Below are 57,233 nucleotides of genomic sequence, written 5' to 3'. Positions count from 1 at the left end.
CCTTTCTCCACTTCATCGCCACACACCACTACATCAAAGAATTTATATACATTGGCATTAATCAGATATTCTTCTGCAATGGCACGGCGACTAGACGTAGCGACCGCCATACGTAAACCAGACTTTCTTAAACGCTCAAGAACTTGAACCAGCCCTTTTTTAATGGGCACACCATAGCTGCGTACGGACTCTAACTCCAATTCATCGGCACGTTTACGGATTTCGGCATAAGGAATATCAACGCCATAAGTTTCCTTTGCCAAGGCATGTGCAGTTTTGGCACTCAGTCCAAGACACGCCATTAAATAGTCATTGGAAAATGATTGTCCTATCAGTTCTTGAGATGCCTGTTTCAATGTTTGAAACCGAAGTCGCTCAGTATCAAACATTGTTCCATCCATATCAAAAATTGCACCCAAAATCACATCATCATGAAATTTCAGCATTTATGCTCCTCAAATTATTGTTATGTACAGCTTTTAGCCTAATCAAAAACACCATAGCTGAGTAAAAATGACACGATATGAAATAATTTTGATTAAAATTCACTCAAAAAAATCAACATTTGCTTATTTTTTGTTTTATTTATTAAAGGTTAAGTAACTTTATGTAAGTTTAGTATTGATCTCTGGATTTCTAAAGCACTGAAAATAAAAAACCTACTGCAAATTGAGTAGGTCAAAAAATTGGCTCAAAACACCATATTAATTTTTCATTAAAAAGGTCAATTCATAATCGTCATGGGTAATTTTAACTTTTACGCCTCGATAACAACGCTTGTCTGGATCTAATGCCGAATTAATCACTTCATCTGCAAACTTTTGATCTGCCATAAATTTTGCATAGAGCTTATAGCCAACTCGGATTTTCTTAATTTTTTTATTTTTTGCTTCGTACTTATCTATGGTCTGGTCTAAAAATTCTAAGTTCAGGTCACTCACGTATTTATCCTCTATTGTTCTAATACTATACCTTGCTTACTTGTACCTGAATTAAGCACAAATAACTAGTAGGATAAAATTAGTAGAAAATAACGGTCGATTGAGTTAACACCTACAGATATAAGAGTTTGGAATTATTGTGATTGAACCAATCTAATTCAGCAGGCATAAAAAAACCCAATCTAGGAAGACTGGGCTATAAACTTTGAATCTTTTCTCGTTGGTAGCGGGAGCTGGATTTGAACCAACGACCTTCGGGTTATGAGCCCGACGAGCTACCAGACTGCTCCATCCCGCATCAACGAGTTGACTTTATACGCCCTAATAACTACAAAAGCAAACTTTATTTAAAATTAATTATTTATTGTGCAAAAATCAATCCAATTTAGAGTAATACAATAAAACGTTCTTGCTAGCACCTATTAATTACTCATTAAAAAAGCCCGCATAATGCGAGCTTTTTGGCTTAAGCAGTTCAGACAAATTAGATTGCCGTGATACCACTTGCTTGAGCACCTTTTTTCCCTGCAGTAACAGTGAATTGTACTCGTTGACCTTCTTGTAAAGTTTTGAAGCCATTAGTTTGGATTTCGCTAAAATGAGCGAATACATCTTCACCATTATCAGCAGCAATAAAGCCAAAACCTTTAGTTTCGTTAAACCACTTTACAGTACCAGTCGTTAAATTAGACATAATATATTTCCTATATGATTGAGCTAAGAATAGAAAATAATTTATTAAACATAAACCTTAGATAAAATGAAGGATGAAAATCAACAACACAATACAATCAGTAAACACAATAAAATTATTCTTCTAATACCCAATACTATATCTCTTTTATTTGTTAAAAGATAGTGATTTTAACTTATAGAGCTTATTTAAACCAAAATAAAATGATTTACCGTCAAGATTGAGGGCACATTTTTCGCCAGACTCAAATTCAATCTGTTTACCAACTTCTACCCAACTAGCACCAAATGAATTATTTTGCTTTCTCTTCAGAGGGATAATTTTCACACGTATTTCATCGCCATTTATGGCTCTTGCTGTTGTCCAGCCATCAACAAAAATCAACTTAATTACTCATATATTAAGCCTTTGCAAACAAAAAGTATTTCATAAATAAGACCTTTAGGGAGTATAGGATTTATTCAATAAAGAGGCATTTTGCCTATGAACTTAGAATATTTACATCAGCAAAGCTTGTAGATCATCGGCATTACAATAGATGTTGAATGCCAACACGGATATCAAAACGTATCCAATTTTGAGTAGCCATACTACGCCATCTTTGCTCAGTAAGCAAACTACGTAAATGGGACTAAGCTTTTGAATTGCGCTCTATAAAATTCCATAAATCAACAAAATCAGTTATCCGCGACGTCAGCAAATACAGCGCCCAGCACAATACTCAAATCTTGTGGTGCTAAACCAATATCCAGACCACGCTTACCACCACTGACATAGATTTTTTCCAAGGCTTGAGCACTTTCATCAATTACGGTTTTCAATCTTTTCTTCTGCCCCACAGGACTAATACCACCGACCAAGTACCCCGTTAAGCGTTCTGCATCTTTAGGATCAGCCATGTGCAGTTTTTTTGCCCCTACTGCCGTAGCCACTTTCTTTAAGTTTAATAAATGATGAACGGGTAGAACTGCAACGTAATAGTTCTTATCATCGGTCACGAGCAGAGTTTTGAATACTTCTTCAACTTTTAAATTCAATTTTTCAGCAGCTTCTAAACCAAAGCTTTTGGCATTTGCATCATGTTCATATTCATGAATGGAGAAATCAATTTTTTTGCTTTTTAATAATTTACAGGCTGGTGTCATTTTTCGTCTACGTTAGAGATAAACCCAATAATTATAGGCTTTTAAGAGAGGAAATGTGAACTCTGCTTAGGCTATTGCCTTTTAAATGGCACTCCGCTTGTATTAAGGCAACTGAAATGAGTACAATTTAGCCAGAACACGATACTTAATAATTCCAATGCCCTCTATTTATCAGCTCAAACCTGCATTTCAAAATTTATTGCGACCTTTGGTTCGTCGCTTGAATCAACATGGCATAAATGCAAATCAGGTGACACTATTTGCTATGTTCATCTCACTGCTTGTCGCAGGGGTTTTAGTCTATATATTTCAGAAAGAAGCTACTGCAAATGCTGCATATTTCCTGCTAATTCCAGTATGGATGTTGGTTCGGATGGCATTTAATGCGATTGATGGCATGTTAGCCCGCGAATTTAAGCAGCAATCCAAACTCGGTGCTTATCTAAATGAACTGTGTGATGTGATCTCTGATACGGCGCTTTATCTTTGCTTTATAGTGATGAGCTGTATTTATGCACCTTTACTTTTTATGGTCGTATTTTTAGCCATCTTAACTGAATATGCTGGAGTGATGGCTCCGATTGTGGGTCAAGAGCGTCGTTATGATGGACCGATGGGGAAAAGTGACCGTGCCTTCTGGTTTAGTCTCTTGGCAATTTTTTATGTACTGAGCCAATCTTTTTCAGAACATCTCACCTTTAAATTACAACAACTCATTAGCAATGGGCTATTGGCTGTCATTCTGGTTTTGCTTTTCATTACCCTCTATAACCGCATTCGTAACGCAATCTAAATCACTTAACTATTCATTTCAATTCATCTTCAGGACTATAAAACATGCATTACAACAATAGTCAGCAATATTTTGCCAGCCATGATGGTACATCCCTGTTCTATCAACACTGGGCTTCACCAAATAACCCTGAGAAAAAAGCCATTGTAATGTTTCACCGTGGGCATGAGCATTCTGGACGGATGGAACACTTGGTTGAAGAGTTGAATCTTCCTAACTTTGATTTTTTTGCATGGGATGCTCGCGGTCACGGTGAATCTCCTGGTGAACGTGGTGATGCACCGAGTTTTTCTGCTTGCGTCAAAGATATTCAATCTTTCATCCAGCATATCGAAGCCACCTATGCCATAACCCCTGAGCATATTGCGATTATTGGGCAAAGTGTCGGCGCGGTAATGGCTGCAACATGGGTACATGACTATGCACCTAAAATTCGTGCCTTGTGTTTAGCATCTCCTGCCTTTGATATTAAGTTATATGTACCCTTTGCCCGACAAGGACTGACTGTACTGAATAAATTACGTGGTAATTTTTTCATTCAAAGTTATGTCAAAGCCAAAATGCTGACGCATGATGCTCAACGTGCACAGCAATATGATCATGATCCGAAAATTGCCCGAGCAATTTCAGTGCGCATGTTGCTTGGACTTTATGATGCTGCCGAGCGTTTGGTTGCAGATGCGCAAAATATCTATGTCCCGACCCAAGTACTCTGTTCAGGTGCAGATTTTGTAGTACAACAAAAACCGCAAAGAGAATTCTATGAACGTTTGGCACATCCCAATAAAGAGTTTCATGTACTCGAAGGTTTCTTTCACGATACCTTAGGTGAACAAAACCGAGATGTTGCCGTACAAAAAGTCAGACGTTTTATCCTGCAATGTTTTGCTGAACCTTATCAGCTTCCTGCTGTTTTAAATGCTGATAAAATTGGTGCCAGTTGTTCTACGGCGGAACAGTTTAGCCAAGCACTACCAAAAACATCCCTGAAGCAATTGTTTTGGAATCTGACCCAACGTCAACTCAAATTCGGTAGTCAATTTTCAAAAGGGCTCAAAATTGGCGAAGAAACAGGTTATGACTCTGGCAGTACCTTAGACTTTGTTTATCGCAATCAGTCCGAAAGCCAGAACCTACTCGGTAAAATCATTGATCAACAGTATTTAAATGCGATAGGTTGGCGCGGTATTCGCACTCGCAAACAAAATATTGAAACGTTACTAGAAAAGTATGCGGCCTTATTGATTAAAAAACGCAAGCCTGTCCGTATTTTGGATATTGCCGCTGGGCATGGGCGTTATATTCTCGATGCCGTTGCACAGCTGCCTAAACTACCTGAATCCATTCTACTCCGTGACTATAGCGCACTCAATGTTGAAGCTGGACAAGCCTTAATTCAGGAAAGAGGCTTAAGCCAAATTGCCAATTTTGTCCAAGCGGATGCCTTTGATACTGAATCGCTGGCAAGCATTAAGCCTAAAGCCTCTTTGGCCGTTGTTTCAGGTTTATATGAGCTGTTCAGTGATAACGATCTATTACGTCAATCTCTGACGGGACTGAATAAAGCCATGTTAAAAGATGGCTATCTGATTTATACCGGACAGATCTGGCATCCACAGCAGGAATTTATTGCCCGCGCGCTCACGTCGCATCGTCAAGGCGAAGCGTGGGTCATGCGCCTACGCTCACAAGCGGAAATGGATGCACTGGTCGAACAAGCAGGCTTTAAGAAAATTGACCAATGTATCGATGAGTTCGGTATTTTCACGGTTTCAGTTGCGCAAAAGATCGAGTCCTAAGCTTCCATGCAAACATTTACTCATCAGGCAGGCACATGGAAATGGGGTGTTCTCGGCCTGCTCTTTCTTGCCCCATTCTTCTTTCTGACTTATGGCTTTGCCAATCAGTATGCTGCTGGACTCAGTGATGTCCCGAGCATAGTGTTCTCGTGGGAAAAACATATTCCCCTATGGGCTTGGACGATTGTTCCTTATTGGTCAATAGACTTGTTTTATGGTCTGTCTTTGCTGCTGTGCTGGAATAAATTTGAACTTAAGCAGCATGTCCTGCGTTTATTCAGCGCGCAACTCATTTCGATTAGCTGTTTTTTGTTGTTTCCACTGAAATTCACTTTCGAGCGCCCTGAGTTACACGGCTTCTTTGGTCTTTGGTTTGATATTTTGATGGGTTTTGACAAACCCTTCAATCAAGCACCATCCTTACATATTGTACTGTTGATGATCTTGTGGGATTTCTACCGTCGTCATGTAGCTTCAGCTTATCGTTGGATCGTACATCTGTGGAGTTTTCTGATTGGTTTATCGGTACTGACCACTTGGCAACACCATTTTATCGACATTCCGACAGGAATATGGGTCGGTGCGTTCTGTTTATGGCTCTTTCCTCTAAATGCGATATCGCCAATTCAAGCACAAAAAGTACAACGAAGAACCCACCGACATTTAAAATTCGCCAGTTATTATCTGATTGCAGCCGCAGCTCTGGCATTTTTGGCACTTTATTTACAAGGATGGGCACTTTGGTTAGCTTATCCAGCCGGTAGTTTTCTCTTGGTGGCTGGTGCATACGCGCTGAATCGACCACATTTTTTCCAAAAACAAGCTGATGGCAGTATGAGCATTGCAGCATGGATTTTGTTTGCCCCATATTTTTACTTAGCCAAGCTGAATAGTCGTCTCTGGACCAGATCACATAGCAATGACTCATTAATTTTGAGCAGTAACAACATCCAAATTTTTCTAGGGCGAATTCCATCCCATCAACATGCAAAATCGTATTCAGGCTTATTTGATTGTTGTGCTGAACTTCCACTAAAACAACAGCAATGCTATCAACAATATTTAAGTCTGGATTTAATTCCATTACAACCCGAGCAATTACATTTGACTGTTCAGGCATTCGATCAATTCATGTCTCAACAGCAAGCTGGTAGTAAAGTTCTAATTTTTTGTGCTTTAGGCTATTCACGTAGCAGCAGTATCCTAGCAGCTTGGCTCATTCAAACTGCTCAGGTGGACAATGTTGATGCAGCCATTCGCATCATCCGCCAAGCTCGACCATGGATTGTACTGAACACTCATCAACTTGCTTATATCGACACTTACCAGAAACAATATCTACAGCAGGTCAAGACATGAAATTACTGATTGTCGCCAAACTTCTAGAAAATTCGGATGGTATCCGGACTTCAGGCTATATTGCTTTTAGCTTGTCTATTTTGGCGTATTTTTTTTATGCTTGGCAATCTATAGTGATTTATCTTTCACTGATTGCTATTTTTGGTTTATGCCTGCTACAACACTATCTCAGTATTCGGATTCAATTTGATGCAGAACTGCTGAAGTTAATCGCTATAACACCTGAAACTACCGATACAGAAATGAATTTAGCTCAGCAAACCGCCGTACTGGATCGTAGCTTACTCGAGTTAGGACTGATTCCTGTAGACAAGACTCAGCGTAGTTGGGAGATTCGTATTCAAGGCTGTATGCGCTTATTTAAACTGCATGTAGCTGTGGTCTTATGCCAATATATCGTTTTAATATCGCTCATGATATTTTTATTGAAACAATAATAAAATTCGGTGACTTTATGCAAAGTACAAATTCCTCCCCAGTTGAAGCAGGACATAAAGCACATTATCTAACGCAAGTGTTGGGACGATTTATAGCCTTTCTCACCCGTCGCAGTGCACGCCTTTTAACAGGTGCACGTAGCTTATGGGTCGGCTGTAAACCTGCTACCAAGCAGCGAATTTACTATGCCAATCACAATAGTCATATCGACTTTATTTTATTGTGGTCCTCCTTACCAACACCTGTGCGCCGTAAAACGCGACCTGTTGCCGCATCAGATTATTGGCAAAAAGATGGATTCCGCCGTTTTCTGATTTATGACACTTTTACAGGCGTGACCATTCAAAGAAGTCATGATGGTCAGTCCGATCCGCTTGAACCGATCAAAACCGTACTCCAGCAAGGCGATTCCATTATCTTTTTCCCTGAAGGTACGCGCAATTTAAATGACGATGTAGAACTACTACCTTTTAAAAGTGGGCTCTATCATTTAAGCCAGCAATTCCCTGAAGTAGAAGTTATTCCAGTTTGGATTTCCAATCTTAAACGGGTTATGCCTAAAGGTGCTTTAGTCCCACTACCGTTATTATCGACCGTGATTTTTGGCGCCCCCTTAATCATCACTCCAGATACCAATAAAACCGACTTCCTAAAACAAGCACAACAGGCACTTTTAGAGCTAAAAGAGGTTGAATTCCAATGACCGTCTCTAATTTACAGCAGACCTATTTGCTGTTTGCTATTTTTACTGGAATTTTGATTTTTGCCTCAACTATCGGCTGGATATTAAAACAACGGGCTGGTCATCAGGCTGCTCCTGTCATTGATAATCTTAATGCACGGATTAACGCTTGGTGGGTCATGCTAATTGTGCTTGCCACCGCAATCTTGCTGGGCAAAGTCACCTTCATCCTATTATTTGCTCTTATCTCGCTTTTTGCGTTAAGAGAATTTATTAGCTTACTACCGACGCGCCGTGGAGATTATTTTCCTTTACTTATCGCCTTTTATTTTGTTATTCCCTATCAATATTACTTAGTCTATATCGATTGGTACGGCTTGTATTCCATTTTCATTCCCTTGTATGTGTTTCTATTAATCCCGATTGCCAGTTTAAAACAAGAAGATACCAAACACTTTTTGGAACGCAGCGCTAAAATTCAATGGGGTTTGATGGTATGTGTGTTTTGTATTTCGCATGTGCCTGCTTTAATCAATTTAAAACTACCAGGCTTTCAAGGTGAAAAAATTTGGTTAGCCATATGGCTAATTATCGTGGTGCAAGCTTCAGATGTGTTGCAATATGTCTGCGGGAAACTTTTCGGGAAGCATAAAGTTGCACCGATTCTTTCCCCCTCAAAAACTATTGAAGGACTTTTGGGCGGTATCGTACTAGCAACAGGTTTAGGCATTCTAATGAAATGGTTAACACCATTTAGTTATTGGCAAGCTGCGCTCATTGGTTTAATTGTCTGTGTCTTTGGCTTTTTTGGTGGACTGGTCATGTCTGCCATCAAAAGAGATCGTGGGGTAAAAGATTGGGGACAATTGATTCATGGACATGGAGGTATGCTCGATCGTATCGACTCAATCTGTTTTTCCGCACCCATCTTTTTTCATATTCTACGTTACTGGTGGAGCTAAAACTCAGTTACTTTAGTCACACAGCATAAACCCTAGCCATGAAACTAGGGTTTATTTTGCTTGGTCAAACATTGCGCTGTTCACCAGATTGTTAATGCATCATTTGCCCAAAGGCGTAAATTACTATCATCAACATCAATACCGACGATGACGTTATTAATAATTCTAAAGCTTTCATACCACCCCACCTCCATTTCTTGAGAGGTAGTTCTATTTAGACATGTTTAGACTACATTTACAACCCAAAAATGTGACAAATTTTGACATTTACAAACAAAAATAAAACATTATTAACCAATTCAAACATTCGGAAAATTATTCAAATACTCATTCTTGCGTAATCAGTTCAAAAACAGAAGTTGCAACATATTCAGTCAAAATCTGTAACCGCTGTTCGGGGGTACCTGCAATCAAATAACGATACTCGTAATATTTTTCTTGAAATAGGATGGAGATATAAAACGTGCCTTCGGGTTTTTCCGCTGTTGCACTCCCTCCAGATTTTAATAGTCCTGTACAAGCAACAATGACATTCGCAGCAACAAAAAGTTTTGCTCCTGCTTCCGCTAAGGCATGAGTGACTTCCGCAGATTCAGCGGAATAACGTTCAATTAACTCGGGGCAAATATGTAACACCTGAACTTTAATGCTTGGGTCATAGCACACCAGACTACCCAGCAGAATGTCTGCACCACTATGTTTATGAATCGAAAATTGACTACACAAATATCCTGAACTCGCACTTTCAATAAAGGCAATGGTAAGTTGTCTTCGTTCTAATTCATCACAGCATTGCTTCAGCATCAACGTCCCCAAAAAATTTCAAATTGAATATAAAGTGCTATTTGTCCAATTCCTAGTCAAACCATAAGCATAACGGTTTATTCACCCGTTAAAAACTGATACAACTAAAAATAAAGCATGGACATAAAGGCAGAGATTACAATGAAAACGACCGTCAAATATGTGGTTTTAAAAAGTAAGGATTATCAACTTGGCACACCACTGTTTGAAGAAGAACTTGATGCAGATGGTCAATATTTTGACCAGATTCCCCTCGTAGTTCACTTCCAAAACCGTGATTTCAAAGTCAAAAGTAAAGAGATGCAACGTAAGCAAATTCAAGATGACTTTGAAGAAAGCCAAACTATTTTGGTTAAAGTCATTGCACTGGATGCTTAATCATCGACCAGTCGATATAAGCTTGTAGGTAGAACATGGGGAATAACTTCTCCATGTTACTGCAATGGGATAAACCCAACACTCATTTTATAATAACAACAATTTCAGCAGTTTAATCTTCAAAACATATCATTTGATGCAATGAATAAACCACATAACACGAGAAATACATATAAATACTAGGGTTTAAGAAATCTTGTGCAAACTTTTGCTATAATTTCAAGTAAAATTTAAGGGCTCCCTTTTCAGATTATGCATGATCTAGCTGATTTAGAACCACTCGCACGTGACATTCCTCAGACCAAACGCGGTCATGAGCGATGTCATGCACTCTTAGAAAGTGCAAATGAGTTGTTTTTGCAGCACGGCTATGATGCCGTTTCACTCGATGATATCGTGAATCATGCTGGAGGATCTAAAGCATCCATTTACAAATATTTTGGTAATAAAGAAGGACTTTTTGCTGCCATCTGCGACTTTCGCCGTGAACAGTTCTTTAAAGATATTTGCACCCCTTTTGATTTTACCAAGGATGATTTACGCACTTATTTGATTCAGACCTTATTAAACCTACATATGCATTTGGTATTACCCACGAATGCTGCTTTCTTCCGTTTGATTATGGAACAAACCCAGCGCAGTACTCAGCTAGCGCAACACATCCATGAACAAGGTCCAAAACACATTCAAACCGTTATTTCTAACATTTTAGCTAAAGCAGATGAGCTAGGATTAATTACCTGTACAGAACCTGCTTACTCAGCACAACTATTCTTTGGCATTGTCAGAAATTTGGAATGGCAGGTGCTCATGAACATCTATGTTCAAGAAAATGAGCAAGAAAACTTAAAATATATTCATTATTGTGTTGATCGCTTCTTAGACGGTCATCAAAAAGCCTAGATTTTTTGCATTTCCTAACCTTTATAGTATATAACTGTTAGTCTTTTCTTTTAACCAACCAACAACTAATTGTTGTACTTAAAGACAGCAATTATTGTGGAGTAACCATGGCTCTACGTCACTTTCTCACTTTACGCGATTTATCGACTTTAGAACTCAACCAAATTTTGCAACGTGCAATCGAACTGAAACGAAAGCAACACAACAATGAAGTTTTTCAACCTTTTGTTGGCAAAGTAATGGGCATGATTTTTGAAAAATCGAGCACCCGAACACGCGTTTCGTTTGAAGCTGGTATGAGCCAATTTGGTGGTAGTGCAATCTTTTTGTCTCCACGCGATACTCAGCTTGGTCGTGGTGAGCCAATTGAAGATTCAGCTCGTGTCATTTCAAGCATGTTGGATATCGTCATGATCCGTACTTTTGGACATGAGATTGTTGAACGTTTTGCCTCTTATTCCAAAGTTCCTGTCATCAATGCTTTGACTGATGATCATCATCCATGTCAATTGCTTGCCGACATGCAAACTTTCCTTGAACACCGTGGTCCAATTGAAGGTAAAACCGTAGCTTGGATTGGTGATGGCAACAATATGTGTAATTCATATATTGAAGCAGCACACATGTGGGGCTTTAAATTAAAAATAGCTTCACCTAAAAGCTATGAGCCGCAAGAGAAATTCTTATCTGAATTTGCTCACTGTGTCGATTTAGTTGACTCAGCAGAAGATGCTGCTGTAAATGCAGACCTGATTGTGACTGATGTTTGGGCAAGTATGGGACAAGAAGAAGAACAGAAAATTCGCGAGAAAGCTTTTGCAGATTATCAAGTCAATGAACGCTTAATGAATCTTGCTCATCCTGATTGTTTATTTATGCACTGTCTACCAGCACATCGTGGTGAAGAAATTTCAGAAACCATGTTGGATCACATGAATGCTGTGGTTTGGGATGAAGCTGAAAATCGCTTACATGCGCAAAAAGCATTGATTGAATTCCTCATCAATGAAAATCTGAAAAAAGATTAGAAATTAGTCTTAAAAAAAGCACCTTAAGGTGCTTTTTTTATAATTGCGACGATATAATCAAAACCATAAGCTCTATAAGTGATTTCAACACATGCAATTAAAAAAGATAATTTTAGGTGTATTCACCTGTTCACTCACCACAGTTACACTCGCACAACCTACCGACTTAGATCAATATTTATTAAAGAAAAAAATTGTCGATCAAAATTACAGTATTAAAAATACTACTGCGTTAAATGAAATTCTAGATTACATCAGTGATGAAGATTCACGAACCATGCCTTACCAGCTAGATCAAAACATCGTGATAGAAAAAATGCGTTTATATGCAGATCACGTTGAGATTTCAGGCTTAATTACTTCGCCTGATTTCAAACAGTTTGCTCAGGATATTGGTGATCGCCAAGTGCATGAAATGATGAAAAAAAACTTGGTACATAGTTGTCCTAAATTTTTTGAGCATCAATTTCAGCGAGTCAATCCTTATCAGGTTAAAATCAAACTGACAGCAGAACAGAAAAATTATGACCTCAGCCTAAAAAACTCAGACTGCAATTTTGAATAAAATAGTTTGATCATTTAACGGATAAGCCCTTGGGGTTGCAGAATAATCACTGCAGCTCCAAGCAATACAATCGCACCGCCAATCATATCCCATCTTGAAAGCATAATTTGATCGACATAGCGTAACCACATCAATGCAGAAAAAATATAAACTCCCCCATAAGCTGCGTAAATCCGTCCAGAAGCCGCGGGATGCAAGGTCAGTAACCACACAAAAATAGCTAAACTAAGTGCTGTGGGTACCCACAGCCAATTAGAACGCCCTTGATTTAAAATTAAATATGGGAAGTAACAACCCAAAATCTCTGCGATTGCTGTTAGTGTAAATAAGAAAAAACTAGTAAAGATTTTGAGTAAAGGAATATCCATAGAGAGATCAGTCACCGCGACAAAATTTATATAAAGATAAAAAATAAGCAAAAAATAACCCGTGTAAACACGGGTTATTTAATCAAATTTTACTTAAGCAGGTTCAGCAGTTTGATCTTCAAAAACTTCGAGTTTTAAGCCCACAGCTTCACCATTTTCCATTTTCACAGAAACTGCGACATTGCCGCCATGCTCTGCCAACTCACCAAATAAAATCATTTCAGCAAGTGGTTTTTTCAAATGCTCTTGAATCAGTCTTTGCATTGGACGAGCACCCATGAGGCGATCATAACCATGTTCAGCCATCCATTCACGCGCACTTTGATCAACTTCAAGAATGACTTTCTTATCATCAAGTTGTGCTTGGAGTTCAGTTAAGAACTTATCTACCACGCTTTCAATAACTGTCGTAGGAAGTGCTTTGAACTGAATGACACCATCTAGACGGTTACGGAATTCTGGAGAGAATGCACGTTTCATTGCTTCCTGATTATCACGACTGTTGTCTTGCTCCATGAAACCAATGCTGACACGTGAAATACTTTCAGCCCCAATATTAGTCGTCAACACTAAAATCACATTACGGAAATCGGACTTGCGACCATTATTATCGGTTAAGGAACCATGATCCATAATCTGCAATAACAAATTAAAGACGTCAGGATGCGCTTTTTCAATTTCATCGAGCAATAATACACAATGCGGATTCTTGTGAATGGCATCCGTTAATAAGCCACCTTGATCAAATCCCACATAACCCGGAGGTGCACCAATTAAACGTGATACAGCATGGCGTTCCATATATTCGGACATATCGAAGCGCACTAACTCCACACCTAAAAGCTTCGCAAGCTGTTTGGTCACCTCTGTTTTACCGACCCCTGTAGGACCCGCAAATACAAAACTACCCACAGGCTTATCTGGAGATTTTAAGCCTGCACGAGAGAGTTTAATGGCAGAAGATAATGCCTCAATGGCTTCATCCTGACCAAATACCACGCGTTTTAAATCACGTTCAAGATTCTCGAGTACTGATTTATCATCTTTAGATACTGTTTTTGGTGGAATACGGGCAATTTTAGAAACAATATCTTCAATATTTTCAACCGTAATCAAGCTTTCATCTTGTTCAGCTTTCAAACGACGCTGTGCACCTGCTTCATCAATGACATCAATAGCTTTGTCAGGTAAGAATCTATCATTGATAAATTTCGCAGAAAGTTCAACCGCTGAAACCAACGCTTTATCGTCGTATTTCACATGATGGAAATCTTCAAATTTAGATTTTAAACCACGTAAAATATCAATTGTTTCTGAAATTGAAGGTTCATTCACATCAATTTTTTGGAATCGGCGGGAAAGCGCATGGTCTTTCTCAAACACTTGACGATATTCTTGGAACGTTGTCGAACCAATGCAGCGTAAAGTACCGTTCGCCAAAGCAGGTTTAATTAAGTTTGATGCATCCATGGTACTGCCCATACTTGAGCCAGCACCAATAATCATATGAATTTCATCAATAAATAATACCGCTTCTGGTTTTTTCTTCAGCGCATTTAACAATTGTTTTAAACGCTTTTCAAAATCACCACGGTACTTGGTTCCTGCAACCAATGCACCAATGTCTAGACTGAAAATTTCTGCATTTGCGAGTGGTTTTGGTGCCTTACCATTAACAATTAACCAAGCTAAACCTTCCGCAATTGATGTTTTACCCACGCCTGGGTCACCCACCAATAATGGATTATTTTTACGGCGACGGCATAAAATTTGTGCCGCACGCTCAATTTCTTTTTCACGGCCAATCAGCGGATCTGTTTTACCTTTTTGTGCCTCGTGATTTAAATTCGTTGTATACAGTTCCAAAGGTCCTGCATTCGCAGATGAAGAAGATTCACCATCTAACTCCTCTGCCTCCTCTTCAACCTGTACTTCATCCTTACGCGTACCATGAGATAAGTATTGCGTTAAGGTCAAACGGTTAATTTGATGACGTTTTAATAAATAAACTGCAAATGAATCCCGTTCAGAGTACATTGCAACTAAAATGTCAGCCCCCTCAACAGTACGGTCACCACCACTCGATTGAACGTGGAAAATCGCACGTTGCAGAATGCGATCAAAGCTTTCTGTAGGATGAGGTGCTTGATCGCTGTTTTCACCAAGTTTAGGCGTATGTTGTTCTACGTATTCTTCTAATTCTTTACGTAAGACGATGATATCTGCACCGCATGCTTTTAATGCATTTACGGCAGAATCATTATCCAGTAATGCCAATAATAAATGTTCTACTGTTAGGAACTCATGTCTCTTTTGACGAGCCATGCTAACAGCCAAACGTAATGATACTTCTAATTGACGACTGAGCATGTAACCCCCTTAATCTTTTGGCTCAATCTGACAAAGTAATGGATGACCTTGAGATCGAGCGTAATTATTGACTTGGTTCGCTTTGGTTTCCGCGATGTCTCTTGGATAGACGCCTGCAATACCTTTACCTTCGTAATGTACTGTTAACATTACTTGAGTGGCTTGGTCAAGATTCATTGCAAAGTATTGTTGTAAAATTTCAATAACAAAGTCCATTGGGGTGTAATCATCGTTCATTAAAACGACAGCGTACAGCGGAGGACGCTTTAATTCTGGCGGTGCAGTCTGTACAGCTACATCCCCATGCTCCTCATGCTGAGGCTCATCTACTAAACGAGGATTAAAATGCCAGTCCACCAAACCAGACTGATAAAAACTACTTTTAATGTCGTTTAGACAAATTTGTCGTTTCGAATTTCGCATATGATCATTTACAACTATTGGGCATTCGCTTCAGCTTGAGGAATTTCAGAGATATTGGCAGATGGTGTTTCTACTGCATTCCCTTTCGCCCAACTAAAGCGCTTAATTACAGGTGTATTCGTTCCAGTTAAACGAACTTCTACAAATTGTGGGCTAAACCCTTTAGGCATTGTCCAACGCCCAGTCAGGCGCTCATACTCATCAAAGTTAAAGTTTTTATCTTCCATGGGAACAACCAAAACTTCAGTACCTTGAATCAGTCTTAACTCTACTTGACCAGAAGTATTGCGTTTACTCGGACTGACTTGAACTAAATCTAGTTGATATTCAAACGCATTTTCAGGCAACGGTTTAATACTCAAGTTCTGAACAGTCAAGCTTAAACCACCACGCTGACGCAGCACTTCTCGATACAGGGCACTTAAACTCCGTGCAAGAGTTTCACTGTCTTTCGCCTGATTTAATGCAGTAAATAGATCATTTGAATTACTTACAGCTACATCACGCTCTTGTACTGCTGTATTCATACTCTTATTCAAGTCTTCAAGCGTTTGCTTTTGCTTTTGGACTACTTCAACCAGTTGTTCCGCATCTGCATCATAACCAACTACAGTTAAACCCTGTCGATGTCCAATCGAATAACCAATAAAACCACTTCCGATTACCAATACAGCAGCACCAATCACCAAAGGTAAATTGGTTTCAAGAAAAGGCTTTTTGACTGGATCATTCAATTGTGACGTAGTGTTCGAGTCAGTATTCTGCATCGTCATCTCTTATTTTGAATTATTCAAAACACACATTTAAAGCTAAATTTAAATGTGTGTGAAGGTATTTAACATGTTTTAAGGCAATAAACCAATGCCTTCAAGACCCGCAGTCTCATCAAAACCAAACATCAAGTTCATATTTTGAACAGCCTGACCTGCTGCACCTTTAACTAAGTTATCTTGTGCCACCAAAACTACAAGTTTTTTAGGCTGCGGCTTATGCAATGCAATACGCAATTGATTCGCCCCACGCACTGAACGGGTTTCAGGTGAACTATTTTCAGGCATCACATCAACAAAACTTTCATTGGCATAGAACTGCTCATACCAAGCTTGTAAGTCTAGCTCAGCGCCCTCATCCGTTAAGTCCACATAAATGGTACTTAACATACCGCGAATCATTGGTACCAAATGCGGAACAAACAAAATATGATCAAATACGCCTGTTTGACCTGAAATGTTTTCTAAAGCTTCTACAATTTCAGGATGGTGACGATGTCCTGCTACACCATAAGCTTTAAAGTTGTCGGCATTTTCTGTATAGATCATCCCTAGACTAGCTTTACGACCTGCACCAGACACGCCTGATTTCGCATCAATAATAATGCTCTCAGGTTTAACCAATGTGTCGCTGTGCTTAAACAAAGGTGCCAAACCTAGCTGTACAGTAGTCGGGTAGCACCCTGGGTTACCAATCACATTTGCCTGCTTAATTTTGTCTCGGTTCAATTCGGATAAACCATAAACAGAGTCTTTCAGTAATTCTGGACAAGCATGTTGCATGCCGTACCACTTTTCGAATTGCACTAAATTTTGCAAACGGAAGTCAGCTGCCAAATCAATGACTTTGGTATTTGCAGCAACTAATTCTTCAGCATGTTTCATAGCAACACCGTGTGGTGTAGCGAAAAATACAACATCACACTGTTTTAATTGTTCAATGTTTAAATCTGAATATTTAAGATCAGTATGACCACGTAAGCTCGGGAACATATCATCTACACGGCGGCCATCTTCGGTACGCGATGTCAGTACATTTACTTGTACATTTGGATGTCGAAGTAATAGGCGCAACAATTCAACACCTGTATAACCTGTTCCACCAACAATACCTACTGAGATCACGTGCTTTACCCCTATTCAAAAGCATGAATTTTGTAACTGCGTAGTATGACAGGAAGTTGGTGCTTTCTAAACTGTTTTACTTGGAATTTGTATGTTTTCGTGTTGCTCAATCTTCAATTCAGAGCTGTTTAATTTAAATTTTGATGATTTAAACCAATATGTTTTCGACCTGAGCATGTCTCAGCGAAATACAAAATTTGATCTAAAAAATAAATGTCGCTTAGAAACTTTATCGACAAACTCAAACTTACAGCATTTAATCTGTTTACTTTAAGAAGAGAACCACCAAAATGGTAAGGCCGTAGTTTTTAAGGTGTGTCGATGCTGTTTGAAGTTTGAATCATGTTCAGCCACTTTTGCCCAAAAATGAGGGCTATGATCAAAATATACGGTATGGGCTAATTCATGCACACAGACATAACGTGTAATCTCCTGTGGGAATAATGCCAAGCCACTATTCAACATAATGTCGTGCTTTGCACTACAGCTGCCCCAACGGGTTTTAGGTTGACGAATACTACAACACGCATACTTCAATCCAATCTCACGACTGACCTGTTCAAGATAAGCAGGCAAATGTTGCTTTGCATACGCAATGACAAAGGCTTTAAGATATTGCTCTGGTTGTCGATCACTCACCAAAAGTATTTGCTGAGCTGAATGATAAATATAGGATTGTTTCTGAGTAACATAATGGATCTGAATCGGTTGCAGAAGATTAAATAGTTTTAGCTCAGTCGGTAATACCCGATGAATTTCCCCCATTTTCTCTTGTTGCTTTTGCCATGTTTCCCGCATCCATTGCTCAGATTCATTTAAAAACGCCTGAATTTGTTTTTTGCTACAAAACTTAGGCACAGTTAAACGAATTTGAGTAGGTTCGACACGTAAGCGAAGACGTGTTGCACGTGCATGATGGGTGATTTGAATTTCTGGAAGGCTTGAAGTCATTATTTTTATGCTTGAAATGCCCAAACCTTCCAGTACAGAGGCGAAAGGTTTGGGAAATTTTAGGATTTAAACCGCTGTACGCTCTTCAATGCCGTTGTCTGTTGCTACGATAGCAATATCCGCTTTGTTCAAAGCAAAAATACCATTACACACCACACCTGGGATGTTATTGATGGTTCTCTCTAATTCTAGTGCATTTAAGATATTTAAATTATAAACATCTAAAATCACATTGCCGTTATCGGTGACTACACCTTCACGATAAACAGGGTCACCACCCAAACTCACGATTTTACGTGCTACAGCAGAACGCGCCATTGGAATCACTTCTACAGGTAATGGAAATTCGCGACCCAATTGTTCAACCCATTTCGAATCATCAACGATACACACGAATTTTTTAGCAATAGACGCAACAATCTTCTCACGGGTCAGCGCAGCACCACCACCTTTAATCATGTGCATGTGACGGTCAATTTCATCTGCACCATCGACATAGGCATCTAAACCACCAACGTGGTTCATATCTACGACTTCAATACCCAATTTCTTTAAGCGTTCTGCTGTTGCTTCAGAACTTGCGACTGCCGCTTCTAATTGAAGCTCTGGCAATAAATCAATAAGAAAGTTAACCGTACTCCCTGTACCTACCCCTAAAATGCCGCCTTTAGGTAAGTGTTTTAGAGCGGCTTTCGCTGCTGCTTGTTTTTTCTCATCTTGCGTTGCATATAGACTCATGACATCACTCAACTATTTTTCACGTTTCGCGCAATTTTAAAACGCAAATGTGTAGGGGTTTGTTACAATAAGCCCCTATTTTAAACTGTTAGATGGAAAATTAACATGCTGTCTCGTTTGGTTCGACAAATTTTACAAGCAACGGTCTATGACGTTGCAATCGAAACCCCACTCGAAGCAGCGCCACGAATTAGTGAAAAGCTAAACAACAACATTCGCTTTAAACGCGAAGACTTGCAACCTGTCTTTTCTTTCAAACTACGCGGTGCCTATAACCGTATTAGTCAATTACCGAAATCTCAGTTGGAACGTGGCGTTATTACTGCTTCAGCAGGTAACCATGCTCAGGGCGTGGCATTATCTGGTCAAAAGTTAGGGATTCGCGCCATTATTGTCATGCCAAAAACCACACCTGATATTAAGGTACAGGCAGTAAAACGTTTGGGTGGTGAAGTTGTCTTACACGGTGACTCATTTGATGTTGCCAATAAATACGCGATTCAACGCGCCAAAGAAGAAGATATGGCATTTATTCCACCTTATGACGATGAACTGGTAATGGCGGGACAAGGTACCATTGCCAATGAAATTTTGCGTCAATGGCGCGATGTCGAATATGTATTTGTTGCTGTTGGTGGTGGCGGTCTCATCGCAGGCATCGCAGCTTATTTAGGTGATGTTGCGCCACATGTCAAAATCATTCCTGTGGAATATGATGAATCTGCTTGCTTAAAAGCAGCATTTGAAGCGAATGAGCGTGTAATCCTACCTTCTGTAGGTCTATTCGCTGATGGTACTGCTGTAGCACAAATTGGTGAGAAACCATTTGAAGTCTTACAACTGCAAAAGTCGGACAACTCTGGGCCAATCGTCGAGCGTGATGTCGTTTTGGTCAATACTGATGAAATCTGTGCCGCAATTAAAGATACCTATGATGAATGCCGCAGCATTGTAGAGCCTTCAGGTGCGATGGCTTTAGCAGGTATTAAAAAATACGTTGAAGAGCACAATATTCACGGTAAAAATATGGTGTCAATTGTTTGCGGTGCAAACATGAACTTTGACCGCTTACGTTATATTGCTGAACGTACAGAATTAGGTGAGCATAAAGAAGCCATTTTTGCCGTGACCATTCCAGAAGAAAAAGGGTCTTTCCTCAAATTCTGTCGCGCATTACAAGGCCGTAACATTACTGAGTTTAACTACCGTGCCAGCAATGCATCTGCCGCTCAAGTCTTTGTCGGGATTAGCCTGAAAAATGGGGAAAAAGAACGTCATGACATTCATGAGTTACTCAAGACGCAATACGATGTGGATGACTTGTCTGATGATGAAGTCGCAAAACTTCACATTCGCTATTTAGTGGGTGGTCACGCAGACTTGGAAAACGAACGTTTATTCCGTGTCGAGTTTCCAGAACGTCCAGGTGCATTGCTTACCTTCCTTGAGCGCTTAGGTCCTACGCATAACATTACCCTGTTCCATTACCGTAACCACGGTGCAGCAGAAGGTCGTGTCTTGGTCGGTCTAGAAGCCAGCGATGCCAAACAAAATCCGGACGGTTTAATTGAAACTCTGGAAAGCATTAGCTATCCATATGTGGAAATTACCAACAATCTTGGCTACCAACGCTTCTTGAAATAAGTCAATCGCATCAATTAAACAGAGTCTTTATGGCTCTGTTTTTTATTTCAGTTATTTAAATTGCCCAAGACATTTCTGAAGGCTGATATTTTTCTACTTGCAAACCCGCTTCATCAAATTGCTGATTAAACAGTTCACAAAACGCTTCAATTTTTTTCGGTTGATTCGGTACAGCCAACCAATAATGATCTTTCCCCCAAAGCAATAACAACGCGTAATTTTGGGTTTTTAAAAATTTATAAATTTCGTCTAAAATAATTTCTAAAATTTGATCTTGTACTTTATAAAATCGTCCAATCACGTGCTCAAACTGCTCATAGTGCTTGAGGATAGGATCAGCACGCGACTGGATCTGTGCTTGCACCATCTCAATTTCAGTGATCATGTGTTGAAAAATCGGATGATCGCTTAAACCATTTTCCAAATATTGATGAATATTTAAGGCAACCAAGCATTCAAACTGTTCGTCACTCTCTGCAGTATTTAACCACGTTAAAAAATACTCTGCTCTGGCGCGATGTTTCTTTTTTGGTAACGGATTCTGTTTCAACTGCGGAAACCATTTCTTCAATTGTTTATAGATTTTCTTTTCATTCATCTCAAGACCCTTATTGTTTTAATCGCTTTGCTTTTACTAAATGTACAGTCAATGCAGCAAAACTTCATTTCAAGTATCAATTAACGCTATGATTAGACATTATGAAATTTAAATGTGTAAATAATAATACACCTAACAAATTAAGGACCTTGCATGGCTCAATTTGCAGTGATTGGTTTAGGTAGTTTTGGTGCAACTGTTGCAACCGAACTGATTAAATTAAAACATGATGTGATTGGCATCGATAGCAATAAAAAGTATGTGGAAAATATATCAGACGTACTGACTCATGCAGTCATTGCCGATGCGACAGATGAACATGTACTTAATGAATTAAACATTCAAAACTGTGATGCAGTTGTGGTGGCGATTGGTGAAGATATTGAAGCCAGTATTCTATGTGTCTTGCATCTTAAAAATTTAGGCATTGAAAAAATTTGGGTCAAAGCCAAGTCTGAATCCCACCACATGATCCTTAGTCATTTAGGCATTAACAAAATTATTCATCCTGAAGAAGACATGGGCGTGCGTATTGCACAATCTCTAAGTTACCCAATGGTCAGTCGCTATATGTCTTTGGAAAATGACCGCTACATTGTCAAAGTTGAAATTAAAGACAACTTACACGGACTGCGTTTACAAACCATTAGTGAGTACAACACTGAAATTAAATTAATTTTACATAAACGTGGCAAAGACGTTTTATATCACGCTGACCCAAACCTAATTTTACAACGTGGCGATATCATCGTTGTCGAGGGTCATCTCGAACAATTACGCAGATTATCAAATCGCTTTAAATAATATGAAAACATTAAGAAAAAAGCCCAAAACCACGGTAAATTTAAGCCCACCGAGTTTATTAGCATTAGGTTTTCTAAGCTTTATTGTGATTGGCACTTTACTGCTGAAATTACCCATTTCACATCATGGTGATTTACCATGGACACATGCGTTTTTCACAGCGACATCTGCCGTGACCATTACAGGGCTTTCTGTAGTCAATGTCGGTGAAGCTTATACTGTCTTTGGTAAAATTGTCATCATGCTTTTACTGCAAAGCGGTGGCTTAGGTTTTATGACCTTTGCAATTTTAGCGGTAATGAGCCTTTCCGCTAAAATTGGTTTAAAACATCAAATCATGGCACAAGAAACCATTGGGCAAACCAGTTTGTCTAAAGTTTCACATACCATCAAAGCCGTTTTTTTATATTCATTATTTTTTGAAGCAATTGGTACGTTCATTCTGACGATTGCATGGATGCAAGAATACGATTTCTTAAAAGCCTTCTTTTATGCTGCATTTTATTCTGTTTCCGCATTTAACAATGGTGGATTTTCATTATTCCCAAATAGCCTGATGGATTTTTCTAGCCATTACTTTATTACATTCACCATCAGTCTGCTGTATATCATTGGTGGGATTGGCTTCTTGGTGCTCATGGACATCAAACAGCATCGAAGCTGGAAAAAGCTCAGCCCGAACAGCAAATTGATTCTCTTAACGATTGCGGGACTTAATCTGGTTGCTTTTGTCACGATCTGGTTGTTAGAGGCAAACAATCCTCTCACATTAGCACCAATGAGTATCACCGATCAGGCAGTGAATGCTTGGTTCCATGCGACTGTTCCGCGCTCCTCAGGATTTAACAGTTTGAACGTTGGCAACATGACCGATGCTTCTGCACTGGTCACAATGGTTCTGATGTTTATTGGTGGTGGCTCATTGAGTACCGCTGGTGGTATTAAAGTCGGTACATTTATCGTTGTAATTTTAAGTGTGGTGAGTTTTTTACGCCGAGCGGATGAAATCCGTATTTTAAATTTTTCAATTCCACAAAATACTTCATTCAAAGCCATGGCTGTGGTTTCAATTACTGCCATGTTGGTATTTATTGGGTTTCTAACTCTCTTGTTATTAGAACCTAAGCACCATTTTCTTGATTTACTTTTTGAAGCTGTATCAGCAGCGTGTACCGTTGGACTGTCGCGTGGAATAACCTCAGAGTTACAACCTGCCAGTCAAGTCGCCTTAATGTTGCTGATGTTCGCAGGTCGACTAGGTCCACTTACCCTTGCATATATGATTGCGACTCCAAAGAAAACTCGCTTAAAACATCCACCGACTGACATTCAAATTGGATAAAGCTAAATGAAAAAATCTTCAGGTGAAAAATGCTGCAACTTTTCACTTGAAGTCATTTAGTTCTTTATATATGTTCAAAGCAGTAGAATAAGCACGTTCAATTTTTTGAAATTATTATGTATTAATGACTAAAAACAATCGACAGAGCCTTAAAATTAAGAGCCATGGCATCCATCAACTTACACCATCCTAGTATAGAAATTACAAATGACCTGAATTAACTCAACAACATTTATAACCTTACACACCGATTTAGAAGCCTTAGAATGAAAAAACAAACATTATGCATACTCACAGCTTCAACTCTTTTATTCTCTGCCTGTACGAGTAAAAAAAACGACACTCCATTAGACACGCTTCTTAAACAACAGCCGAATTGGCAATTAGCCGATCACTGGAGAGCTGATCGAGACGGTGCAGACCCTAATCAACCGACCCTGATTGCAACTCAACGTTTTGTTGATGAGCAAAATCTCAAGTCAGTTCAATTTAATTCGCCATTTTTGGTCAGAGAAAAAAGCATTGTTACTACAATAGGTCCTTCTGGCAAGGCTGAGGATACAACCTTTACTCAAGTCTTACTGCTTGATTGTGCCAATATGAAATTCGCACGAGTCTAGATGATACGGGCAAGGCAAGAGAGCATTCTGAAGTTCTGGTTGATTTAAAGAAAGCTGTGGATGCCTCTAAATGGAATATGTTTTTAAAAGGTTCATATGCTGCCGAGCAATACTGTGCCAAAGCACCCGACTTCAAAGCTTTTAGTCCACCTAAAAATGACATACAAAAGGATTGGAAACTCACTACTCCCGATGAAAGAGTAATGCCAAACTACATCAACAAAGAAGATCTAAAGCATGCCCGCCTAGATCAGCCCTTTCCTGTTCGCATGAAGCGCTATGATGAATTTTCTATTAAGGGAAAAGCGGCAACTTCTGTGGTCAATGAAGTCCTGATCAACTGCAAAGAACAAAAAGTGGCGAATATTGCGCAAAGATATTATGCAGATGATTTTGAATTTAAACCGCATGCGAATCCAACCTTAGTAACTGAATTCATTGAAACAAAAGACCCTAACAATATAGAAGAAAATCAATGGTACAGCATCGGAAAGGATTATTTAGACCATACTGGAATTTGTAGTGGCGTAAAATAGGCATTTCATCAGCCTCTTTTACAAAAACACGCTCTGATACCGCATTAATTGCAAAGTGTATATACACCACAAAAGATCCATTTAAAAAAAAGCCTGAAATTTGTATTTCAGGCTTTTTTATCTGTAAAGGATCAATACCAATTCAGTAATGACACCCCTAAACCGACATAGGTTGCACGGTGGTTATAATCAATCAAGCTCTCACCATAACCATCAAACAATTGGAACTGACCGCGCAATTTCCCTCGAATTGGGAAAGACCAATCGAACTGAACTGCGCCATGCGAATCATCCCCACCTTTTAAAGAGTGACGTAGCATTAATGAAAAATCATGATCATTCTTGCGATAGAACGCCGTAATGTCCCCACGCCCCACATAATCTTTAATGTCTGGATTGTTATCATCTTTTGCATCTTCATCAAAACGATACCAAGGGCGAATCATTAAGGCGAAATTATCTCGCTCGAAACCCACATTTAAAATTGCTCGATTCCAACTCCGTGACAACGGATCTGAACGACCGTTGGATTGGTGATTTAAGGTAATCCCCAATAAACGTCCACTTAACCCGAACAACTCATAGTTGGTGCGGAACATCAAACTGGCTTCTGGCTCGTAGTTGGTTTCACGAAATGGACGAGACTCATCTGCGTTATAGACTTGCCAGCGTGATGACTGGGTATAGCCAAACCACACATCACCATTGTCACCGAATAGATTTTCAACCGCTTTGGTTTTAAGGGAAATCTGAAATTTAGCCTCCATGGACTTCAGGTTTTGGTCATCCGTTACCGTGTTCTTCAAATTTGGGCTTTCAGGAAATTCATTTTTCTTACTGGACCAAAACACCGGCAATAAATACACAGGCTTATAAGCCCGTATATTCCATGTTCCCAACTTACTGTCTGTTGAAAGCTCCCAGCGCCTATCTAATAATGAATGGTTTGGATCAATCTTTGGTCCTTCTGACGCAAACAAATTACTGAGACTACTACTTTCTTTATCGGCAGCTTTCGCTTCAACAGGCTTTAACTCAGCATGCCTCGCTAAAACAGACTCTATCACTGCCTGCTTTACTTCATCCACAGGTACCTTAAACAAGGCATCATAGCAAGCCAATCGATCAGCATTAGACTCTAAAGCTACACACGCTTCTGGACTAGCAGGCGATATTTGAGCCTCAGGATCTTGAGCATATGTAGCCGAAAATGCAGAGCTGAGCAAAATCATGCTCAGCGACAGCATATTACGTTCAAATGATTTGAACGTCATAGACACCTCTTTTCTTATTGTATTAATTCACTTGATAAATCTCGAAGCCCAACGCCAACAACTCATCTTTTTTCGCCATTGGTGCTACAACCGCTTTATTGGCAGTTTGATTAAGCAAATACTGTTCCGCAACGCGTTTTAAATCATCCAGCGTTACAGCAAGTAAACGTTCACGCAATTGCTTACGGAATGCTGGCGTACGTGCATGTAACAACGCATAGCAGGCAGTAATTGCTTCACCTGCTGGTGAACCAGGTTTATCCATAGAAGCAATCAGACCTAAAATGGCTTCTTCTAGCTGATGTGGTTGCTGCTCAGCATTCAATAACCATGTCACGCTGGCTTCAAAATCATTAAATGTTTCAGCTAAGCGCGGGTCACGATAACTATAGAAACGGAATGAACATGCATTACCATCGTAGCTTGCACCACCACCGTAAGCACCACCTTTTTCACGAATCGCACTATGTAAGAAACCATTGCGTAAATAAGCTGCCAATACCATCAATGGAGCAGCATCAGCATGGGCAACATCGACCGCAGGATAAGCAGATGCACAGAATTGAACATTGGCTTGAATTAGCCATGCTTGATCTTGAGCATTCACCTCAGGACTAACAACTGTCAATGGTTGTTGAGTCTTATCTACCGCAAGCTTATCCCATACCGTTTGAATTTCCTCTAACAAACGATCTGTTTGGTGCTCTTCACACACCAACAAGAATTGCTTCGGTGCTTGCAATAACTTGCAGTGAATCAGCTTCAGCTCAGTAATCAGGTGGTTGTAAGCCTCTTCATTGGATTCAATTTGCGTGACTAGCTCACCCAACCAATTGAGTGCACCCAAACCTGTATTGTTATAGTCACGCAAAGCTAAAGCACTGTGCTGACGCGATGCAATCTGCATGGCATAACTATGCCCTGAACCAGACAAACGAGACTGCCAACGTGTTTTACGTTGCTGTAACAACTCAATAATGCGATCTTTCTCGTCAAAACGGAGCTGTTCAAATGCAATTTTAAGCAGTCGAATTGACTCTAAATTATGTACCAAAGATTTTGTGGTTAATGTTAACCAAGCACTGATCTTCTGTTTGTCATCCACTTTTGAACGTAGCGATGCACCCATACCCAAACCACCACTGACCGCGGTTTGAATTTGTTGTAATTCCAAATAATCGTATTCACCAGCACCGACTTCACCGAGCAAAATAGACAAGAGATTGAAGTATGGTGACTGTACGATTTCATCAGGAATCTGAATCAATACTTGTTGATAGTAAATGCCATTGGTTCCCGCATGATACAAATTCAATGGGGTATCCAAACCATTGCTGATAATTTCACGCAATTGTCCTTGAACAATTGGTAATTCAGCAGGTACATCTTCCAAGCCTACTTTCGGTAATAGATTCAAATCATCAGGCGTATCTTGACGCACTTTCAACGCTTCAGTTTGCGCAAGAATCTCTGCTTTTTGTGCTTCAGTTAAAGTCGCACCAATTGCCGCTAGACGATCTTTTTCTGATTGCGCTTCTTTGGCAGACTTGTTTGCATCAGGCACCAATGTCATTTGCACACGATGCGGATTGTCAATCAAATATTCTTGAATAAGACCTGAGAGCCACATTGGATCCTGCAACTCTTCTTTGACTTGCTCCATTGCGGTGTCCACATCCCAAACATGGATCGGGTCACTATGATGAATTGCACTACTCAAGCCATTCAGAATTAGACTTAAACCATATGGCATACCATCGCCATTGATTTCGCGTTGATGCAGTTCGATTTGGTGCAAAATCGCATCGATCAAAGCCGAATCGATTGGTTTAGATGCAACGTCTTGTAGTATTTCAAACACACCTTTTTTAAAGGTTTCTGCATGCTCAGGATTTGAACCCTGTACCCCACAGTAGAAGGTCATTTCAAAGTTTGAATCATCAACGCCCATAATCGGACCTGTCGATTGTGCATAATCACAGGTCTCCAAATAGTGGCGTAATGGTGATGCTGAGTTTTCTAATAGAACCCCTTCAACTAAACGCATACCTAGACGTAATTTAATATCACTTGCTTGAGGCAATAACCAAGAAATAATGTGGTAGGTCTTATCTTTTAAATCTTCTGCATCAACCGCATAAGACTCTGTCACAGTGACTGGCTCAGCTAAACGATGTTCAGGCTTAGAATATAAAGTTTGACCTTTATCAAATTTAGCCAGTGCTAGAGTTTCAAACTGTTCTTGTAATTCAAATGCAGATTGACTACCAAAGGTCATAAATACCGCATTACTTGGATGGTAATGTGATTTATAGAAATTCACTAACTCATCGTAAGTTAAATCTGGAATATCTTTAGGATCACCACCTGAATTGTAGTGATAGGTGGTTTTCGGGAACAAATGATGCGCCAGTTGATGATAAAGCTGGTCTGAAGGTGAACTCATTGCACCTTTCATTTCATTGAAGACCACACCTTTATATACAGGCACATCATTTTCAAGCTCAATACGAATACCTTCTTGAGCAAAATCTAATGGGTTCAGATTCGCAGCAAATGCGGCATCTAAATATACTTCTAGCAAGTTTTGGAAATCTTTCTTGTTTTGCGTTGCAAATGGATACGCCGTCCAATCCGCCGCAGTAAACGCATTCATGAAGGTATTTAATGAACGACGGATCATTAAGAAAAACGGATCACGGACTGGGAACTTCTCAGATCCACACAAGGCTGTGTGCTCTAAAATATGCGCTTCGCCTTTTGAGTCCATGGGTTGAGTACGGAAAGCCACCAAAAACACATTTTCATCATGGTTGGTTGCAAGATGATAGTGTACGGCACCAGTCACTTTATGCTGGTACTCAGTCACTAAAATATCTAAGGCTTCAACATGGTGTTGACGAATCAACTGAAACGCTGGATGTACTGTTTGAGAAAGGGTTTCAGTGACATCTACAGTCATGTGTGCTCCTAATAATCTTTTAAATAAAACTGAAATGATTATAGCTTTAGTTTGCGCCATAATTCACGTATAAACCCGAGTATTTTATTCAGGTCAGAAACAATACACAGCAATAAACCGTGTATTGTAAAAAATAGGCTAAATATTTGAAAACTAGATTAAATATTTAAAGTAATTGTAGCGTGGATTGTTTTCAACCCACACATAGTTTTGTTTTTGATAAAAATCTGCTGCCAAACGTGTATCTGTTTGTAAGCAAAGTGCTGAGAAATTAGGCTTGGCTTTACTTTCCAGATAAGCCAACAGGTCTTTACCGACACCATGACGTCTGTATTTGGGATGGACATAAAAACGTCGCACTCGCCCAATTCGACTTTTTTGTCCGTCTTCTTCACGTTGCTGGTTTAAACCACCACAACCAATTAACTTATCACCATCGTATGCAATTAAAAAAAACTCACCTTCATCCTGAAACCGATTTTGACCACTTGCATATTCGTCAATGAGACGCTGAACAACATTTACCCCTTCTTTATTTGCCAGCTTGAGTAAAGTCTCAATTTGAGCGGGTAATTGTTCAGCTTCTTTAATGATGAGTTCCATTTTGTATCTGTTACCTAACACTGGTTTTGCTTATTAAACAATAAAACACAATCAATTAGGCATAATCTTGAATTTTATTCACAAAACTTCTGCAATCCTGAGCATTGGTGTAAACTTAGTGTTTTATTTTTAGATGTGATTGAACGACATGACCTCTGTTGATCTTTTTGCAATTGGTAATGCGCTGATTGACCAAGAATTTAAAGTTTCTGATGAATTTCTTACGCAACACAATCTGCAAAAAGGAACCATGCAACTGACTGATGGTGATCAACAAGCAAGCTTATACACTCAACTGCAACAGTCTGAAGTGTATAAAGGTCAAGCTTCAGGTGGCTCTGCTGCCAATACAACAGTTGCCTTTAGCGCGCTAGGCGGCACCGCATTTTATGGTTGCCGCGTAGGAAATGATGAGCTAGGTAAAATCTACTTAGATGGTTTAAACGATGCAGGTATTCAAACCACACCGAAATCGGTCAGTGAAGGTGTAACAGGCACATGTATGGTCTTGGTTAGCCCTGACTCAGAACGTACCATGCAAACCTACTTAGGCATTACCGCAGAACTTTCTGCCGAACAAATTGACTTCGAACCATTAAAAACTGCACAGTGGCTCTATATCGAAGGCTATTTATCTACCAGTGCGACCGCGCGTCAAGCAGTCAAACAAGCCCGTGAAATTGCACGCACTCATCAAGTCAAAATTGCATTAACACTGTCTGATCCAGCAATGGTGCAATATGCACGTGAAGGCTTAAATGAACTGTTAGATGACGGTGTCGACTTACTCTTCTGTAATCAGCAAGAAGCCATGATGTACACTGAAACCACTACAGTTGAAGATGCATTGGCAAAATTGAAGCTACATAGTCAGTACGTTGTAATTACATTAAGTGCTGAAGGTGCGATTATTTCCTCTGAGCAAGAAACGATTCGTGTACCAGGTCGTGCCGTGACGGCTGTCGATGCCAATGGTGCTGGTGATGCATTTGCGGGTTCATTCCTGTATGCATTAAATGAAGGTCAAAGTTTACAGACTGCGGCTGAATTAGCCATCCTAATTTCAAGCGAGGTGGTTTCTCAGTTTGGTCCTCGTCTTGCTAATCAAGACTACGCGCAATTACTTGCAAACTTTCAAAAGAAGGAATGTGCCTAATGCATAAAATTTGTATGACCGAAGACATTCCAGAGCGTGAAGCACGTGCTTTTGAAACGCCGAATGGTGATACGATTTTTATTACGCAACGTGATGGCGCTTTTTTTGCCTATCAGAATGTCTGTCCACATTTACAAGTTGAACTTGAGTTTCTTGAAAATCAGTTTTTAGATCGCGATCAAGAATTCATAGAATGCTCTACCCATGGTGCACTCTTTGAGGTGGAAACAGGTGAATGTATTTCTGGTCCTTGCCAAGGTCAATCACTTGAAAAAGTCGAGATAACTGTGCATTCTGATGGCGGAATCTACCTGCCTGAATAATCAATGGAATTTGCCATGCTTGAGTTATTACATGACATAAATTTAATGCCGTTTCATTTAAGTTTATTTGCCCTTGTACTACTCAGCATGGTGGAAACCGTGGGCTATTTTCTTAACATCCGCCCAAGTCAGTTTTTTAAACGAATCATTCCGCAAAGAATTGCTGAAGCACCACTCCTCAGCGTTAAGTTTTCTAAAATTCTCATCTTAGTTTTCTTACTCATGAATTTTAGCTTTTCTGGCTACTTCCTCCAGTTCAGCTATTTTGCACAACAAGAAAAATTCTTGCCCGCATATTACGTTATCTTACCTGCGCTAATTATTGCGATTTTTTTCACAGTTTTTATGATTCATTGTTTGGATCAGGTAATTCGACCTAAACAGATCCAACTTCAAGCCAATTTACTTGGTAGGCTAGCTACAATTTCTAGTGGTAACGCAAGACCAGGCTTCTCTGCACAAGCACGTGTACGAGATGAATACGGTCAATTACACTATGTACAAGTTGAGCCTGAATTTGGGGAACTTGTATTCCAGTCTCAGATTATTCTGATTCGAATCAAACACTCGCACTACATTGCTAAAAAAATTTCAAAATCCAATCAATTGTTCTCAAGTGAAATAAACAAATAATCCAGCTGCGTGATTACCTCTACATTGGATTGATTGCCCAAATAAGTGCAACTTAACCAGCCACGTCTTAACTTTTAAATTAAAGCACCTATCATATTAGACTGGATCATAAAGTGACATCTGTAGTGACTGAGCACTTATTCACAAATAGCTGTTTACCCTTCAAATCATGCTTCATATTAAATTAGGCTCTATCTGATCCCCAAATCCCCTCCTTTAAGTACAAGCATTTCTAAATTTTAGTTATGTTTGCACATTGTAACTCCCCCCATCTTGTAAATTTCTAGCAATAATATAAAAAATTACAAATAAGCCTTCCATGCTCCAATCAATCATGTGTATATTTATTGATCAATAATAAAATAATATGAGAATGAATAAAATTATTTAAATTTAAATCCGATCTTTACACTACAGCTTCACAATTAGTCCTTTTTTAAATAGACTAAAACACTTGGTTTTATATTTTTTAAATATAAGTATTTTTGTCGGATTTTATTTTATTTAAATATAACTGTTTTAGTCAGGTTTATTTAATGAATATTTTAGAATAAAAAATAACTTTCTTAATCATAAGCAATTGTTTTAAATAAATTTAATAATATATTTTTATTTTAAGTGTATTTCCTATTTATTTTTTGTATAAATTTGTTTAATAATACACAGTAAGTTTCAAAACAGGCTTATTTGTATGAGCTTAGTTCCAAAAGATTTTAACCAACGTCTAGTCCGTGAAATAACGATCATATTAATAATTAAGGTCGTTATCCTACTCACGATTAAACATATTTGGTTTGATGCACCGACTATTCCCAAAAACTTTGACAATCAAGTTGCTGAGCGTATTGCTGGCAGTCCTTCCCAAATCAAGGAGACACGTTGATGATTTCTGAAAGCGTGGTCGATCTTTCGCGGTTCCAATTTGCAATGACCGCGATGTATCACTTTATTTTTGTTCCACTTACTCTTGGTCTGGCTTTTATTCTTGCCATCATGGAAACGACGTACGTCATTTCTGGCAAAGAAATTTATAAAGACATGACTAAATTCTGGGGGAAACTCTTCGGTATTAACTTCGCACTCGGAGTTACTACTGGTTTGACCATGGAATTCCAGTTCGGTACAAACTGGGCATATTATTCGCACTATGTGGGAGATATTTTTGGTGCACCACTGGCGATTGAAGGCTTAATGGCTTTCTTCCTTGAATCCACCTTTATTGGTTTATTCTTTTTCGGCTGGGATAGACTCTCCAAAGTACAACATTTAGCTGTAACATGGCTGGTTGCATTGGGTTCAAATATGTCCGCCCTCTGGATTCTGGTTGCAAACGGCTGGATGCAAAACCCTGTTGGTTCCAAATTTAACTATGAAACCATGCGTATGGAATTGGTGGATTTCGGCGCGTTGATTTTCAACCCTGTTGCCCAAGTTAAATTTGTGCATACAGTTTCTGCAGGTTATGTGACTGGTGCCATCTTTGTATTAGCCATCTCTAGTTATTACCTACTGAAAAAACGTGATGTTCCATTTGCTCGCCGTTCTTTTGCAATTGCTGCAATCTTCGGCTTGGCATCAACACTCTCTGTTATTTTACTCGGTGACGAATCTGGCTATGAGTTAGGTGATGTTCAAAAAACCAAACTCGCTGCAATTGAAGCAGAATGGGATACACACCCAGCACCAGCACCATTTACCCTGTTCGGTATTCCAAACAAAGAAACCATGACCACTGACTATGCAATTAAAGTTCCTTATGTCATGGGGATCATTGCAACACGTTCTACAACAAAAGAAGTAACAGGCATTAAAGACCTTTTAGTTCAGCATGAAGAACGTATTCGTAATGGTATGGTTGCATACTCTCAACTTGAGAAACTTCGTGCAGGCGACACATCTCCTGAACTAAAAGCAGCTTTTGAAGATACTCAAAAAGATTTAGGCTACGGTCTACTCTTGAAAAAATACACACCAAATGTTGTAGATGCTTCTGAAGATCAAATCAAATCTGCAGCTTTAGACACTATTCCGCATGTACCAAGTTTATTCTGGGCATTCCGTGCAATGGTAGCTTCTGGTTTCTTAATGTTATTGTTGTTCGTTTTAGCAACTTTTGCAGTAGCTAAACGCAATGCTGAAAACAAACCTTGGTTACTTAAATTTGCCTTATTTGCTTTACCGCTTCCTTGGATTGCTGCACAAACAGGTTGGTATGTTGCTGAAGTGGGTCGTCAACCTTGGACAATTGGTGAAGTATTACCTACACACTTGTCTGCATCTACACTTTCAACAGCGGACATTTGGGGTTCTATTACAGCATTGGCAGTGTTCTACACAGTACTTCTGATTATTGAAATGTACTTGATGATTAAGTTCTCTCGCCTTGGTCCAAGTGCACTCCATACTGGCAAATATCACTTCGAAAAAAATGCTGCTCAAGATAACTCTGTTGGGGAGGCTCAATCATGATCGAATATGAACTTCTCAAAATTATTTGGTGGGTGTTGGTTGGTGTATTACTGATTGGCTTTGCCCTCACCGATGGTTTCGATATGGGCTCAATGGCAATCATGCCATTTGTAGGTAAGAATGATGAAGAACGTCGCGCAGCAATCAACACGATTGCTCCGCACTGGGATGGTAACCAAGTCTGGTTTATCACTGCAGGTGGTGCTTTATTTGCAGCATGGCCAATGGTCTATGCCACTGCATTCTCAGGCATGTATTGGGCACTGTTATTGGTACTCTTTGCCCTGTTCCTGCGACCTGTAGGCTTCGATTACCGCTCTAAACTTGAAAATACCCAATGGCGTACTTCTTGGGACTGGGGTCTATGCATCGGTGGTGCGGTACCTGCGCTCGTATTTGGTGTTGCATTTGGCAATATGTTCTTAGGTGTACCCTTTACCCTAGATGAAACTGTACGCTCAACCTATACAGGTAGCTTCTTTGCCCTACTCAATCCATTTGCCTTAGTGTGCGGTATTGTGAGTTTATCCATGCTTTGTGCGCATGGAGGTGCATGGCTCATGCTTCGTACTGATGGAGATTTAAGAAACCGTTCTGCAAAAGCAACCCAGTTAATGGGGATTGTATTCCTAGTCTGCTTTCTCGCTGCAGGTGCATGGTTGTACTTCGGTGGTATTCAAGGTTATACCTTAGTCACTCCTTTTGATACCAATGGTGCAGCTAATCCTTTAGCGAAAGAAGTACTGACCAATGCAAATCCTGGTTGGATGAATAACTACAGTACTTATCCAATTACGATTGTGGCGCCAGTTCTCGCGATTTTAGGTGCATTGATTGTGATTCTAGCAGCAGGTAAAAACAAAGCAGGCTTGTCATTCTTAGGTACTTCTTGCTCAATTATTGGTGCAATCTTAACAGCTGGTTTCGCATTGTTCCCATTCCTTATGCCGTCTAGCATCAACCCTGTTGCAAGCTTGACCATGTGGGATGCGGTATCAAGTCAGAATACACTGACTGTGATGACAATTGCTGCCTGTATTTTCGTACCACTTATTTTGATTTACACCACTTGGTGCTATTACAAAATGTGGGGCGTTATTACCAAGAAACATATTCAAGAGAATTCACATAGCCTTTACTAAGGCAATGCTTAGGAGAACAAATTATGTGGTATTTTGCATGGATTCTCGGTATTTTGATGGCATGCTTTGCTGGTGTCCTAAGTGCCCTATATATCGAACATCATCAAGATTTAGATGAGGAATAAACTATGACAGAAGTAGCAATGACAACAGAACAGCCGAAAAAACCAAATAAACTGGTCATGGCAGTGTCCTTTTTGTTGGCATTGCCTCTCGCTGCAGTTTTACTGGTTCATCCAAGTGCAATGCTCGATGCCAACGGTGAATATAGTCACCGAGCCATGATGTTTATCATGATTGGTATCTCAGGCGGTTTTATTTATGGCGTCGGATTTATTCCTCGCTTCTGGCTCTGGAAGTGGCTATTTAGCCCTTTCATTGCTTGGCCCCTGATGCTCTGGGGATATTACACTTGGTTCCTCGCCTAAAAAAAGCCCTCTTTAAGAGGGCTTTTTTAATGGCATTTTTATCTAATGGTTTTGAGCATTTGCTGTAACTCAATGTGCCTTAATGGCTGACCGACATTCGCCTCTATGGGATATGAAGTTTTAAGATCAGTGGGGCTATAGCCTCGACGTTGATAATAAGCTAGTAGCTCAGCACGTACATCCAAGACATACATCACATATCGCTTAAGACTGGGTTGGATTAAAAGCGCCTGTTCTTCAGCAAAAGTAAGTACCCTTTTACCAATTCCTGTGTTTTGCAAAATCGGATCTACACTAAAAGTTCCGATTTCAACTTCATTAAGATGAAAACTCAAACCGACACACGCCACTATTGTCGAGTTTGAATGCTCATGATCAATTTCAGCAACATATAAATGGAAGTCTTGATCCGCTAAAGCCTGTTGCAATTGCTGTTCATCAATTCTTAAGCCTGCAACAAGCTCAGCCTCATTGGTCCAGCTTCGAGCTGTATTTTCACGATAAGCTCGATTAATTAAACCCAATAATTGTGAAAAATCTTCCGTCAATGCTTTTCGGAAGGTCAATTGCCCTGTCATCTAAACCCTCTAATATATTCTGTTTTATTAAAATTAAGCTGCTCATATTGTTTAGCAAAATATTATGTTGAATGAATTAAGTCACTTAAAATTAAATATAATAACGACAGATTAGCTTAGGCTATTTTAAAAACCAATAAAAAAAACCAGCTCCTAAGAACTGGTTTTTAAATCTTTATTTCGGTTCAATTGGTGCAAATGGCGCGACCACATCAGCATTTTGCGCACGATGACGCATAAAATGATCCATCAATACAATTGCAAACATGGCTTCTGCAATTGGGGTAGCTCTTACGCCCACACATGGATCATGACGACCTTTGGTCAGGACATCAGTATCTTCGCGCTCAATATTAATGGTTTTACCTGATGTAGTAATACTCGCGGTTGGTTTTAACGCAATCGCGACACGAATAGTTTGACCACTAGAAATACCCCCTAGAATACCGCCTGCATGATTTGCCAAGAAACCATCGGTAGTTAACTCATCACGAGTCTCATGACCAAACTGTTCCGCAACTGCAAAACCATCACCAATCTCTACGCCTTTTACGGCATTAATTGACATCATGGCATGCGCAATATCCGCATCTAAACGGTCAAAAACTGGCTCACCCCAACCCACAGGAACTTTTTCAGCCAAAATTTCCAACTTCGCACCACAACTGGTGCCTTGCTCACGCAAAGAAGTCACTAAAGCTTCAAAACGCGTTACAGCATCTACATCACCACAGAAAAATGGGTTATTTGGAACTTCATTCCAATCTAACTTTTCTGCTTTTTCAGTACCAATTTGCGTCACGTGACCACGAATCAGAATACCAAATTTTTCAGCAAGATATTTCTTGGCAATTGCACCCGCAGCCACACGCATTGCAGTTTCACGCGCACTTGAACGCCCGCCACCACGGTAATCACGAAAGCCATACTTTTGTGTATAAGTATAGTCGGCATGCCCTGGACGGAAAGTCTGTGCGATGTTGCCATAATCTTTCGATTTCTGATCTGTATTGCGAATCAACAAACCAATTGGCGTACCTGTAGTTTTTCCTTCAAATACCCCTGAAATAATTTCAACTTCATCTGGTTCTTTACGTTGCGTTGCGAACTTAGAAGTCCCCGGCTTACGGCGATCCAAATCTTTTTGTAAATCTTCTGCTGATAGCTCGAGTCCTGGCGGTACACCATCGACAATCGCCATCAAGCCTACACCATGAGATTCACCACAGGTCGTTACACGGAAGAGTTGTCCAATACTATTACCTGCCATGTTCACGACTCCTTATGCTTGAACAGATTGAATGAATAAATCACGGAATTGACGGCATTGTGCAGCTGTTAAAGCAAAGATGCCTGAACCACCTTTTTGGAATTTCAACCAGTGGAAATCAATGGTATTAAAGTTTTGTTTCATCGCCCATTCAGAATTACCCACTTCAATGACAATTAAACCATCTTCAGTCAGGTAGTCAGGCGCTTGTGCCAACATTTTACGGACTAAATCTAAACCGTCTTGACCCGCTGCCAACGCCAATTCTGGCTCATGACGGAATTCATCTGGTAAGTCTGCCATATCTTCTGCATCTACATACGGCGGATTCGATACAATTAAGTCATACTGATTTTCAGCAGGAATTTTAGCGAACAAATCTGACTCTAATAAAGCCACTTGATACTGTTTGTCGTGGTATTCCGCATTGATCGAGGCAACCTCTAAGGCTTCTTTCGAAATATCCGTTGCATCCACTTCTGAATCTGGGAAAGCATAAGCCAATGCAATGGCAATACAACCTGAACCTGTACACATATCTAAAATGCGTTGTGGTGTTTTCGGTTGAGTATTGACTGGGAGATTATTGTCAGCTGCACGCATTTCACCATTTTCATCTAAACAGTAAGGTGCAAAACGGTTTTCAATCAATTCAGCAATAGGTGAACGCGGAATAAGCACACGCTCATCCACATAAAATGGTTTATTAAAGAAGTAAGCCAAATTCAATAAATATGACGTTGGTACTTTTTCATTAATACGGCGTTCAAGCAATTGAAGAAATTCAGCCTTTTCACTTGCCAATAATTTTGCATCTAGAATTTCTGGACTTGCATTCCAGTCCAATGACAACGTCTGTAAAACCAATGCTGAGCTTTCAGCAAAAAAGTCTTCTGTACCTTGACCTAAGTGTGCATCGTATTGACGTAATGCTGTCACCCCAAAACGGATAAAATCACGGATAGTGGTAAGAGTTTCAGCGGCTTCCTGCAAATGTTCAGGGCTAATAGTCGGTCGATCCACTTAAGGCGTCTCCAAAGTTCAGAATCATAAAAACGGCTTATGATACCTTGTTTTGCCTGATTTTATAATGCTTAACTTTGTTTCTGCTTTATTTCATTCCATTTTTCAGCCACATGCAATTGAATACAAATTTTCTAACGCGCATTCTATTCAGCGTATTGAACTTAGATAGAGTAAGCTCAAATATATAGATACAAAACATCCACCAATCTCTGGGAAAGCAACTTGTAACCCGTATGATCGCGTCTTATAAATAGGGCTTTATTTTCTCTTCTTCTCACTATGAGCTACAAACATAACAACCTTATGGCAATGCGCCTGAACTATTGGAATAATGAATCTTCAGAGATTCAATCCGAAAAATTATTTTTAATACAGCAATTGTCTGAACAACGTATCTTCAGTAATCCAACCTTGGATGATGCAAAGTATTTATTTTTTAGTTTACCGAGCATAGTAATTGTCAAAGGTTATTCACACGGCTTTACCCATAGCAGTGTACACGCCATGATTACTGACTACATACAAACCCACAAAGCACAGCTATCCAACAAGGAATCGCTAAAAATTAAGTTTCATATGTAAATCGTATCTTCTGATGTGTGCAGAATTTTCTTGTATAACCAAAAAAACGGTGTCATTCAGCAAGTTGAACTTTTTTAATACGTGAAGACGCGTTAATATCCGCTACAATTAACTTTTCTGTGAATTGCTGATTAAGGATTGCATTGAATGTCAGATCAGAACGATAAGCTCAAACAACTGAAAACCTCCTCTATGGACCGTCGCTTATCTATCGCAAAAGCATCCTTACTGGCTGGTACACGTTGGGCAGCTTCCAATGCGACGTCAATGTTTTCTAGCGAAGCTGAGAAAGAAAAGAAACGTAAACAAGCCATGAAAGAACAGGCTAACTATCTAGTGGCTGAAATTGGCAAGCTCAAAGGCTCAATTGTTAAAATTGGGCAAATGATGGCACTGTATGGCGAACATTTTCTCCCAGAAGAAATTACTCAAGCACTCAATACCCTAAATAACCAAACTGTTGCATTGGCATGGCCTGCAATTAAGCAGCATTTAGAACAACAGTTGGGTGATAAGCTGTATGAACTAACCATTGATCATGAACCTTTGGGTACAGCTTCGCTCGCACAAGTTCACCGTGCAACTCGTAAGTCTGATGGTTTAGAGCTAGTACTCAAAATTCAATATCCAGGCGTAGCAGACGCGATTGATTCAGACATGAGCCTGTTTAAAAACATGCTAAAACTGACGCGTATGGTGCCGCAAACCCGTGAATTTGATCAGTGGTTTGAAGAAGTTCGTGACATGATGCACCGAGAAGTGAATTATGACATTGAAGCTGCGACAACACGACGCTTTGCTGAACGTCTGAAAGATGATCCACGTTATATCGTGCCAGAAATTGTCCCTGAGTTCTGTACCGACCAGATTCTTTGCATGACCTTCGAACGTGGTGTGCCAATTAACAGCCCTGTGATGCTTTCTTTACCGCAATCACGTCGTAATCTGTTGGGTGAAGCCTCTTTAGAAATTGCCGTTCGCGAAATTTTTGAATGGGGCGAAATGCAAACTGACCCAAACTTTGGTAACTACTTGGTTCGCTTAGGAGATGGTGAGCAACAGCCGGATCAAATCGTACTTCTAGACTTTGGTGCAATTCGCCAATTTGACCAGCATCTGTTAAAAGTCGCGCGAAATTTGATTCATGCAGGTTATCAACATGACCCACAGTCGATGGTGAATGCTATGACAGGCTACGAATTCTTTGACTCTATTCCGCCAAGTATTAAACCTGATATGGCTAAAGTATTTTTGTTGGCGACTGAAGCATTTAGCTGTCCTGCAAATAACAAAGAATTACCTGTAGGAGTGATGGACGAGCAATACCGCTATGATTGGAAAAAAAGCCAGCTACATAGTCGTGTCATGCAACAAGCCTCTAAATCTATGGCTTCGCGTTATTTCAGTGTACCGCCTAAAGAATTTATGTTTATTAGTCGTAAATTTATTGGTGCCTATACCTTCATGACTGTGATTGATGCAAAAACTAATGTCCGTGACATGATTAAAACCTTCATCTAAATAACCCAGACTAGAATGGCATGCTTGTCATTCTAGTCAATCCCCTATCTTTTTAATCAAAATCCAATTTTTAAATATTGATATAAATTAGATAATTATTAAAAATCACTTATTCTAATTACCGTTTATCTTTGACAATCAAGCATGTCAACAATGACATAGTTTTTTAGATACCGCCATGTCAGCATAAAAATAGCAATAAAGCTCATATGGAACGAAAATAATGACAAGTATGATTAATAAGGCACAAGGATTAGGTTTATCACTGATTACAAAAATTGCAAGCAGCGATGTGCTGGATCAGCTCAAGCTCAGAAGATTTGTGGAAAAATCTTTATATCAAGGTTCTAAAACCAGTTTTAAAACCCTGAGTAAAACCCAAAAACTGTTTAAAGCAACGAATGCACATTCAAAGCAACGCCTACCCAATCAAAACAAATCATTATTTGATCTGAGTTTAACTGAAGAACAACAGATGACTTGCGATGCCATGCGTCAATTTGCATCCGAAATTCTCTACCCGCTTGCACACCAAGCCGACCATCAGGCGCAATTCCCTCATGCACTGTGGCAACACTTAAATAACCTAGGACTCAACTATTACGCCCTACCCGAAGATTTTGGCGGTGTAGCCAGTGAAAAAGACATCATCAGCCACATTTTAATTGCAGAGCACCTAGCCCAAGGTGATTTCAGCCTAACCGCGGGAATACTTTCAACCTTTAGTGTAATTAATGCCATCACCCAATGGGGTTCCGAGCCAATTCAGAATCAGTATTTATCTGCTTTTTCAGCAGACGGTGATATTCGCGCCAGTTTTGCGGTACAGGAAAACACGCCTGCATTTAATCCCATGCAGCTTAAAACCAAAGCCCAACTCATAAATGGCCAATACGTCATAAATGGAGAAAAAACGCTGGTCATGCTTGGTGAAACTGCGGATCTCTTTCTGGTCAGTGCCGAATTTCAAGGTCGACCCGATGTATTTGTGGTTAAACGTGGTTTATCGATTACGGCTCAAAAAAGTCCTGCCATGGGCTTAAAAGCCACAGAGACCATGACCTTACAATTTCAAAATACGCCCGCAGAACGTCTAGGAGATGAAGACTTTGACTACAGTGCTTTTCTAGACTTAGGGAATCTTATGTGGTGTGCCATGGCTGTAGGCACCTGTGAAGCGGTTAAAGCCTATTGTATTCGCTATGCCAATGATCGGACGGCTTTTGGTGAACCGATTTCGCATCGTCAAAGCGTGGCATTCATGATTGCAGACATAGCAATAGAAATTGATGCCATGCGGATGTTGATACTGAATGCTGCGAGTCTGGCGGAAGCAGGACAACCCTTTCACCGTGAAGCTTATCTGGCACGCATCCTGTGTGCGGAAAAATCCATGCAAATAGGCACAGACGGTGTGCAAATTCTAGGTGGTCATGGCTTTACCAAAGAACATCCCGTAGAACGTTGGTATCGTGATTTACGTGCTACCGCCATCTTACATTCAGGTCTACATGCTTAAAACAATAAAATAAAGGTCTATTTTCCATGAACTTACAAAATCCTAAAAAATTTAAAATCCTGCTTGATCAAGCCCATGAAGTTGCACTAAATGTACTGCGCCCTATCTCGCGTAAATACGACAAGACTGAACATGCCTATCCAAAAGAACTGAATATGCTAGCTTCATTACTGGATGGCATGAATGATGGCGGTGAAGGCATAAATGCAGGTGCTGCGGTGGGTAAACGCGGTGAGCAAGATAAGCACAATAAAAATGGCGTGAATATGTCGACGGCATTAGGCATTGTGGAAATGTGTTATGGCGACACTGGGCTGCTGCTGTCTATGCCACGCCAAGGGCTGGGTAATTCCGCAATTGCTGCGGTTGCCAATGATGAACAATTAGAACGTTTCAAAGGAACTTGGGCTGCCATGGCGATTACCGAACCGAACTGTGGCTCGGATTCTGCAGCTATTCGCACTACCGCCACTCAAGATGGCGATGACTATATTCTGAATGGTGAAAAAATTTTTGTAACGTCTGGAAAGCGTGCAGATTCTGTGGTCGTTTGGGCAACCCTCGATAAAAAGTTAGGACGTGCCGCAATCAAATCCTTTGTAGTGCCCAAAGGCACAACAGGTATGACCGTGGAACGGTTAGAGCATAAACTTGGCATTAAAGCCTCTGATACAGCGGTCATTCGTTTTGATCAATGTCGAGTTCCTGCGAAAAACCTGTTAGGTAATGCAGAGATTGATGTTGCCAAGGGTTTTGCAGGCGTGATGGAAACCTTTGACAATACACGCCCCTTGGTTGCGGCAATGGCGATTGGTTGTGCCAAAGCTTCACTGGAACGCATCAAGGAAATCTTTCACCTAGAGCTGGATTCAAACTACGCAACACCTTATTTACAGTGCTCTAACCTTGCCGCTCAAATTTATAAAATGGAAGCAGAATGGGAAGCCGCGCGTTTGCTGATGCTGAAAGCAACATGGATGGCAGACAATAAAAAGCCAAACTCAAAAGAAGCATCCATCGCAAAAGCCAAAGCAGGACGCGTTGGTAATGAAATCACCTTAAAATGTGTCGAGTTGGCGGCTTCGGTGGGTTATAACGAGACTGAGCTTTTAGAAAAGTGGGCACGTGATTCTAAAATTCTCGACATTTTTGAAGGTACACAGCAAATCCAGCAACTGATTATTGCCCGACGTGAATTGGGCAAAAGTTCGAGCGAATTAAAATAACGTTGATACCTCCTGTATAAAACTTCCTTACAAATGATGGATTATTTGCTATAACAGTCCATCGTTTAAAAGCTTGCTTATACTCATGTTTCACATCCGCTCCCTCCAAGAAAAAGACAATGCCGCAATTGCCCAAATCATCCGTGAAGTGTCTAAAGAGTTTGGACTCGCAGCAGAATCTGGCTTTGCCGTTGCTGATCCTATCCTAGATAATTTATATCAAGTCTATAGTCAGCCCAATGCACAGTATTGGGTCATTGAAAATAAACAAGGGGATATTTTAGGTGGCGGTGGGCTGTCACCACTTATGGGTGATACAGAGACACTCGAAATTCAGAAAATGTATTTTCTACCTGAAATTCGAGGTTTAGGCTTTGCCAAACAAATTTTAGCGCAATGTTTTTCGTTCAGTTTAGCTCAAGGCTACTGCTCATGTTATTTGGAAACCACTGCATCGCTATGGCAGGCCGTCAAACTTTATGAAAAGTTAGGCTTTCAACATTTAGAGGCACCCAAAGGTCAAACAGGTCATAGCCATGCCTGTGAAATTTGGATGGAGAAAATCCTCTAAAGAATAATGAAAAATGACATCAATTCAGTGTAATTGATGTCATCTATTGGGATGTTTCTAAAATTACATACAACTGTTACACACTGAGCAACTTATCGATCACACCAAATTTTTTAAAGATTTTTGTTCTACGTTTAGGGTGAACATTGGCTTTATTCAAGTCACCGCCATAATGTTTAAATACGCGTTTATCCATCATTTTGAACCATAACGGCGGAATCATCGCGGGTAAAAGCATACTGGCATAACCACTTGGCAGCTCTGGCGCCTCATCAAAATGTCGCAGCGCTTGGAAAGGTCGTGTTGGGTATGCATGATGATCTGAATGACGCTGCAATTGATATAAAAACAAATTGGTCACAATGTTATTGTTATTCCAGCTATGCTCGGGCATGGTTCGCTCATACTTGCCATTCTCATCTTTCTGACGTAATAATCCATAATGTTCAATATAGTTAATAATCTCGAACAAGCTAATGCCATATAAAGATTGCGTGAGCAAATAGGGTGTAATGCCCGCACCAAACATCTTGATCATGCTGGCATGAAAAGTAGCACTCATGCCCCAGCCTTGTAGCAACTCATTATCTACAGACCAGAATGTTTTACCTTTACGTTTCAAACGATTACTTTCAATTTCAATTGCAGATTTAAACGAGCCAATGACTGTTCTAGGTAAAAACTCATAAAAGGTTTCACCCATTCGTGAAGATGCTGGATCTTCTGGGGTAGCCGCACGTTTATGATGCCCATAAGGATGTTCAATGCGAAAGTGGTTATAACCTGTTGGAACCAGCGCCAAATGCGACAAGATATGATCGATGCGATTCGACTTATGGCTTAACTCATGTGCAGTATTTACCGCAATGCCGTTAATAGCTCCCATGGAAATGCCCAACAGTACTTTATCCAGCAAAGAAGTTTGTTTGCGTCCAACCAAGTAGCAGGCATAAATATTGGCTGCGTATTGCAGTGGAATAAAGGTTTTTACTAAACGTGCATAGTATGGATCTTGCTCCAGCAACTTTACATCTTCAGCCGTCGGGTTATTTTGATCATTACCAATCAGAGCATCAATTGCAGGAATAAGCACATGCAGTAATATCGGTCCACCTAACGCAAATGCTTTTTTCAATGGTCGTGGTGCAAACTGATAGCCTGCTAAAATCCCCATCCCAATGACAGGTAAGGCTGGGCTAATTGCCCACAAATAGCGCTTCTTATCTAAAGCTAACCCTGTTTTGTTTGGAGTATTCATCAGGTCTGGTTCTGTCAGTTTTACTGTTGCATTCATTTGCAATGCTTTCCTTCTTTTCTTGTTATGTATATATTTTCTGAAAGTGCCTTTGAGCGACAGTTGCAAACGTCCATAAAAACTATGTAATCGTCTTTGGCTTATTTTGATAAACAATGTCCTATAAACACATATTACAAATTTTTAATAATTGTATATTTCAGCCAATGAGATAAAACGAAAAAGCATGGATGCACTAAGTAAAATTTTTGATGATATTCATCTGAACAAATCCGAATATCTGTATTTAAAAGCGCGTGGCGACTGGTGTTTTCAATATGAAGATCAGAGTGCCATGGTGGCGTATGCGATGGTCTCAGGGCATGCACTGATCCAACTGGATGCCACTACACAAGTACATGTCCGCGCAGGAGATTTGGTTTTAATTCCTTCTGGTCGTAGCCATAGTGCCTCTAATACGCCAAACCCTTTGGTCGATACCTTGAATATTACCCATCGTTTCGATGAAACAGGCGAAAAAAGTATTGAATTTGGCGCGGGTGAAGGCAAACAGACCGTCATCTTGGCTATTCGCTGTCATATGGATAGTATCATGGCGCGTCCATTGTTAAATGCATTACCGCAATCCATTCATTTACATCAAATGAATGGGCAAACGATTCCCGAATGGCTACAAATCGGTTTGCAGTTCCTAGCTGTCGAAACCCTACAAGTGCAACCTGGACGTGACAAAATCCTCGATCATCTGGTCAGTATTTTTTTTATAGAATGTGTCCGTGATTATATTTTGCAATTAGGCGATAGCAACAACTGGTTATCCGCACTGTCCCATCCTGAATTATCCAATGCCTTAGCTGCCATTCATGGGCAACCGCAACATGCATGGACAGTTGAAACACTAGCAGAACAATGCTGCATGTCTCGTTCTAAATTCGCGCAACTATTTAGCCAGATGGTAGGTGAACCACCGCTGGCATATTTACAGCAACATCGCTTACGCATTGCATCGCAGTATTTAAGACAAGGACAATATACTGTTCAGCAGATTGCCAATTTAGTGGGATATGCGTCAGAAACGGCGTTCAGTCAAACCTTTAAAAAGCAATTTGACCTCACGCCGAGTCAATATCGACAGCAATTTATGCAATAACTGAAGTTCGTCATTCGTTACAGTAAACTTAAAATGGCTTGTACAGGATCTTCACTATTGCCAGAAAGAAGCTGCTTATGCATCGTAATGTGCTGCATCACTTGAATCTGAGATACCTCAATGTTCATCAATTTTTCAATTTCATGCGCTAGATTCTCGGGTGTTGCATCATTCTGAATCAACTCCCGAATCACTTTTTTACCCGCAATAATGTTTGGCAAAGAATAATACGGAATTTTAATTAACAGTTTCGCAATAAAATAAGTCAATGAATTAAGCTTATAGAACGTCACCATCGGGCGATGCAATAGCATGGCTTCTAAAGTCGCTGTACCCGATGCCAAAGCCACGATATTGGCTGCATTCATGACCTGACGACCAATTTTTGATTCGGTGTCGGTATTTTCCAGTAAATGTACTTTCGCGCGGAAAGCATCTGAATAATGTTGCAGTAAATGTTCAATTTGCTGTTTACGGGCATCATTAATCGCAGGAATCAAGAACTCATATTCAGGATGTTTTTGACTCAAAATTTCTCCTGCTTTAAGCACTAAGGGGCCTAAACGCTCCACTTCTCCACGGCGACTACCCGGTAATAACGCAATATGTTTTTGTGTTGTTGCTAAACCCAGTTCCTGCTTCGCTTCAACCAAATCATTTTTTAAAGGTAATTGACTCGCCAAAGGATGCCCCACAAAAGCCGCGGGTACATCAAATTTTTTAAAAAATGCTTTTTCAAATGGAAATAAACACAGCACCAAATCAATACTTGCCTTAATCCCATGCACACGACCCTGTCGCCATGCCCAAACCGAAGGACTCACATATTGTACGGTTTTAATTGGTAACTGTTTTTGCTTTAAACTTTTCGATAAGCGTAGATTGAAATCAGGTGCATCAATGCCAATAAAGACATCAACCGGCTGTTTAGTCCATCTTTCTACCAGTCCATCACGCACTGCAAATAGCTTTTTAATATCTTTTAAGACTTCAACAATGCCCATCACCGACAAAATATCCATCGGATAATAGCTCTGGAATCCCTCCGCGATCATTTGTGGACCACCAATTCCTTCAAACTCGGCATCAATTCCTTGCTCACGAAAACTGCGGATTAACTTGGCACCCAAGGTATCTCCTGAAACTTCACCAACAACGATGCCTATTTTTAGTTTTTTGTTGTTCAAGATTTCTTGCTCTGTTCAAAGTTAAACACCTGAATATTCTAGCATAGCCACAGCTTCGGAAAAATTTTCTGTATGCATTTTCAAGTTCAAAAGACATCCACACTAAATCTAATTTAGCTATGGAATCATTTTAGTTAATCATGATTTACGATCATTATACATTTGATTGCTTTAAAATATAAACTTAGAATTAATGAGAATTATTTGCATTAATATTAACCATGTCTAAATCCGCTACGCTATTTAAGTACTCTTTACTTGCCCTGACCATTGCCCACATCAACCTTAGTTATGCCGAGGATGAAGTGACCACCCTATCCACCATTCAGTTACAAGCCGATGAAACCGCCGATCAAAGCTCTGAAACAACCAAGGCATATAACGTTAAAAAAAGCAGTAGTGCGACCAAACTGAATATTGATGCGCGGGAAACACCGCAAACGGTAAATGTAGTAACGCGTCAACAAATGGATGACTTTAATCTGACTTCAACACGGGATATCTTAAACAACACCCCTGGCGTAACGGTCACTGGTTTAGAAACCAACCGTACGACCTATACAGCACGTGGCTTTGATATTTCCAACATCTTGGTCGATGGCATTGGTATCCCGCAGGTGGATAGCTATAACTACAATAATAGTGATGCTGACAGCTATTTTTATGATCGCATTGAAGTCGTGAAAGGTGCAGATGCCCTGACCAATGCTTTAGGTGACCCAGGTGCGACCATTAACTATATACGTAAGCGTCCAACCCAAGAGTTTCAAGCCAATGCTGGAATTAGCTATGGCTCTTGGGATACACAGCGCTATGAAGCAGACATTTCAGGCGCCCTTACACAAGATGGTCGCCTTCGCGGACGCTTGGTTGGCTATGAAAAAACGGGCGATTCATATTTAGACCGTTATTCTGAAGAAAAAAATGGCTTCCAAGGTATTCTTGAAGCAGATCTTACCGATTCTACTGTGGCATCCGCAGGCTATTCTAAAACACGCCAATATGCCAACGGCTCTCAATGGGGGGCTTTACCTTTAGTCAATTCGAAAGGTGAAGCTTTAAGTTATTCTCGCAGTTACAACTATGCGCCATCGTGGACCTACTATGACTGGGAAATTGACAACTATTTTGCCAATATTGAACAGCAACTTGCTGGTGACTGGAAATTGAAGCTCGGTTACAACTTAAAAGAATCTGAAGTTCGTGACAAAATGCTGTATTTAAGCGGTTCACCCTCTGCAACAGACAATACTTCAGGCATTTATCTCTACCCTGAAATTTATAATCAGAAATTTAAAGAAACCACTGCAAATGCAGACATCCAAGGCACCTTCCCTCTATTTGGACAACGTCATGAAGCCAATATCGGCTATAACTGGTCGAAGTACACTGCTCAAAGTATTTATTCTTATGGCAGCAGTTTAGGCACCTATACGACGGATCAGGCAAGTTGGTCACCTGTAGAACCCACATGGGGAGAATTCTATACCGCAACGCCTGAAGAACGGGTCATGAAATCTGTTTACACTGCTACCCGTCTACATCTAAATGATGATTTAAAACTACTTTTAGGTGCAAACTATACTGAAATTGACACACTTGAATATAAAGAAGATAAAGTTTCACCTTATGCAGGATTAACCTATAACTTCACGCCTGAATATACAGGTTATATGAGCTATACCTCTATCTTTAGACCGCAAACTGTTATCGATTTAGCGACCCAGCAAACCGCCGTTCCAGTTGAAGGTGAAAGCTATGAAATTGGGGTCAAAAGTTCATGGTTAGATGGTGCCCTGACAGGTAACCTTGCTGTATTTAGAACTGACGAGGACAATTTTGCCCTCAATCCAATTTGGGATGCGACCTACAACAAGTATTCTTCCGACATTGGTACAGTTCGATCTCAAGGTGTCGAAGTGGGACTATCTGGAAAAGTCACGGATAATCTTGATCTCGTGTTCGGCTTCTCGACTTTCAGCCTGAAAAACATGGAATCTGGTGAAAGAGCGCGTGTAAATATTCCAACCCAAACCATCAATGCTTTAGCATCGTACACCGTACCGCAGCTACCTAAACTCAAACTTGGTGCCAGCGTAAAGTGGCAAGATGATATTCAAGACACGTCTTATGCCGCCATTACTCAGGATGCCTATGCCTTATTCAACATCATGGCAAGTTATGAAGTGAATCAAAATGTATTGGTACAAGTGAATGGCAACAACCTAACCAATGAAAAATACCTGACTGGGCTGTCTGGCGGTCAAGGGTATTATGGTGCTTCAACCAACTATAACGTTGCTTTAAAATTTAAATATTAATCAACCAGCCAAGCCTGAACATACAGGTTTGGCTTTTTTTAATTCCATAGCGGTCGTAATTTATGAGTAAAGTACAATCCATTTCCTATACTTATCGCATACAAGTGTTTTACCGCTTTGTTGTCGCTTTTATCATAGGTTTTATCTGTGCTGCACTACTCAGTCTGGACTTAACTTATTTACTCAATCATCAACTTCCTAAAGCTGAAGCGATCTATTTGGCTGCATTTATCAGCCTGATATTTTATGCCGGCTATGTCATTACCAGTTTCTGTATTCAATCATTACTTCGGCTTACCATACTCAGTTGTGGAATATTTGGCTGTGTATTTTTACTATTTCTAGGAATGCGTTAATTCATGCATAAAAGTATTCGACAATCGATGGCATGGTTGCACTCTTGGACTGGCTTACTACTAGGCTGGGTGATTTTTGCCATCTTTCTTATGGGTACTGCTTCCTATTATCGCCATGAAGTGAATTTATGGATGCAGCCGCAACTGGCTCAATACGAAATTCAGCAGCACACTGCCATTCAATCTGCTACTACTTATTTGCAAGACCATGCTGCTGATGCAAAATCTTGGTTTATTGGCATTGCCACTCCAGAATCACCTTTGAATACCATTTACTGGCAAAAAGTAGATGGTGGCTATGAAAGTAAAACGCTGGATGCGAATTCTGGGAAAGAATTGAATCTCTCTGCAACAGATGGCGGTGACTTTTTCTACCGTTTTCATTACCAGCTGTTTGGCTTACCGATAAATATTGGGCGACTCGCTGTCTGCTTTGCTGCTTTTATCATGTTGATTGCCCTGATCTCAGGCATCATCACGCATAAAAAGATTTTCACCGATTTCTTTACCCTAAGAACCTTTAAATCGCAGCGTTCTTGGCTAGACTTTCATAATGTTTCCTCGGTCATTGCCTTACCGTTTTTCTTAATGATTACCTTTACGGGTTTAGCCATTTTTTTCTATTTATATTTCCCGTGGGGAATGAAAACCCTTTATCCAAATGATCCCTATCAATATTTCACAGAAATTAGAACTCAAGTTGTTGCACAAAATACAACTCCGGAGCCAGAACCTAATTTAAGCATGAGCACATTGCTTCAAACCGTAGAACAACATTGGGGAAGACAAGAACTTGCCTCGATTACTGTGCAAAATCCCAATACCGACCAAGCCTTGTATAGCTTTATGCAATTACAAGATCATACGATTACACGCAATCAACCTCAAATTACCTTGCGGGGGACTGATGCATCACTGATTCGAAGCACACGTAATGACAGTGCCATTGCAACCTTAAATTTTGGAGTTTATGGCTTGCATATGGCTACCTTTGCTCAACCGGTTTTACGTCTTGCATTCTTTTTCTCAGGCTTGTTAGGTTGCTGTATGATCGCATCTGGCTTATTGCTCTGGAGTCTGAAACGTCAACTACAAAATAAAACGGGGCAATTTCACTTTGGACATTATTTGGTTGATCGTTTCAACATCGCAACGTTTGTCGGTCTTCCTATGGCGATGTTGGCATACCTATTTACCAATCGCATCGTGACGATTACATCAGATACACCGAATTATGAAATTTATGCTTTTTTTACCACATGGAGCTTAAGTCTGGTTCTTGCGTTGTGTACACCTAAACAATGGCTGTGGCGCTCCCAACTTGCAGGTTTAAGCTTAGTTGCGACCAGTCTAGTTATTTTTGATTTCGTTTATCTTCTACAACATCACTATATCCATGACTTCTATAGCTATTGGTTATTTTTAAGAATTGACCTGTTTATTCTACTTCTCGCAATCTTTGCCTATTTCATTTTTAAGAATATTCATCCCATTCAGCTCAAGGCAGCACAAAAGCTAAGTAAGAAAGTTTCTACTACTCATGAGGTAAATGCATCATGATGATCTTCTTCGGCATGACATGTATTCTGCTTGGGATGTGGTGTTCACATTTACTCAGCAGCAAACAGATTGAAAAAACCAAGCGATCCCAATGGCACTTCTTGACGCGTTACCCCAAATGTAGCCGCAGCATCGCTTATATTCTTTTTCTTATTGCAGCTGCCATTTTTATAAAAACATTCGGTATTTCAATTGGTTTCGTTAGTTGGTGGTTATTCTCCAGCCCTGTTATCTTATTTTTAATATTATTAATCAATGATTTAAAAAAGAAAGATAAACCTCAAAAGCATCATTATTAATGTTTTGACTCATCGTAAGCTTAAAAGCTTTAGCGTTTTTTTGCATAAGCAAATCATTTATCAAGACAAACACTTATCTTAAAAAGTCATAACATATGCGTGGTTTATCATATTTGGCTTCTATTCATGTTCGGTTCTGTTGAATATATTCTTGCAGGTGTTTTAGTTGGGTTCTGTGTAGGCATTACAGGTGTAGGCGGTGGTTCTCTGATGACCCCTATTCTGATTAGCCTGTTCAAGATTGAACCTCACATCGCCATCGGAACCGACCTTCTGTATGCATCGATCTCAAAATTTTGTGGTTCGATGGTACATGCAAAAAAAATGAATATTGTTTGGCCCATTGTGATTTGGCTCGCTGTCGGCAGTATCCCCGCTTCTTTTGCCACACATTGGGTGCTTGAGAACTATCTCAGCCAATCTGCGAGCTACAAATCCGTACTCACCATGGTGTTAGGCTTTATGCTAACCCTGACTGGTGTCTCTATTATCTTCCGTGGACATATTGAACGCTTTTTCAATAAATTCCGTAAAGATGAACAGTTAGACATGAGTGAAGATTTGGAAAAAGTGAATTTCCAAGCCAAAAATAAGCGTGCCTATATTATTCTTATGGGTGTGATACTGGGTATATTTGTAACTTTATCTTCAGTCGGTGCCGGTGCTTTCGGCATTATGGCGCTGGTGATTATGTTCCCAAATTTACCGATGATTCGTATTATCGGTTCAGACGTAGTCCATGCGGTATTGCTTACCTTAGTCGCAGGTCTAGGTCACATGAGCTCGGGAAATGTCGATTTCACTCTATTAGGTTGGTTATTGGTCGGTTCTATTCCAGCCATTATTGTGGGTACACTCATCAGCTCTCATCTACCAGAAAAAATTATCCGTAAAATTTTAGGGATCACCTTATTTGCACTGGGTGTGAACTTCATGATTCACCCTGTTAAAGCCAAACCTGTACAAAAACCGACCACAGCAATGATTTACACTGTTGAAAAATCACACAGTGTTTAATTTATATATGCGAATAATCGGTTTTTTTCACGCTTTTATTGGTCTTTTGTATAGCAAAAGACTGATTAAATCGTGTTATATTCAGGCAACTAAAAAAACTCTTGTATGATCGATCTAGTGACAGCAATGAATACACAACAGCCAAACCCTATTACTCAATCAGACATTGATGACATAAATGTGAAAAGCATTCAGCCTTTAGTAACTCCTGCAGAACTAAAAAAAGAGTTGCCTTTAACTGGAAATGCATATCAAACCGTACTTAAGGGTCGCGAAACCATTCGCAATATTTTAGATGGCAAAGATAAGCGTCTTTTTGTCGTAATTGGTCCTTGTTCTATTCATGACACCGTTGCTGCACATGATTATGCTGATCGCTTAAAAGTCTTGAGCGAAAAAGTCAAAGATACCCTGTATATCGTGATGCGAGTTTATTTTGAGAAACCACGTACGACTGTGGGGTGGAAAGGCTTAATTAACGACCCAGACATGAATGACTCTTTCAATATTGAAAAAGGTCTTCGTATTGGTCGTCAATTACTGTTGGAATTGAATGAAAAAGGCTTGCCTTGTGCAACTGAAGCACTCGATCCTAACTCACCACAGTATTATCAAGATTTAATTTCATGGTCTGCGATTGGTGCACGTACTACAGAAAGTCAAACTCACCGTGAAATGTCTTCTGGTTTATCTTCACCAGTGGGCTTCAAAAATGGTACAGATGGTGGCTTAACTGTTGCAACCAATGCGATGCAGTCTGTGAAACATGGTCACAACTTCTTAGGTCTAAATGAACACGGTCAAGTTTCTGTCATTCGCACCAGCGGTAACCCATATGCACATGTGGTATTACGAGGTGGTAATGGCAAGCCTAACTATGATGCCGGTTCAGTTGCAGAAGCTGAAAATGCTTTAGCCAAAGCTAAAGTCAGCACTAAAATCATGATTGACACCAGTCATGCCAACTCAAACAAAGACCCGTTCCTACAACCTCTCGTTCTGAAAAACATTACAGAACAGATTTTGGATGGTAATAAATCAATCGTTGGTATTATGGTTGAAAGCCATTTAAAAGGTGGTCGTCAGGATATCCCTGAAAATCTCGATGATTTAGAATATGGTAAGTCAGTTACAGATGGCTGTATTGACTGGGATACCACTGAAAAAGCCTTGCTTGATATGAATGAAGCTTTGAAAGACGTATTACCAAACCGCTAAGCCTTCAAGCGCCATCCCACAGGATGGCGTTTTGTTTTACTGCCAAATAAAGTTACCGTTATGAATCAACTCGAAAACGCTTTAAGTCACATTGACCATTTCCAGTTTATCCATGAACATTTATTTAGTTCAGGGCAACCGACCATTGAGCAGTTAAAACTGATCAAAGAATATGGCATCACAACTGTGATTAACCTTGCTTTGAATGATGCAGAAAATCATCTTCCGCATGAAGATCGCGTATGCTTGGAATTAGGTTTGAATTACATTCATATTCCAATTCTTTGGGATACCCCTTCTGATGAACAGTGTATGTTGGTTCTAGATATGTTGGATCACTTGGTACAGGAACAGATGGTTTGGGTGCATTGTGCTAAAAACCTCCGCGTCAGCAGCTTGATGTATCTTTATCGTCAGTATTACATGGATGTGAATATTGCCACAGCTCAAGATCAATTGCATGCAATTTGGGAACCTAATGAGACATGGACTGGGTTAATTCATGCGGTAGCCTTACAACTACAGGGTCGTAAAGCTACCAAAGAATTGCAGCAATCCCTGATGAGTGCAGGTCATTTTGCTTGATGACTAATTAACACCGTTGCAGTTGCTAAAATTCCTTCCTGACGACCAGTAAAACCCAATTTTTCAGTGGTTGTTGCTTTTATACTAATTTGAGTAACATCCACATCCAACACATCAGCAATCGATTGGCGCATTTCTAAATTATATTTAGCAAGTTTTGGGCGTTCACAGGCTACTGTCATGTCTGCATTATTCAACACATAACCACGATCCAAAATTAACTGATACACATGTTTTAACAATACACGGCTATCCGCCCCTTTAAACTCAGGGTCTGTATCAGGAAAGTGTTGACCAATATCGCCTAGTGCCAGTGCACCTAATAATGCATCACACAATGCATGCAACACCACATCCCCATCTGAATGCGCTTTTAAAGCATGTGTATGCGGAATTTTCACCCCAGCCAAAGTAACAAATTCACCTTCTTCAAAAGCATGAACATCCATTCCTTGACCAATTCGAATATGTGCGACCATTAAATTACGCTCCCTCAGAAATAAATGTTTGAAATCTTGTATTCAGTGTTTCGACTTCGTTATAGTTACACTAGCACAGTGTTGTGAAAGTATAAGTCATCATGTTGTTGAATACAGACATTAAATTCTTTAAAACTATAGCATCTTTCATTGGTCTCGGCTGTATATACAGTAGCCTGAGTTATGCTCAGGAAATTGATTGCAGCACACCCCAAAATTCGACGATGAAAACCATGTGTTCGAGTACATTTGATCAACAACGCCAAAAACTCAAAAATCAGTATTTAACCGCTTTTCTGATTAGTGATGCACCATTACGCTTGTTGGATGATACACACAGTATCTGGCTCAAACGTGCGCAACAATGTAAAACTAAATCTTGTTTTGATCAGCAATTTGAACTGCGTACGGATGAGTTGAATTTTTATACTTCACTCAACCAAAGTTTAACCCAACATTATTTAAAGTTTGAGCACGGCAAATTGGCAAAGCAACCAATTCATTTACAAGTGCATCAGCTCACTAAAGACAGCATTAAAATTGAAGGGATTGCTTACCGCAATCCGAACAATAACAAAGACACTCAAACCATCCCTTTCTTGGCTTATACCACACCTGAAAAGAAGCAGAATATTGAGGATAATGAACATAACTGTAAATATCAGTTTGATTTTAACAAAGCGATTTTAACGGTCAAAACTCAGCAAAAAGGCTGTGAGCGTTTCACTGGCGTATATCGTCTTTATGATTAATCCACTCAATTTTATCAAATAAAAAAGCACAAAATACTCTGTGCTTTTTTAATACTGACTTTAAGCTGGATAAGCTAAAGTGATTTCCTGACTAATCATCACTGCGGTAGCTGCCGACAATGTCCAGCCTAAATGTCCATGTCCTGTATTGTAAAATATGCGCTCACGACGACCGCGGCGCACAATTGGCATCATATTCGGCATCATTGGGCGTAAGCCTGCCCAAGGCACCACATTCTGAGTTGAAATATCAAAATTCTTATTTGCCCAATCCACCAAGGGTTGAATCCGATCAGCACGAATATCACGGTTATAGCCATTGAACTCAGCTGTACCCGCAATCCTTAAGCGGCTTGCCCCGAGGCGTGAAGTCACAATCTTGGCACTTTCATCAAGTAAACTCACCCATGGTGCATGCTGCACACTCTGCTCATCCTCCAGATTGATGGTGATGGAATAACCTTTTACTGGATACACATTCACTTTATCTCCCAGTAAATGCGCCAACTGATAACTGCCAACACCACCACACACCACGACAGCATCGGCTTCAAAATATTCAGTTTCTTGCGCTTCAGAATTCATATTTTCTGTGCTGGATTTACAGACGACAGCCACTCCTTTTGCATGATGTTGCACATCTGTGACTTCTAAGCCAAAACGATATTTCACCCCATATTTTTCTGTTGCTTTGGCTAAACCATTGGTAAATTTATGGATATCGCCTGTGGCATCACCCGGACAATAAAATCCAGCAAAGTAATCACCTGTCAGACTTGGCTCAATTTGTTTTATTTCTTCAGGTGTTACTGCATGACGTTCTAAACCACCTGTACGCAGCAATTCATTCACCCGTGTTGCCACTTCATAATCAGCCTGATTATGGTAAAAATGCAGAATCCCCCGTTTTTCTAAATCAAACTGAATATGCTCTTGCTCCGCGATATCAAATAGGCGCTTACGCGCCATCAATGCCAGTTTAACCGTATCA

61 protein-coding genes and 1 tRNA gene (2 of these 62 running past the window's edge) are annotated in these 57,233 nt (G+C 40.0%); 37 read left to right on the top strand and 25 right to left on the bottom strand.

Features of this window, described 5'->3' with window-relative positions:
• The 6 genes from mtlD to ybaK form a co-directional block, all read right to left on the bottom strand.
• Positions 1 to 446 carry the beginning of a bifunctional mannitol-1-phosphate dehydrogenase/phosphatase gene (gene mtlD / locus MKI85_RS04235; RefSeq protein WP_241625291.1) on the bottom strand. It extends 1,696 nt beyond the left edge of the window, so only the first 446 of its 2,142 coding nucleotides appear in the window; its start codon is at positions 444 to 446; its stop codon lies off the left edge, out of view.
• Between the two features lie 258 nt (positions 447 to 704).
• Positions 705 to 941: a hypothetical protein gene (locus MKI85_RS04230; RefSeq protein ID WP_241625290.1), complete on the bottom strand. Its 237-nt coding sequence runs from the start codon at positions 939 to 941 to the stop codon at positions 705 to 707.
• A gap of 221 nt (positions 942 to 1,162) precedes the next feature.
• Positions 1,163 to 1,239, bottom strand: a tRNA-Met gene (locus MKI85_RS04225).
• Positions 1,240 to 1,425: 186 nt separating this feature from the next.
• On the bottom strand, positions 1,426 to 1,635 hold the full coding sequence (locus MKI85_RS04220) for a cold-shock protein (protein ID WP_016167826.1): 210 nt from the start codon (positions 1,633 to 1,635) through the stop codon (positions 1,426 to 1,428).
• Between the two features lie 147 nt (positions 1,636 to 1,782).
• The gene (locus tag MKI85_RS04215; protein WP_241625288.1) at positions 1,783 to 2,019 is read right to left on the bottom strand and encodes a transposase; all 237 of its coding nucleotides are present in this window, start codon (positions 2,017 to 2,019) and stop codon (positions 1,783 to 1,785) included.
• A gap of 293 nt (positions 2,020 to 2,312) precedes the next feature.
• Complete coding sequence (gene ybaK / locus MKI85_RS04210; RefSeq protein ID WP_241625287.1) at positions 2,313 to 2,780, bottom strand: Cys-tRNA(Pro) deacylase; 468 nt, start codon at positions 2,778 to 2,780, stop codon at positions 2,313 to 2,315.
• A gap of 157 nt (positions 2,781 to 2,937) precedes the next feature.
• Here ybaK and MKI85_RS04205 point away from each other — a divergent pair, with 157 nt between their 5' ends.
• The 6 genes from MKI85_RS04205 to MKI85_RS04180 are packed head-to-tail and all read left to right on the top strand — an operon-like array spanning position 2,938 to position 8,813.
• Positions 2,938 to 3,573: a CDP-alcohol phosphatidyltransferase family protein gene (locus tag MKI85_RS04205; RefSeq protein ID WP_241625285.1), complete on the top strand. Its 636-nt coding sequence runs from the start codon at positions 2,938 to 2,940 to the stop codon at positions 3,571 to 3,573.
• Between the two features lie 44 nt (positions 3,574 to 3,617).
• The gene (locus MKI85_RS04200; RefSeq protein WP_241625283.1) at positions 3,618 to 5,372 is read left to right on the top strand and encodes a bifunctional alpha/beta hydrolase/class I SAM-dependent methyltransferase; all 1,755 of its coding nucleotides are present in this window, start codon (positions 3,618 to 3,620) and stop codon (positions 5,370 to 5,372) included.
• A gap of 6 nt (positions 5,373 to 5,378) precedes the next feature.
• Complete coding sequence (locus MKI85_RS04195) at positions 5,379 to 6,731, top strand: phosphatase PAP2/dual specificity phosphatase family protein (RefSeq protein ID WP_241625280.1); 1,353 nt, start codon at positions 5,379 to 5,381, stop codon at positions 6,729 to 6,731.
• Positions 6,728 to 7,168 carry a hypothetical protein gene (locus MKI85_RS04190; protein ID WP_241625277.1) on the top strand — a complete coding sequence of 147 codons (441 nt, stop codon included), beginning with the start codon at positions 6,728 to 6,730 and terminating at the stop codon, positions 7,166 to 7,168. Before MKI85_RS04195 ends, MKI85_RS04190 begins: the two co-directional genes overlap by 4 nt.
• 17 nt (positions 7,169 to 7,185) lie before the next feature.
• The gene (locus MKI85_RS04185; protein WP_241625275.1) at positions 7,186 to 7,872 is read left to right on the top strand and encodes a lysophospholipid acyltransferase family protein; all 687 of its coding nucleotides are present in this window, start codon (positions 7,186 to 7,188) and stop codon (positions 7,870 to 7,872) included.
• Positions 7,869 to 8,813, top strand: coding sequence for a phosphatidate cytidylyltransferase (locus MKI85_RS04180; RefSeq protein ID WP_241625272.1), 945 nt, complete (start codon positions 7,869 to 7,871; stop codon positions 8,811 to 8,813). The genes MKI85_RS04185 and MKI85_RS04180 overlap by 4 nt, the downstream gene beginning before the upstream one ends.
• Before the next feature lie 327 nt (positions 8,814 to 9,140).
• Here MKI85_RS04180 and MKI85_RS04175 read toward each other — a convergent pair whose 3' ends face one another.
• Complete coding sequence (locus tag MKI85_RS04175; protein WP_241625269.1) at positions 9,141 to 9,617, bottom strand: CinA family protein; 477 nt, start codon at positions 9,615 to 9,617, stop codon at positions 9,141 to 9,143.
• 141 nt (positions 9,618 to 9,758) lie between these two features.
• On the opposite strand from MKI85_RS04175, the gene MKI85_RS04170 reads away from it, so the two are divergent.
• From MKI85_RS04170 to MKI85_RS04155, 4 genes are all read left to right on the top strand, one after another.
• Positions 9,759 to 9,995 (top strand): hypothetical protein, encoded by a 237-nt coding sequence (locus MKI85_RS04170; RefSeq protein WP_241625266.1) that lies wholly within the window; start codon positions 9,759 to 9,761, stop codon positions 9,993 to 9,995.
• 252 nt (positions 9,996 to 10,247) lie between these two features.
• On the top strand, positions 10,248 to 10,898 hold the full coding sequence (locus MKI85_RS04165) for a TetR/AcrR family transcriptional regulator (protein WP_241625265.1): 651 nt from the start codon (positions 10,248 to 10,250) through the stop codon (positions 10,896 to 10,898).
• 107 nt (positions 10,899 to 11,005) lie between these two features.
• Entirely contained in the window at positions 11,006 to 11,926 is a 921-nt protein-coding gene (gene argF, locus MKI85_RS04160; protein WP_241625263.1) for an ornithine carbamoyltransferase, read from the top strand.
• 91 nt (positions 11,927 to 12,017) lie between these two features.
• On the top strand, positions 12,018 to 12,491 hold the full coding sequence (locus tag MKI85_RS04155) for a hypothetical protein (RefSeq protein WP_241625261.1): 474 nt from the start codon (positions 12,018 to 12,020) through the stop codon (positions 12,489 to 12,491).
• A gap of 14 nt (positions 12,492 to 12,505) precedes the next feature.
• Here the strand turns inward: MKI85_RS04155 and MKI85_RS04150 are convergent, their stop codons facing one another.
• The 7 genes from MKI85_RS04150 to rpiA form a co-directional block, all read right to left on the bottom strand.
• Positions 12,506 to 12,859 carry a YnfA family protein gene (locus MKI85_RS04150; RefSeq protein ID WP_241625259.1) on the bottom strand — a complete coding sequence of 118 codons (354 nt, stop codon included), beginning with the start codon at positions 12,857 to 12,859 and terminating at the stop codon, positions 12,506 to 12,508.
• A gap of 93 nt (positions 12,860 to 12,952) precedes the next feature.
• Positions 12,953 to 15,229 (bottom strand): ATP-dependent Clp protease ATP-binding subunit ClpA, encoded by a 2,277-nt coding sequence (clpA, locus tag MKI85_RS04145; protein WP_241625257.1) that lies wholly within the window; start codon positions 15,227 to 15,229, stop codon positions 12,953 to 12,955.
• 9 nt (positions 15,230 to 15,238) lie between these two features.
• Entirely contained in the window at positions 15,239 to 15,652 is a 414-nt protein-coding gene (gene clpS, locus MKI85_RS04140) for an ATP-dependent Clp protease adapter ClpS (protein WP_241625255.1), read from the bottom strand.
• A 14-nt stretch (positions 15,653 to 15,666) separates the two neighbouring features.
• Positions 15,667 to 16,419: a DUF6776 family protein gene (locus MKI85_RS04135; protein ID WP_241625253.1), complete on the bottom strand. Its 753-nt coding sequence runs from the start codon at positions 16,417 to 16,419 to the stop codon at positions 15,667 to 15,669.
• A 78-nt stretch (positions 16,420 to 16,497) separates the two neighbouring features.
• Positions 16,498 to 17,547 (bottom strand): N-acetyl-gamma-glutamyl-phosphate reductase, encoded by a 1,050-nt coding sequence (gene argC / locus MKI85_RS04130; protein ID WP_241625251.1) that lies wholly within the window; start codon positions 17,545 to 17,547, stop codon positions 16,498 to 16,500.
• A gap of 270 nt (positions 17,548 to 17,817) precedes the next feature.
• Positions 17,818 to 18,498 carry a M48 family metallopeptidase gene (locus MKI85_RS04125; protein WP_241625249.1) on the bottom strand — a complete coding sequence of 227 codons (681 nt, stop codon included), beginning with the start codon at positions 18,496 to 18,498 and terminating at the stop codon, positions 17,818 to 17,820.
• Positions 18,499 to 18,564: 66 nt separating this feature from the next.
• Positions 18,565 to 19,236 carry a ribose-5-phosphate isomerase RpiA gene (gene rpiA, locus MKI85_RS04120; RefSeq protein ID WP_241625248.1) on the bottom strand — a complete coding sequence of 224 codons (672 nt, stop codon included), beginning with the start codon at positions 19,234 to 19,236 and terminating at the stop codon, positions 18,565 to 18,567.
• Positions 19,237 to 19,341: 105 nt separating this feature from the next.
• On the opposite strand from rpiA, the gene ilvA reads away from it, so the two are divergent.
• Positions 19,342 to 20,880 carry a threonine ammonia-lyase, biosynthetic gene (gene ilvA, locus MKI85_RS04115; protein WP_241625246.1) on the top strand — a complete coding sequence of 513 codons (1,539 nt, stop codon included), beginning with the start codon at positions 19,342 to 19,344 and terminating at the stop codon, positions 20,878 to 20,880.
• A 55-nt stretch (positions 20,881 to 20,935) separates the two neighbouring features.
• On the opposite strand, the gene MKI85_RS04110 is transcribed toward ilvA, so the two are convergent.
• On the bottom strand, positions 20,936 to 21,478 hold the full coding sequence (locus tag MKI85_RS04110) for a hypothetical protein (protein ID WP_241625243.1): 543 nt from the start codon (positions 21,476 to 21,478) through the stop codon (positions 20,936 to 20,938).
• 153 nt (positions 21,479 to 21,631) lie between these two features.
• On the opposite strand from MKI85_RS04110, the gene MKI85_RS04105 reads away from it, so the two are divergent.
• The 4 genes from MKI85_RS04105 to MKI85_RS04090 all read left to right on the top strand — a co-directional run bounded on the left by MKI85_RS04105 (position 21,632) and on the right by MKI85_RS04090 (position 24,780).
• The gene (locus MKI85_RS04105; protein ID WP_241625241.1) at positions 21,632 to 22,282 is read left to right on the top strand and encodes a potassium channel family protein; all 651 of its coding nucleotides are present in this window, start codon (positions 21,632 to 21,634) and stop codon (positions 22,280 to 22,282) included.
• 1 nt (position 22,283) lies between these two features.
• Positions 22,284 to 23,624 (top strand): TrkH family potassium uptake protein, encoded by a 1,341-nt coding sequence (locus tag MKI85_RS04100; protein ID WP_241625239.1) that lies wholly within the window; start codon positions 22,284 to 22,286, stop codon positions 23,622 to 23,624.
• Positions 23,625 to 23,890: 266 nt separating this feature from the next.
• Positions 23,891 to 24,244, top strand: coding sequence for a hypothetical protein (locus MKI85_RS04095; RefSeq protein ID WP_241625238.1), 354 nt, complete (start codon positions 23,891 to 23,893; stop codon positions 24,242 to 24,244).
• Entirely contained in the window at positions 24,214 to 24,780 is a 567-nt protein-coding gene (locus MKI85_RS04090) for a hypothetical protein (RefSeq protein ID WP_241625235.1), read from the top strand. Before MKI85_RS04095 ends, MKI85_RS04090 begins: the two co-directional genes overlap by 31 nt.
• A 131-nt stretch (positions 24,781 to 24,911) precedes the next feature.
• On the opposite strand, the gene MKI85_RS04085 is transcribed toward MKI85_RS04090, so the two are convergent.
• The 3 genes from MKI85_RS04085 to MKI85_RS04075 form a co-directional block, all read right to left on the bottom strand.
• Entirely contained in the window at positions 24,912 to 26,054 is a 1,143-nt protein-coding gene (locus MKI85_RS04085) for a phospholipase A (RefSeq protein ID WP_241625233.1), read from the bottom strand.
• A gap of 22 nt (positions 26,055 to 26,076) precedes the next feature.
• Positions 26,077 to 29,016, bottom strand: a complete 2,940-nt coding sequence (locus MKI85_RS04080) for an insulinase family protein (protein ID WP_241625232.1) — start codon at positions 29,014 to 29,016, stop codon at positions 26,077 to 26,079.
• 153 nt (positions 29,017 to 29,169) lie between these two features.
• Positions 29,170 to 29,619, bottom strand: coding sequence for a GNAT family N-acetyltransferase (locus MKI85_RS04075; protein ID WP_241625230.1), 450 nt, complete (start codon positions 29,617 to 29,619; stop codon positions 29,170 to 29,172).
• Between the two features lie 148 nt (positions 29,620 to 29,767).
• Between MKI85_RS04075 and MKI85_RS04070 the strand changes: the two genes are divergently transcribed.
• The 8 genes from MKI85_RS04070 to MKI85_RS04035 all read left to right on the top strand — a co-directional run bounded on the left by MKI85_RS04070 (position 29,768) and on the right by MKI85_RS04035 (position 35,770).
• On the top strand, positions 29,768 to 30,775 hold the full coding sequence (locus MKI85_RS04070; RefSeq protein WP_241625228.1) for an adenosine kinase: 1,008 nt from the start codon (positions 29,768 to 29,770) through the stop codon (positions 30,773 to 30,775).
• 14 nt (positions 30,776 to 30,789) lie between these two features.
• A complete protein-coding gene (locus MKI85_RS04065; RefSeq protein ID WP_171479181.1) occupies positions 30,790 to 31,098 on the top strand; it encodes a Rieske (2Fe-2S) protein in 309 nt (102 codons plus the stop codon).
• A 15-nt stretch (positions 31,099 to 31,113) separates the two neighbouring features.
• Entirely contained in the window at positions 31,114 to 31,731 is a 618-nt protein-coding gene (locus MKI85_RS04060; RefSeq protein WP_241625226.1) for an OB-fold-containig protein, read from the top strand.
• Positions 31,732 to 32,422: 691 nt separating this feature from the next.
• Entirely contained in the window at positions 32,423 to 32,614 is a 192-nt protein-coding gene (gene cydP, locus MKI85_RS04055; RefSeq protein WP_016167794.1) for a cytochrome oxidase putative small subunit CydP, read from the top strand.
• The gene (locus MKI85_RS04050; RefSeq protein WP_241625224.1) at positions 32,614 to 34,200 is read left to right on the top strand and encodes a cytochrome ubiquinol oxidase subunit I; all 1,587 of its coding nucleotides are present in this window, start codon (positions 32,614 to 32,616) and stop codon (positions 34,198 to 34,200) included. Before cydP ends, MKI85_RS04050 begins: the two co-directional genes overlap by 1 nt.
• The gene (cydB, locus tag MKI85_RS04045; protein WP_241625222.1) at positions 34,197 to 35,342 is read left to right on the top strand and encodes a cytochrome d ubiquinol oxidase subunit II; all 1,146 of its coding nucleotides are present in this window, start codon (positions 34,197 to 34,199) and stop codon (positions 35,340 to 35,342) included. The genes MKI85_RS04050 and cydB overlap by 4 nt, the downstream gene beginning before the upstream one ends.
• Positions 35,343 to 35,365: 23 nt before the next feature.
• A complete protein-coding gene (cydX, locus tag MKI85_RS04040; protein WP_002120988.1) occupies positions 35,366 to 35,467 on the top strand; it encodes a cytochrome bd-I oxidase subunit CydX in 102 nt (33 codons plus the stop codon).
• A gap of 3 nt (positions 35,468 to 35,470) precedes the next feature.
• Complete coding sequence (locus MKI85_RS04035; protein ID WP_100240703.1) at positions 35,471 to 35,770, top strand: cyd operon YbgE family protein; 300 nt, start codon at positions 35,471 to 35,473, stop codon at positions 35,768 to 35,770.
• A 38-nt stretch (positions 35,771 to 35,808) separates the two neighbouring features.
• Here MKI85_RS04035 and MKI85_RS04030 read toward each other — a convergent pair whose 3' ends face one another.
• From MKI85_RS04030 to prmB, 3 genes are all read right to left on the bottom strand, one after another.
• Positions 35,809 to 36,348 carry a GNAT family N-acetyltransferase gene (locus tag MKI85_RS04030; protein WP_241625221.1) on the bottom strand — a complete coding sequence of 180 codons (540 nt, stop codon included), beginning with the start codon at positions 36,346 to 36,348 and terminating at the stop codon, positions 35,809 to 35,811.
• A 175-nt stretch (positions 36,349 to 36,523) separates the two neighbouring features.
• Positions 36,524 to 37,618 (bottom strand): chorismate synthase, encoded by a 1,095-nt coding sequence (aroC, locus tag MKI85_RS04025; RefSeq protein ID WP_241625220.1) that lies wholly within the window; start codon positions 37,616 to 37,618, stop codon positions 36,524 to 36,526.
• Between the two features lie 12 nt (positions 37,619 to 37,630).
• The gene (gene prmB / locus MKI85_RS04020) at positions 37,631 to 38,641 is read right to left on the bottom strand and encodes a 50S ribosomal protein L3 N(5)-glutamine methyltransferase (RefSeq protein WP_241625218.1); all 1,011 of its coding nucleotides are present in this window, start codon (positions 38,639 to 38,641) and stop codon (positions 37,631 to 37,633) included.
• A 282-nt stretch (positions 38,642 to 38,923) separates the two neighbouring features.
• On the opposite strand from prmB, the gene MKI85_RS04015 reads away from it, so the two are divergent.
• The 5 genes from MKI85_RS04015 to MKI85_RS03995 all read left to right on the top strand — a co-directional run bounded on the left by MKI85_RS04015 (position 38,924) and on the right by MKI85_RS03995 (position 44,063).
• A complete protein-coding gene (locus tag MKI85_RS04015; protein ID WP_241625216.1) occupies positions 38,924 to 39,226 on the top strand; it encodes a hypothetical protein in 303 nt (100 codons plus the stop codon).
• A gap of 147 nt (positions 39,227 to 39,373) precedes the next feature.
• Complete coding sequence (locus tag MKI85_RS04010; RefSeq protein WP_241625215.1) at positions 39,374 to 40,747, top strand: ABC1 kinase family protein; 1,374 nt, start codon at positions 39,374 to 39,376, stop codon at positions 40,745 to 40,747.
• Positions 40,748 to 40,979: 232 nt separating this feature from the next.
• Positions 40,980 to 42,266 carry an acyl-CoA dehydrogenase family protein gene (locus MKI85_RS04005; RefSeq protein ID WP_241625330.1) on the top strand — a complete coding sequence of 429 codons (1,287 nt, stop codon included), beginning with the start codon at positions 40,980 to 40,982 and terminating at the stop codon, positions 42,264 to 42,266.
• A 26-nt stretch (positions 42,267 to 42,292) separates the two neighbouring features.
• Positions 42,293 to 43,492 (top strand): acyl-CoA dehydrogenase family protein, encoded by a 1,200-nt coding sequence (locus tag MKI85_RS04000; RefSeq protein WP_241625213.1) that lies wholly within the window; start codon positions 42,293 to 42,295, stop codon positions 43,490 to 43,492.
• Positions 43,493 to 43,577: 85 nt separating this feature from the next.
• Complete coding sequence (locus tag MKI85_RS03995) at positions 43,578 to 44,063, top strand: GNAT family N-acetyltransferase (protein ID WP_241625211.1); 486 nt, start codon at positions 43,578 to 43,580, stop codon at positions 44,061 to 44,063.
• 76 nt (positions 44,064 to 44,139) lie between these two features.
• Here MKI85_RS03995 and MKI85_RS03990 read toward each other — a convergent pair whose 3' ends face one another.
• Positions 44,140 to 45,357: an alkane 1-monooxygenase gene (locus MKI85_RS03990; RefSeq protein ID WP_241625209.1), complete on the bottom strand. Its 1,218-nt coding sequence runs from the start codon at positions 45,355 to 45,357 to the stop codon at positions 44,140 to 44,142.
• A gap of 187 nt (positions 45,358 to 45,544) precedes the next feature.
• On the opposite strand from MKI85_RS03990, the gene MKI85_RS03985 reads away from it, so the two are divergent.
• Complete coding sequence (locus MKI85_RS03985) at positions 45,545 to 46,468, top strand: AraC family transcriptional regulator (RefSeq protein WP_241625207.1); 924 nt, start codon at positions 45,545 to 45,547, stop codon at positions 46,466 to 46,468.
• Positions 46,469 to 46,485: 17 nt separating this feature from the next.
• Here the strand turns inward: MKI85_RS03985 and lpxB are convergent, their stop codons facing one another.
• The gene (lpxB, locus tag MKI85_RS03980; protein WP_241625205.1) at positions 46,486 to 47,655 is read right to left on the bottom strand and encodes a lipid-A-disaccharide synthase; all 1,170 of its coding nucleotides are present in this window, start codon (positions 47,653 to 47,655) and stop codon (positions 46,486 to 46,488) included.
• Positions 47,656 to 47,876: 221 nt separating this feature from the next.
• Here lpxB and MKI85_RS03975 point away from each other — a divergent pair, with 221 nt between their 5' ends.
• The 7 genes from MKI85_RS03975 to MKI85_RS03945 all read left to right on the top strand — a co-directional run bounded on the left by MKI85_RS03975 (position 47,877) and on the right by MKI85_RS03945 (position 55,011).
• Positions 47,877 to 49,976: a TonB-dependent siderophore receptor gene (locus MKI85_RS03975; RefSeq protein ID WP_241625203.1), complete on the top strand. Its 2,100-nt coding sequence runs from the start codon at positions 47,877 to 47,879 to the stop codon at positions 49,974 to 49,976.
• 62 nt (positions 49,977 to 50,038) lie between these two features.
• Entirely contained in the window at positions 50,039 to 50,332 is a 294-nt protein-coding gene (locus tag MKI85_RS03970) for a hypothetical protein (protein WP_241625201.1), read from the top strand.
• Positions 50,333 to 50,335: 3 nt separating this feature from the next.
• Positions 50,336 to 51,892 (top strand): PepSY-associated TM helix domain-containing protein, encoded by a 1,557-nt coding sequence (locus MKI85_RS03965; RefSeq protein WP_241625199.1) that lies wholly within the window; start codon positions 50,336 to 50,338, stop codon positions 51,890 to 51,892.
• On the top strand, positions 51,889 to 52,191 hold the full coding sequence (locus MKI85_RS03960; RefSeq protein WP_241625197.1) for a DUF1634 domain-containing protein: 303 nt from the start codon (positions 51,889 to 51,891) through the stop codon (positions 52,189 to 52,191). Before MKI85_RS03965 ends, MKI85_RS03960 begins: the two co-directional genes overlap by 4 nt.
• A gap of 126 nt (positions 52,192 to 52,317) precedes the next feature.
• A complete protein-coding gene (locus MKI85_RS03955) occupies positions 52,318 to 53,208 on the top strand; it encodes a sulfite exporter TauE/SafE family protein (protein ID WP_241625195.1) in 891 nt (296 codons plus the stop codon).
• 126 nt (positions 53,209 to 53,334) lie between these two features.
• On the top strand, positions 53,335 to 54,426 hold the full coding sequence (locus tag MKI85_RS03950) for a 3-deoxy-7-phosphoheptulonate synthase (protein WP_241625193.1): 1,092 nt from the start codon (positions 53,335 to 53,337) through the stop codon (positions 54,424 to 54,426).
• 60 nt (positions 54,427 to 54,486) lie between these two features.
• Positions 54,487 to 55,011 carry a protein tyrosine phosphatase family protein gene (locus tag MKI85_RS03945; RefSeq protein WP_241625191.1) on the top strand — a complete coding sequence of 175 codons (525 nt, stop codon included), beginning with the start codon at positions 54,487 to 54,489 and terminating at the stop codon, positions 55,009 to 55,011.
• Here MKI85_RS03945 and ispF read toward each other — a convergent pair.
• On the bottom strand, positions 54,999 to 55,490 hold the full coding sequence (gene ispF / locus MKI85_RS03940) for a 2-C-methyl-D-erythritol 2,4-cyclodiphosphate synthase (protein ID WP_241625189.1): 492 nt from the start codon (positions 55,488 to 55,490) through the stop codon (positions 54,999 to 55,001). The genes MKI85_RS03945 and ispF overlap by 13 nt on opposite strands.
• Before the next feature lie 101 nt (positions 55,491 to 55,591).
• Between ispF and MKI85_RS03935 the strand changes: the two genes are divergently transcribed.
• A complete protein-coding gene (locus tag MKI85_RS03935; RefSeq protein WP_241625187.1) occupies positions 55,592 to 56,242 on the top strand; it encodes an A1S_1983 family putative colistin resistance protein in 651 nt (216 codons plus the stop codon).
• 60 nt (positions 56,243 to 56,302) lie between these two features.
• Here the strand turns inward: MKI85_RS03935 and MKI85_RS03930 are convergent, their stop codons facing one another.
• Positions 56,303 to 57,233, bottom strand: the 3' portion of a protein-coding gene (locus tag MKI85_RS03930; protein ID WP_241625185.1) for a D-amino acid dehydrogenase. The gene runs 314 nt beyond the window's last position; the window shows 931 of its 1,245 coding nt (coding positions 315-1,245); its start codon lies off the right edge, out of view; its stop codon occupies positions 56,303 to 56,305.

Source organism: Acinetobacter zhairuonensis (assembly GCF_022601715.1).
Lineage (GTDB): Bacteria > Pseudomonadota > Gammaproteobacteria > Pseudomonadales > Moraxellaceae > Acinetobacter.
This window is presented reverse-complemented; position numbering and strand designations above follow the sequence as displayed.

What these genes read in the sequence shown, in the direction of transcription:
- MKI85_RS03960 (WP_241625197.1), top strand. Translation starts at nt 51,889, where the DNA reads ATGATGATCTTCTTCGGCATGACATGTATTCTGCTTGGGATGTGGTGT.
- ispF (WP_241625189.1), bottom strand. Translation starts at nt 55,490, where the DNA reads ATGGTCGCACATATTCGAATTGGTCAAGGAATGGATGTTCATGCTTTT.
- clpS (WP_241625255.1), bottom strand. Translation starts at nt 15,652, where the DNA reads ATGCGAAATTCGAAACGACAAATTTGTCTAAACGACATTAAAAGTAGT.
- MKI85_RS04125 (WP_241625249.1), bottom strand. Translation starts at nt 18,498, where the DNA reads ATGACTTCAAGCCTTCCAGAAATTCAAATCACCCATCATGCACGTGCA.
- MKI85_RS04175 (WP_241625269.1), bottom strand. Translation starts at nt 9,617, where the DNA reads ATGCTGAAGCAATGCTGTGATGAATTAGAACGAAGACAACTTACCATT.
- MKI85_RS04155 (WP_241625261.1), top strand. Translation starts at nt 12,018, where the DNA reads ATGCAATTAAAAAAGATAATTTTAGGTGTATTCACCTGTTCACTCACC.
- MKI85_RS04105 (WP_241625241.1), top strand. Translation starts at nt 21,632, where the DNA reads ATGGCTCAATTTGCAGTGATTGGTTTAGGTAGTTTTGGTGCAACTGTT.
- MKI85_RS04000 (WP_241625213.1), top strand. Translation starts at nt 42,293, where the DNA reads ATGAACTTACAAAATCCTAAAAAATTTAAAATCCTGCTTGATCAAGCC.
- MKI85_RS04050 (WP_241625224.1), top strand. Translation starts at nt 32,614, where the DNA reads ATGATTTCTGAAAGCGTGGTCGATCTTTCGCGGTTCCAATTTGCAATG.
- cydB (WP_241625222.1), top strand. Translation starts at nt 34,197, where the DNA reads ATGATCGAATATGAACTTCTCAAAATTATTTGGTGGGTGTTGGTTGGT.
- MKI85_RS03935 (WP_241625187.1), top strand. Translation starts at nt 55,592, where the DNA reads ATGTTGTTGAATACAGACATTAAATTCTTTAAAACTATAGCATCTTTC.
- MKI85_RS04100 (WP_241625239.1), top strand. Translation starts at nt 22,284, where the DNA reads ATGAAAACATTAAGAAAAAAGCCCAAAACCACGGTAAATTTAAGCCCA.
- ybaK (WP_241625287.1), bottom strand. Translation starts at nt 2,780, where the DNA reads ATGACACCAGCCTGTAAATTATTAAAAAGCAAAAAAATTGATTTCTCC.
- MKI85_RS04165 (WP_241625265.1), top strand. Translation starts at nt 10,248, where the DNA reads ATGCATGATCTAGCTGATTTAGAACCACTCGCACGTGACATTCCTCAG.
- MKI85_RS04110 (WP_241625243.1), bottom strand. Translation starts at nt 21,478, where the DNA reads ATGAATGAAAAGAAAATCTATAAACAATTGAAGAAATGGTTTCCGCAG.
- MKI85_RS04080 (WP_241625232.1), bottom strand. Translation starts at nt 29,016, where the DNA reads ATGACTGTAGATGTCACTGAAACCCTTTCTCAAACAGTACATCCAGCG.
- MKI85_RS04035 (WP_100240703.1), top strand. Translation starts at nt 35,471, where the DNA reads ATGACAGAAGTAGCAATGACAACAGAACAGCCGAAAAAACCAAATAAA.
- MKI85_RS04195 (WP_241625280.1), top strand. Translation starts at nt 5,379, where the DNA reads ATGCAAACATTTACTCATCAGGCAGGCACATGGAAATGGGGTGTTCTC.
- MKI85_RS04065 (WP_171479181.1), top strand. Translation starts at nt 30,790, where the DNA reads ATGACCGAAGACATTCCAGAGCGTGAAGCACGTGCTTTTGAAACGCCG.
- MKI85_RS04180 (WP_241625272.1), top strand. Translation starts at nt 7,869, where the DNA reads ATGACCGTCTCTAATTTACAGCAGACCTATTTGCTGTTTGCTATTTTT.
- MKI85_RS04190 (WP_241625277.1), top strand. Translation starts at nt 6,728, where the DNA reads ATGAAATTACTGATTGTCGCCAAACTTCTAGAAAATTCGGATGGTATC.
- MKI85_RS03950 (WP_241625193.1), top strand. Translation starts at nt 53,335, where the DNA reads ATGAATACACAACAGCCAAACCCTATTACTCAATCAGACATTGATGAC.
- rpiA (WP_241625248.1), bottom strand. Translation starts at nt 19,236, where the DNA reads ATGAGTCTATATGCAACGCAAGATGAGAAAAAACAAGCAGCAGCGAAA.
- aroC (WP_241625220.1), bottom strand. Translation starts at nt 37,618, where the DNA reads ATGGCAGGTAATAGTATTGGACAACTCTTCCGTGTAACGACCTGTGGT.
- MKI85_RS04150 (WP_241625259.1), bottom strand. Translation starts at nt 12,859, where the DNA reads ATGGATATTCCTTTACTCAAAATCTTTACTAGTTTTTTCTTATTTACA.
- MKI85_RS04075 (WP_241625230.1), bottom strand. Translation starts at nt 29,619, where the DNA reads ATGGAACTCATCATTAAAGAAGCTGAACAATTACCCGCTCAAATTGAG.
- MKI85_RS04005 (WP_241625330.1), top strand. Translation starts at nt 40,980, where the DNA reads ATGATTAATAAGGCACAAGGATTAGGTTTATCACTGATTACAAAAATT.
- MKI85_RS04205 (WP_241625285.1), top strand. Translation starts at nt 2,938, where the DNA reads ATGCCCTCTATTTATCAGCTCAAACCTGCATTTCAAAATTTATTGCGA.
- MKI85_RS04095 (WP_241625238.1), top strand. Translation starts at nt 23,891, where the DNA reads ATGAAAAAACAAACATTATGCATACTCACAGCTTCAACTCTTTTATTC.
- MKI85_RS03995 (WP_241625211.1), top strand. Translation starts at nt 43,578, where the DNA reads ATGTTTCACATCCGCTCCCTCCAAGAAAAAGACAATGCCGCAATTGCC.
- MKI85_RS03955 (WP_241625195.1), top strand. Translation starts at nt 52,318, where the DNA reads ATGTTCGGTTCTGTTGAATATATTCTTGCAGGTGTTTTAGTTGGGTTC.
- MKI85_RS03990 (WP_241625209.1), bottom strand. Translation starts at nt 45,357, where the DNA reads ATGAATGCAACAGTAAAACTGACAGAACCAGACCTGATGAATACTCCA.
- MKI85_RS03975 (WP_241625203.1), top strand. Translation starts at nt 47,877, where the DNA reads ATGTCTAAATCCGCTACGCTATTTAAGTACTCTTTACTTGCCCTGACC.
- MKI85_RS04170 (WP_241625266.1), top strand. Translation starts at nt 9,759, where the DNA reads ATGAAAACGACCGTCAAATATGTGGTTTTAAAAAGTAAGGATTATCAA.
- MKI85_RS04060 (WP_241625226.1), top strand. Translation starts at nt 31,114, where the DNA reads ATGCTTGAGTTATTACATGACATAAATTTAATGCCGTTTCATTTAAGT.
- clpA (WP_241625257.1), bottom strand. Translation starts at nt 15,229, where the DNA reads ATGCTCAGTCGTCAATTAGAAGTATCATTACGTTTGGCTGTTAGCATG.
- MKI85_RS03985 (WP_241625207.1), top strand. Translation starts at nt 45,545, where the DNA reads ATGGATGCACTAAGTAAAATTTTTGATGATATTCATCTGAACAAATCC.
- MKI85_RS04185 (WP_241625275.1), top strand. Translation starts at nt 7,186, where the DNA reads ATGCAAAGTACAAATTCCTCCCCAGTTGAAGCAGGACATAAAGCACAT.
- cydX (WP_002120988.1), top strand. Translation starts at nt 35,366, where the DNA reads ATGTGGTATTTTGCATGGATTCTCGGTATTTTGATGGCATGCTTTGCT.
- MKI85_RS04135 (WP_241625253.1), bottom strand. Translation starts at nt 16,419, where the DNA reads ATGCAGAATACTGACTCGAACACTACGTCACAATTGAATGATCCAGTC.
- MKI85_RS04200 (WP_241625283.1), top strand. Translation starts at nt 3,618, where the DNA reads ATGCATTACAACAATAGTCAGCAATATTTTGCCAGCCATGATGGTACA.
- argF (WP_241625263.1), top strand. Translation starts at nt 11,006, where the DNA reads ATGGCTCTACGTCACTTTCTCACTTTACGCGATTTATCGACTTTAGAA.
- MKI85_RS04015 (WP_241625216.1), top strand. Translation starts at nt 38,924, where the DNA reads ATGAGCTACAAACATAACAACCTTATGGCAATGCGCCTGAACTATTGG.
- MKI85_RS04220 (WP_016167826.1), bottom strand. Translation starts at nt 1,635, where the DNA reads ATGTCTAATTTAACGACTGGTACTGTAAAGTGGTTTAACGAAACTAAA.
- MKI85_RS03965 (WP_241625199.1), top strand. Translation starts at nt 50,336, where the DNA reads ATGCATAAAAGTATTCGACAATCGATGGCATGGTTGCACTCTTGGACT.
- cydP (WP_016167794.1), top strand. Translation starts at nt 32,423, where the DNA reads ATGAGCTTAGTTCCAAAAGATTTTAACCAACGTCTAGTCCGTGAAATA.
- MKI85_RS04085 (WP_241625233.1), bottom strand. Translation starts at nt 26,054, where the DNA reads ATGACGTTCAAATCATTTGAACGTAATATGCTGTCGCTGAGCATGATT.
- ilvA (WP_241625246.1), top strand. Translation starts at nt 19,342, where the DNA reads ATGCTGTCTCGTTTGGTTCGACAAATTTTACAAGCAACGGTCTATGAC.
- MKI85_RS04030 (WP_241625221.1), bottom strand. Translation starts at nt 36,348, where the DNA reads ATGACAGGGCAATTGACCTTCCGAAAAGCATTGACGGAAGATTTTTCA.
- MKI85_RS03945 (WP_241625191.1), top strand. Translation starts at nt 54,487, where the DNA reads ATGAATCAACTCGAAAACGCTTTAAGTCACATTGACCATTTCCAGTTT.
- MKI85_RS04070 (WP_241625228.1), top strand. Translation starts at nt 29,768, where the DNA reads ATGACCTCTGTTGATCTTTTTGCAATTGGTAATGCGCTGATTGACCAA.
- MKI85_RS04010 (WP_241625215.1), top strand. Translation starts at nt 39,374, where the DNA reads ATGTCAGATCAGAACGATAAGCTCAAACAACTGAAAACCTCCTCTATG.
- MKI85_RS03970 (WP_241625201.1), top strand. Translation starts at nt 50,039, where the DNA reads ATGAGTAAAGTACAATCCATTTCCTATACTTATCGCATACAAGTGTTT.